General features: G+C 64.4%; 48 protein-coding genes and 1 pseudogene (1 of these 49 cut by a window edge). 28 read left to right on the forward strand and 21 right to left on the reverse strand.

Annotation, left to right across the window (positions count from 1 at the left end):
• Positions 1-917 carry the 5' portion of an argininosuccinate lyase gene (argH, locus tag BW970_RS13605; protein ID WP_076532228.1) on the reverse strand. 493 nt of this gene lie to the left of the window's left edge, so only the first 917 of its 1,410 coding nucleotides appear in the window; the start codon lies at positions 915-917; its stop codon lies off the left edge, out of view.
• A gap of 31 nt (positions 918-948) precedes the next feature.
• Between argH and BW970_RS13610 the strand changes: the two genes are divergently transcribed.
• Positions 949-1,485 (forward strand): TlpA family protein disulfide reductase, encoded by a 537-nt coding sequence (locus tag BW970_RS13610; RefSeq protein ID WP_229740511.1) that lies wholly within the window; start codon positions 949-951, stop codon positions 1,483-1,485.
• A gap of 88 nt (positions 1,486-1,573) precedes the next feature.
• Here the strand turns inward: BW970_RS13610 and BW970_RS13615 are convergent, their stop codons facing one another.
• The 5 genes from BW970_RS13615 to BW970_RS13635 all read right to left on the reverse strand — a co-directional run bounded on the left by BW970_RS13615 (position 1,574) and on the right by BW970_RS13635 (position 4,135).
• Positions 1,574-2,131, reverse strand: coding sequence for a F0F1 ATP synthase subunit B family protein (locus BW970_RS13615; RefSeq protein WP_076532232.1), 558 nt, complete (start codon positions 2,129-2,131; stop codon positions 1,574-1,576).
• Between the two features lie 5 nt (positions 2,132-2,136).
• A complete protein-coding gene (locus BW970_RS13620) occupies positions 2,137-2,694 on the reverse strand; it encodes a F0F1 ATP synthase subunit B' (protein WP_076532234.1) in 558 nt (185 codons plus the stop codon).
• An 86-nt stretch (positions 2,695-2,780) separates the two neighbouring features.
• Entirely contained in the window at positions 2,781-3,017 is a 237-nt protein-coding gene (locus tag BW970_RS13625; protein ID WP_076532236.1) for a F0F1 ATP synthase subunit C, read from the reverse strand.
• A gap of 45 nt (positions 3,018-3,062) precedes the next feature.
• Positions 3,063-3,773 (reverse strand): F0F1 ATP synthase subunit A, encoded by a 711-nt coding sequence (locus tag BW970_RS13630; protein WP_076532370.1) that lies wholly within the window; start codon positions 3,771-3,773, stop codon positions 3,063-3,065.
• Positions 3,774-3,808: 35 nt separating this feature from the next.
• Positions 3,809-4,135 carry an AtpZ/AtpI family protein gene (locus BW970_RS13635; RefSeq protein WP_076532238.1) on the reverse strand — a complete coding sequence of 109 codons (327 nt, stop codon included), beginning with the start codon at positions 4,133-4,135 and terminating at the stop codon, positions 3,809-3,811.
• A gap of 247 nt (positions 4,136-4,382) precedes the next feature.
• Here BW970_RS13635 and BW970_RS13640 point away from each other — a divergent pair, with 247 nt between their 5' ends.
• Positions 4,383-4,784 (forward strand): ArsR/SmtB family transcription factor, encoded by a 402-nt coding sequence (locus BW970_RS13640; RefSeq protein WP_076532240.1) that lies wholly within the window; start codon positions 4,383-4,385, stop codon positions 4,782-4,784.
• A 1-nt stretch (position 4,785) separates the two neighbouring features.
• On the opposite strand, the gene BW970_RS13645 is transcribed toward BW970_RS13640, so the two are convergent.
• Entirely contained in the window at positions 4,786-5,652 is an 867-nt protein-coding gene (locus BW970_RS13645; RefSeq protein ID WP_076532242.1) for an alpha/beta fold hydrolase, read from the reverse strand.
• Between the two features lie 69 nt (positions 5,653-5,721).
• The gene (gene irr / locus BW970_RS13650; protein WP_308469326.1) at positions 5,722-6,162 is read right to left on the reverse strand and encodes a Fur family transcriptional regulator Irr; all 441 of its coding nucleotides are present in this window, start codon (positions 6,160-6,162) and stop codon (positions 5,722-5,724) included.
• A gap of 120 nt (positions 6,163-6,282) precedes the next feature.
• Here irr and BW970_RS13655 point away from each other — a divergent pair, with 120 nt between their 5' ends.
• The gene (locus BW970_RS13655; RefSeq protein WP_076532244.1) at positions 6,283-6,522 is read left to right on the forward strand and encodes a GlsB/YeaQ/YmgE family stress response membrane protein; all 240 of its coding nucleotides are present in this window, start codon (positions 6,283-6,285) and stop codon (positions 6,520-6,522) included.
• A 14-nt stretch (positions 6,523-6,536) separates the two neighbouring features.
• Here BW970_RS13655 and map read toward each other — a convergent pair whose 3' ends face one another.
• The 7 genes from map to BW970_RS13690 all read right to left on the reverse strand — a co-directional run bounded on the left by map (position 6,537) and on the right by BW970_RS13690 (position 18,584).
• Positions 6,537-7,286, reverse strand: coding sequence for a type I methionyl aminopeptidase (map, locus tag BW970_RS13660; protein ID WP_076532246.1), 750 nt, complete (start codon positions 7,284-7,286; stop codon positions 6,537-6,539).
• A gap of 135 nt (positions 7,287-7,421) precedes the next feature.
• Positions 7,422-10,499 carry an efflux RND transporter permease subunit gene (locus BW970_RS13665; RefSeq protein WP_076532248.1) on the reverse strand — a complete coding sequence of 1,026 codons (3,078 nt, stop codon included), beginning with the start codon at positions 10,497-10,499 and terminating at the stop codon, positions 7,422-7,424.
• A 9-nt stretch (positions 10,500-10,508) separates the two neighbouring features.
• The gene (locus tag BW970_RS13670; RefSeq protein ID WP_076532250.1) at positions 10,509-11,609 is read right to left on the reverse strand and encodes an efflux RND transporter periplasmic adaptor subunit; all 1,101 of its coding nucleotides are present in this window, start codon (positions 11,607-11,609) and stop codon (positions 10,509-10,511) included.
• A gap of 168 nt (positions 11,610-11,777) precedes the next feature.
• Entirely contained in the window at positions 11,778-14,969 is a 3,192-nt protein-coding gene (locus BW970_RS13675; protein WP_076532253.1) for an efflux RND transporter permease subunit, read from the reverse strand.
• Complete coding sequence (locus BW970_RS13680; protein ID WP_076532256.1) at positions 14,962-15,963, reverse strand: efflux RND transporter periplasmic adaptor subunit; 1,002 nt, start codon at positions 15,961-15,963, stop codon at positions 14,962-14,964. The genes BW970_RS13675 and BW970_RS13680 overlap by 8 nt, the downstream gene beginning before the upstream one ends.
• Before the next feature lie 171 nt (positions 15,964-16,134).
• The gene (locus BW970_RS13685) at positions 16,135-16,905 is read right to left on the reverse strand and encodes a crotonase/enoyl-CoA hydratase family protein (protein WP_076532258.1); all 771 of its coding nucleotides are present in this window, start codon (positions 16,903-16,905) and stop codon (positions 16,135-16,137) included.
• On the reverse strand, positions 16,902-18,584 hold the full coding sequence (locus tag BW970_RS13690; protein ID WP_229740510.1) for an AMP-binding protein: 1,683 nt from the start codon (positions 18,582-18,584) through the stop codon (positions 16,902-16,904). Before BW970_RS13690 ends, BW970_RS13685 begins: the two co-directional genes overlap by 4 nt.
• A gap of 176 nt (positions 18,585-18,760) precedes the next feature.
• Between BW970_RS13690 and BW970_RS13695 the strand changes: the two genes are divergently transcribed.
• From BW970_RS13695 to BW970_RS13760, 14 genes are all read left to right on the forward strand, one after another.
• Positions 18,761-19,267 carry a TRAP transporter small permease subunit gene (locus BW970_RS13695; RefSeq protein ID WP_083701276.1) on the forward strand — a complete coding sequence of 169 codons (507 nt, stop codon included), beginning with the start codon at positions 18,761-18,763 and terminating at the stop codon, positions 19,265-19,267.
• Positions 19,257-20,582: a TRAP transporter large permease gene (locus tag BW970_RS13700; RefSeq protein ID WP_076532261.1), complete on the forward strand. Its 1,326-nt coding sequence runs from the start codon at positions 19,257-19,259 to the stop codon at positions 20,580-20,582. Before BW970_RS13695 ends, BW970_RS13700 begins: the two co-directional genes overlap by 11 nt.
• Before the next feature lie 18 nt (positions 20,583-20,600).
• Positions 20,601-21,689 (forward strand): TRAP transporter substrate-binding protein DctP, encoded by a 1,089-nt coding sequence (gene dctP / locus BW970_RS13705; protein WP_076532263.1) that lies wholly within the window; start codon positions 20,601-20,603, stop codon positions 21,687-21,689.
• 173 nt (positions 21,690-21,862) lie between these two features.
• Positions 21,863-22,645: a UDP-2,3-diacylglucosamine diphosphatase gene (locus BW970_RS13710; RefSeq protein WP_076532266.1), complete on the forward strand. Its 783-nt coding sequence runs from the start codon at positions 21,863-21,865 to the stop codon at positions 22,643-22,645.
• The gene (locus tag BW970_RS13715; protein ID WP_076532268.1) at positions 22,642-23,724 is read left to right on the forward strand and encodes a ceramide glucosyltransferase; all 1,083 of its coding nucleotides are present in this window, start codon (positions 22,642-22,644) and stop codon (positions 23,722-23,724) included. Before BW970_RS13710 ends, BW970_RS13715 begins: the two co-directional genes overlap by 4 nt.
• Positions 23,721-24,293, forward strand: coding sequence for a DedA family protein (locus BW970_RS13720; protein ID WP_076532271.1), 573 nt, complete (start codon positions 23,721-23,723; stop codon positions 24,291-24,293). The genes BW970_RS13715 and BW970_RS13720 overlap by 4 nt, the downstream gene beginning before the upstream one ends.
• 35 nt (positions 24,294-24,328) lie before the next feature.
• Positions 24,329-24,943 carry a glycosyltransferase gene (locus BW970_RS13725; protein WP_229740509.1) on the forward strand — a complete coding sequence of 205 codons (615 nt, stop codon included), beginning with the start codon at positions 24,329-24,331 and terminating at the stop codon, positions 24,941-24,943.
• Between the two features lie 60 nt (positions 24,944-25,003).
• Positions 25,004-26,089 carry an ABC transporter ATP-binding protein gene (locus BW970_RS13730; RefSeq protein WP_076532273.1) on the forward strand — a complete coding sequence of 362 codons (1,086 nt, stop codon included), beginning with the start codon at positions 25,004-25,006 and terminating at the stop codon, positions 26,087-26,089.
• On the forward strand, positions 26,086-27,156 hold the full coding sequence (locus BW970_RS13735) for an MBL fold metallo-hydrolase (RefSeq protein ID WP_076532275.1): 1,071 nt from the start codon (positions 26,086-26,088) through the stop codon (positions 27,154-27,156). Before BW970_RS13730 ends, BW970_RS13735 begins: the two co-directional genes overlap by 4 nt.
• On the forward strand, positions 27,153-27,698 hold the full coding sequence (locus BW970_RS20760; RefSeq protein WP_159441441.1) for a histidine phosphatase family protein: 546 nt from the start codon (positions 27,153-27,155) through the stop codon (positions 27,696-27,698). The genes BW970_RS13735 and BW970_RS20760 overlap by 4 nt, the downstream gene beginning before the upstream one ends.
• A 42-nt stretch (positions 27,699-27,740) precedes the next feature.
• The gene (locus tag BW970_RS13745) at positions 27,741-28,721 is read left to right on the forward strand and encodes an ABC transporter substrate-binding protein (protein WP_200799294.1); all 981 of its coding nucleotides are present in this window, start codon (positions 27,741-27,743) and stop codon (positions 28,719-28,721) included.
• On the forward strand, positions 28,711-30,417 hold the full coding sequence (locus BW970_RS13750) for an ABC transporter permease (protein WP_076532279.1): 1,707 nt from the start codon (positions 28,711-28,713) through the stop codon (positions 30,415-30,417). The genes BW970_RS13745 and BW970_RS13750 overlap by 11 nt, the downstream gene beginning before the upstream one ends.
• Positions 30,418-30,539: 122 nt before the next feature.
• Positions 30,540-30,797 (forward strand): glutaredoxin 3, encoded by a 258-nt coding sequence (gene grxC / locus BW970_RS13755; protein ID WP_076532281.1) that lies wholly within the window; start codon positions 30,540-30,542, stop codon positions 30,795-30,797.
• A gap of 149 nt (positions 30,798-30,946) precedes the next feature.
• The gene (locus BW970_RS13760; RefSeq protein ID WP_076532283.1) at positions 30,947-31,393 is read left to right on the forward strand and encodes a MarR family winged helix-turn-helix transcriptional regulator; all 447 of its coding nucleotides are present in this window, start codon (positions 30,947-30,949) and stop codon (positions 31,391-31,393) included.
• Between the two features lie 34 nt (positions 31,394-31,427).
• On the opposite strand, the gene xseA is transcribed toward BW970_RS13760, so the two are convergent.
• A complete protein-coding gene (gene xseA, locus BW970_RS13765) occupies positions 31,428-32,987 on the reverse strand; it encodes an exodeoxyribonuclease VII large subunit (protein WP_076532382.1) in 1,560 nt (519 codons plus the stop codon).
• 70 nt (positions 32,988-33,057) lie between these two features.
• Here xseA and purD point away from each other — a divergent pair, with 70 nt between their 5' ends.
• Entirely contained in the window at positions 33,058-34,320 is a 1,263-nt protein-coding gene (gene purD / locus BW970_RS13770; protein ID WP_076532285.1) for a phosphoribosylamine--glycine ligase, read from the forward strand.
• Between the two features lie 231 nt (positions 34,321-34,551).
• Here the strand turns inward: purD and BW970_RS13775 are convergent, their stop codons facing one another.
• Positions 34,552-35,460 carry a nucleoside hydrolase gene (locus BW970_RS13775; protein ID WP_076532287.1) on the reverse strand — a complete coding sequence of 303 codons (909 nt, stop codon included), beginning with the start codon at positions 35,458-35,460 and terminating at the stop codon, positions 34,552-34,554.
• Positions 35,461-35,637: 177 nt separating this feature from the next.
• Here BW970_RS13775 and BW970_RS13780 point away from each other — a divergent pair, with 177 nt between their 5' ends.
• The 4 genes from BW970_RS13780 to uvrC all read left to right on the forward strand — a co-directional run bounded on the left by BW970_RS13780 (position 35,638) and on the right by uvrC (position 39,403).
• A complete protein-coding gene (locus BW970_RS13780) occupies positions 35,638-36,450 on the forward strand; it encodes a S49 family peptidase (RefSeq protein ID WP_076532289.1) in 813 nt (270 codons plus the stop codon).
• 1 nt (position 36,451) lies between these two features.
• Positions 36,452-36,634, forward strand: a complete 183-nt coding sequence (locus BW970_RS13785; RefSeq protein ID WP_076532291.1) for a hypothetical protein — start codon at positions 36,452-36,454, stop codon at positions 36,632-36,634.
• A gap of 2 nt (positions 36,635-36,636) precedes the next feature.
• Positions 36,637-37,221 carry a Rossmann fold domain-containing protein gene (locus tag BW970_RS13790; protein ID WP_076532293.1) on the forward strand — a complete coding sequence of 195 codons (585 nt, stop codon included), beginning with the start codon at positions 36,637-36,639 and terminating at the stop codon, positions 37,219-37,221.
• A gap of 292 nt (positions 37,222-37,513) precedes the next feature.
• The gene (gene uvrC, locus BW970_RS13795; protein WP_076532295.1) at positions 37,514-39,403 is read left to right on the forward strand and encodes an excinuclease ABC subunit UvrC; all 1,890 of its coding nucleotides are present in this window, start codon (positions 37,514-37,516) and stop codon (positions 39,401-39,403) included.
• An 87-nt stretch (positions 39,404-39,490) separates the two neighbouring features.
• On the opposite strand, the gene glpK is transcribed toward uvrC, so the two are convergent.
• The 3 genes from glpK to BW970_RS13810 all read right to left on the reverse strand — a co-directional run bounded on the left by glpK (position 39,491) and on the right by BW970_RS13810 (position 43,293).
• On the reverse strand, positions 39,491-40,975 hold the full coding sequence (glpK, locus tag BW970_RS13800) for a glycerol kinase GlpK (RefSeq protein ID WP_076532297.1): 1,485 nt from the start codon (positions 40,973-40,975) through the stop codon (positions 39,491-39,493).
• Between the two features lie 160 nt (positions 40,976-41,135).
• On the reverse strand, positions 41,136-42,713 hold the full coding sequence (gene glpD / locus BW970_RS13805) for a glycerol-3-phosphate dehydrogenase (RefSeq protein ID WP_076532384.1): 1,578 nt from the start codon (positions 42,711-42,713) through the stop codon (positions 41,136-41,138).
• 226 nt (positions 42,714-42,939) lie between these two features.
• On the reverse strand, positions 42,940-43,293 hold the full coding sequence (locus tag BW970_RS13810) for a YigZ family protein (protein ID WP_076532299.1): 354 nt from the start codon (positions 43,291-43,293) through the stop codon (positions 42,940-42,942).
• 535 nt (positions 43,294-43,828) lie between these two features.
• On the opposite strand from BW970_RS13810, the gene BW970_RS13815 reads away from it, so the two are divergent.
• The 4 genes and pseudogenes from BW970_RS13815 to BW970_RS21335 form a co-directional block, all read left to right on the forward strand.
• Entirely contained in the window at positions 43,829-44,587 is a 759-nt protein-coding gene (locus tag BW970_RS13815; protein WP_076532301.1) for a hypothetical protein, read from the forward strand.
• A complete protein-coding gene (locus BW970_RS13820; protein ID WP_144038952.1) occupies positions 44,584-45,120 on the forward strand; it encodes a hypothetical protein in 537 nt (178 codons plus the stop codon). Before BW970_RS13815 ends, BW970_RS13820 begins: the two co-directional genes overlap by 4 nt.
• Complete coding sequence (locus BW970_RS13825) at positions 45,120-45,686, forward strand: hypothetical protein (RefSeq protein WP_076532304.1); 567 nt, start codon at positions 45,120-45,122, stop codon at positions 45,684-45,686. Before BW970_RS13820 ends, BW970_RS13825 begins: the two co-directional genes overlap by 1 nt.
• Positions 45,687-45,806: 120 nt before the next feature.
• Positions 45,807-45,954, forward strand: a pseudogene (locus BW970_RS21335) (IS5/IS1182 family transposase); the annotation flags it as partial.
• Between the two features lie 191 nt (positions 45,955-46,145).
• Here the strand turns inward: BW970_RS21335 and BW970_RS21245 are convergent.
• Positions 46,146-46,268 (reverse strand): hypothetical protein, encoded by a 123-nt coding sequence (locus BW970_RS21245; protein WP_268235100.1) that lies wholly within the window; start codon positions 46,266-46,268, stop codon positions 46,146-46,148.
• 143 nt (positions 46,269-46,411) lie between these two features.
• On the opposite strand from BW970_RS21245, the gene BW970_RS13830 reads away from it, so the two are divergent.
• Both BW970_RS13830 and BW970_RS13835 read left to right on the forward strand, forming a co-directional pair.
• Positions 46,412-46,600: a type II toxin-antitoxin system HicA family toxin gene (locus tag BW970_RS13830; RefSeq protein WP_188475563.1), complete on the forward strand. Its 189-nt coding sequence runs from the start codon at positions 46,412-46,414 to the stop codon at positions 46,598-46,600.
• Positions 46,601-46,649: 49 nt separating this feature from the next.
• On the forward strand, positions 46,650-46,960 hold a 311-nt coding region (locus tag BW970_RS13835), incomplete at its 3' end, for a type II toxin-antitoxin system HicB family antitoxin (RefSeq protein ID WP_076532308.1).

The raw sequence follows: 46,960 nt of genomic DNA on the forward strand, positions 1-46,960 counted from the left end.
TTGGCCCGGATCAGCTCGGCCGCATCGGGGTTCTTCTTTTGCGGCATGATGGACGACCCAGTCGTCCACTGATCCGGCAGCCGGACAAAACGGAACTGGGCCGAGGACCAGATCACCAGCTCTTCGGCGAAGCGCGACAGATGCATCGCACAGATCGAGGCCGCCCCCAGAAACTCCAGCGCGAAATCGCGGTCCGACACCGAATCAAGGCTGTTGGCGGTGGGCCGGTCAAACCCCAGCGCGGCGGCTGTCGCGTGGCGGTCGATCGGGAATCCGGTTCCGGCCAGCGCCGCAGCCCCCAGCGGGCATTCGTTCATCCGCGCGCGGGCGTCCTGAAACCGCCCCATGTCGCGGCCCAGCATTTCGACATAGGCCATCATGTGATGACCCCAGGTCACGGGTTGCGCGGTTTGCAGGTGGGTGAAGCCGGGCATCACCCAATCTGCCCCCGCCTCGGCCTGGGACAGCAGCGCGCGGATCAAGGCACCAATGCCCTCGATGGCCTGATCACACTGGTCGCGCACCCACAGGCGGAAATCGACTGCCACCTGATCATTGCGGCTGCGCGCCGTATGCAGACGCCCAGCCGGTTCGCCAATGATCTCTTTCAGCCGCGCCTCGACATTCATGTGAATGTCTTCCAACTCGGTGCGAAAGGGGAAGTTGCCTGCCTCGATCTCTGACAACACCGTGAGAAGGCCTTCCCGGATCGCCTCGGCGTCTTTAGTGCTGATGATGCCCTGCGCGGCCAGCATCGCGGCATGGGCGCGGCTGCCTGCAATGTCCTGGGCATAGAGCCGCCGGTCGAACCCGATAGAGGCGTTGATCGCCTCCATGATCGCGTCCACACCGGAGGCAAAGCGCCCGCCCCACATGGCATTGGCGGCGGGGGTGGCATCAGAAGGAGTGCGCGTCATGGTCAACCTGTGGGGTCTGCGGAAAAGGGGAATGCTTGCCGTTGTCTATACGGCCTTGGCGATTGGTGCAAACCCGGTGGCAGCCGATCCCGCATTGGAGGCATTGCGGCTGGGCGAAATGCGCAAGCTGGTGGTCCATTCCGCACCTCAGCCGGTCGGCGATGCGACTTTCACCGACCGCGAGGGGCGCAAGCTGACACTGGCTGACTGGGATGGGCAGGTCGTTCTGCTGAACTTCTGGGCCACCTGGTGCGCCCCATGCCGCGCAGAAATGCCTGCGCTGGATGCGCTGCAAGGCGAGATGGGCGATCGGGCAGCGGTGGTCACGATTGCCACGGGGCGCAATCTGCTTCCGGCCATCGACAAGTTTTTCGACGATCGGAACATCACCCGGCTGCCCGTCCTGCTGGATCCGAAATCCACATTGGCACGGCAGATGGGCGTCGCGGGCCTGCCAGTCACAGTGGTTCTGGACCGCGAGGGCCGGGAAGTTGCGCGCATGATCGGGGAGGCGGACTGGAACAGCCCAGAGGCGCAGGCGGTACTGCTGGCGCTGGCTGACCGCTGATTGCACCGCGACAGGCCATCCTGCAATAGCGTCAAATACCTGACGCCCGGCAATCTGCCGGGCGTCAGGAAACGTTCAGGACGAAACGTCAGTTCAGGCGCTTGCCGACTTCGGTGATCGACGAATCGATCAGGGCGCCCGCATTCTCGCCTGCCATCTGCTTGGCCAGCACATCGCCGGCTGCCGCCACCGCCACCGCAATGGCGCGTTCGCGCACCTCGCGGATGGCCGAAGTTTCTGCCGCAGCGATCTGCTCTTCTGCCGCCTGAAGCTTGCGCGCGATAGAGGACGCGAGATCGGCCTTGGCCGCCGCCGCCGCATTCGATGCGTCGGACTGGGCGTTCGCCACGATACGCTCCACCTGCTCCTTGGCTTCCTTGAGCTTGCGGTCGTAGCTGGCCAGAAGAGCCTTGGCTTCGTCGCGAAGCTTGCGGGCGGTCTCGAGATCTTCCTGGATCTTCGCCGCACGTTTGTCCAGCAAGCCGGACAACATGGCCGGAACCTTGAAGTACACCAGGATGCCGACAAAGATCAGGAATGCAATCAACACCGTAAAGTTGGTGTTCTGCAACGAGAAGAACGGGCCAGAGGCTGCGTGGGCAGGCACGGCGGCGCCGGTCAGCAGGGCCGGAAGGATGATACGCATGGCCTTCATCCTTTCAACCGGGCGCTGACCGCAGACGTCACGCTGCGGGCATCGGCCTTGCCACCAAGGGCAAGAACCAGTTCCTTGGCGGTGTCCTTGGCAACTTCGGTCACGCTTTCCAGCGCAGACGCGCGGATTTCACCGATGCGGCGCTCGGACTCTGCCGCGCGTGCGGCAATCTCTGCATCCGCCTTGGCGGTTGCTGCATCGAGATCCGCCTGAATCTCTGCCTTGGCAGCGGCAACAATGCGCGCAGCCTCGGACCGTGCATCGGCCAATGCCTGGATATAGGCGGCCTCTGCGTCTTTTGCCTTCTGCTTCAGTTCCTCGGCAGCGGCCAGATCATTGGTGATCGTGCCCTTGCGTTCAGCCAGCACTGCGCCGATGCGGGGCATGGCGATGCGGGTCAGCAGCAGATAGATCAGAACCAGCGCAACAAGGAGCCAGAAGATCTGGTTGGGAACCCAGTCAACGCAAAGCTGCGGCATCCCGATGGCGCCACCGTTGGCATCCACACAGGTTCCGGCAACCTCTTCGAGGATGGGGATGGGATGATTTGCCATGTGAATCCTCCAACGGAACCATTCTTGATCAGATGCGGCGCCGGGTCATCGGCCCGGCGCCAGATCCATCCGGAAGGTGCCCTGGATCAGACGGCAAACATCAGCAGCAGGGCGATCAGGAACGAGAAGATCCCGAGCGCTTCGGCAAAGGCGATGCCGACGAACAGCGTCGCGGTCTGGCCAGCAGCCGCCGACGGGTTGCGCAGGGCGCCAGCCAGGAAGTTCCCGGCAATGTTGCCCACGCCGATCCCGGCGCCGCCCAGACCAAAAGCCGCGAGGCCAGCACCGATGTATTTGCCCAGCAGAGCGAGTTCGCCTTCCATGTGGTGTCTCCTTGAGTTGGAATGGCTGAGATAGGGAACCGAACCTTAGTGGTGAGCGTCGCCCACCGCGTCCTTGAGATAGACGCAGGTCAGGATGGTGAACACATAGGCCTGAACAAAGGCCACGAGCAGTTCCAGCGCATAGATCCCGACCATCGCGGCAATGGCGACAGGGGAAACCAGCACGGCGGCTGCAAATCCGGCAAACACCTTGAGCACGGCGTGACCGGCCATCAGGTTGCCCGCAAGACGAATGGAATGCGAGACGGGGCGCACGAAATACGAGATCACCTCGATCACGGCAAGAACCGGACGCAAGGCCAGCGGCGCCGACGACACCCAGAACATCGACAGGAAGCCGACGCCCTTGCGTGCCAGACCGATGAGCGTCACACCGAGGAACACGCCCATCGCAAGGACGACAGTCACAGCGACATGGCTGGTGGTGGTGAAACTGCCGGGGATCAGACCCAGCACGTTTGCACAGAGAATGAACAGGAACAGCGTCAGAACATAGGGGAAGTATTTTACCCCCTCATGGCCAGCAACCTCTTCCACCATGTTGTGGATGAAGCCATACAGCACCTCTGCCACCGACTGGCTGCGCGTCGGCACGATGGCGCGGCGACGGGTGCCAAGCACCATCAGCGCACCAACGGCAAGCACCGCCAGCATCAGCCAAAGCGTGACGTTGGTCGGGGTATACCAGTACACCGGACCATCCCCGAACAGGGGCTTCACGATGAACTGGTCCATCGGATGGATCGGAAGACCGCCTTCAGCCGCCACGTCTAGTCCCTCTTCTCGTTGCCGAGGTCTGACCCGGCTTGTTTTCCCAACTCCGCCGCAGTGCGGAGCATCGTCCTGATCCCGGCCGCAAAGCCCAGCAGGACGAACACAACCATCAGGATCGGCTTGGTCCCGAACAGGCTGTCCAGTCCGTAGCCGATCGCCAGTCCGAGCCCCATGCCCGCAACCAGCTCCATCACCATGCGCCAGGCAGCCTCGCCATGGCCGATACCGCCCATTCCGCGCGAGGCCGGTTTTTCCTTGGCCTTCAACGCGGCGAGCCGGTCTTCCAACGCCTTCAGTCGGGCAGGATCCGGGTCTTCCGCCATGCGTCGGGGCCCCTTTTGCAGTCCGGCGCAACCTAAGTGTCACCGCCGCGTGAGTCAATACGGCATCCACACACCGAAAGAATGAACAAGGCATTGATATTTAAAACAAAATCAAGATAGCGAGCTTTTCGGACCGCCGCCCCTGCCGCAGCGCAGCGGCCATGACATTCAACCCGTCGGTTGACCTTTGGGCCGCCGACCGCTACCCCTGTTGCGTCCAGAGGCCGTTGCAGCCCGGCAGAGGTCCATGACAGACGACGCGCTTTCCGCAACCTTCGCGGCCCTTGCCGACCCGACGCGGCGGGCAATTCTTGCGTTGCTGCTGGAGGACGATATGGCCGTGACAGATGTGGCGGCCCCGTTCGACATGTCGCTGGCCGCAATCTCCAAGCATTTGCAAATCCTGGCAGAGGCCCGATTGATCAGCCAGGAAAAGCGCGGGCGCCTGAAATGGTGCAAGCTAGAGCCTGACGGGTTGCGCGCGGCGTCTGTGTGGATGCAGGGATTCGGTCAGTTCGACCCCGTGGACCTGGACGGATTCGAACGCTTTCTGGCGGCAGAGCTGCAAGAAGATCGGGCAGACCTGCCCCACAGCACCAGCGCCAAAGAGGACTGTCCGCCCCCTTTGGCCTTTCCCGAAGACATCTAGATCAAAGCGAAGAGGACGAGAGACTGCCGCGCGCCCGGACGGCAGCGAGCCATTCGCCAAGCGCGGCCACCGCCTCCGGTTCATCAAGGAACGGAATATGCGCGCGGTCCGGCACTTCGGCAAAGATCATGTCGGGGCGGCGGCGACGCATTTCGGCCGTGGCCTCGGCGCCCAGCAGATCCGTATTCGCGCCCCGGATCAACGCCAGCGGCATCCCCGCGCAGGCATCGAACAGCGGCCAGAGATCCGGGGAGCCATTCTTGAACGCATCGAGGAAGGACTCGCGGAGCGCCGGATCATAGTTGATCTTCAACCCGCCCTTGCCATCCGGCATGGCGTGGCGCTGCGCCTCTTCAAGCCAGCGGCTTTCGGGCACATTGTCCATGCCCGGATTGCCGGCCGGCAAGACCGCTGCATACTCCTCGATGGTCCGGGCGGCGGGATTGCGGCCGACATAATCCTTGATGCGGCCCAGACCCTCCCAGTCCAGTTGCGGGCCGACATCGTTCAGGCACAGGCCCGCCACACGCTCCTTGGCGGTGGCCCCCAGGAACATGCCGATCATGCCCCCCCGCGACGTGCCCAGCACAGCCGCGCGGCCAATCCCCAGATGGTCGAGCAGTTCGACCGCATCCTTGCCTTCGCGCGGGACGGTATAGGTGGCGGCGCCCGTCCAGTCGGACTCGCCCCTGCCCCGGTAGTCCATCCGGATCACCCGCCAGCCCGCTGGCAGATGCGGCAGCATGTAATCGAAGTCGCTGGTATTACGGGTCAGCCCCGACAGGCACAGAAGCGGCAGCCCCTCGCCCTGATCGACATAGGCGATGCTCGCGCCGTCCGAGGCCGTGAAGCGGTGTTTGGTGGTCATTGCGGGACTCTTGCTGTCAGGCGATACCCTGCCAAGCTGGCACAGACCAGCGGCTGGGGAAACCCCCGATCAGGAGATCCGGCGCAGCCGGATGACCACATCCACGCGGGAAACCTCGGTCCCGTCAGGCGCCTTGGGCAGACTGACGATGTTCAGCCCTTCGGAAGGCGCATCGGTAAGTTCGGCGGTGTCTTCCCAGAAGAAATGCGGATGATCGTCGATGCGCGTATCAAAATAGCTGCGCGCGCCGTCAACCGTGACTTCCTGCATCAGCCCGACGTCACAGAATGCCCTGAGCGTATTGTAAACCGTCGCAAGCGACACTTTCTCGCCGGTCTCCAGCGTCGCAGCGAACAGGCTTTCCGCCGTCACGTGCCGGTCACACCCATCGCCGACAAGCAAGGCCGCCAATGTCTGGCGCTGGCGCGTCGGGCGCAACCCCGCGCGTGCAAGCCAGGCAACGCCGCGATCCAGCGCATCGGTGGTCATGGGGGCAAGTGCGTCATACATGTCTTTGAAATAGGGCTGCGGGCCTATGTTTTCAATGCCAAATGTCAAGTGCGCACAAACGCTTCACACAACGTTGCGCACGAGGCATAGTGGCGCGGCGACGTCAGGCAGGAGATTGGAATGCCGATACTGATGCTGGTGATCGTCGGGGCCGCCGCCGGGTTTCTGGCCACAAGATTGATGAAACTGGATGCCGATGTGCCCACCACGATCGCCATTGGCGTGTTCGGCGCGCTGATTGGCGGGCTGGTCTTGCGGGCGCTGATCACCATGGCGGGCTGGGCTGCCGGCTTCGTGGGGGCGGTTATGGGGGCGATGCTGCTGATCTGGCTGTGGCGCGTCTGGTCCGCCCGGCGCTAGACGCCTGGCTGGCCCTATCCGGGCAGCGTCACGACAATCGGCCCGCGCTCTGTCGCCACGACCGTATGCTCGTACTGGACGACCGGCGCGCGCGGATCGCTATACAGCGTCCAGCCATCCGCCCCGAGATCTGCCCAAAGCCCGCCGGTCGACAAGAACGGCTCGACCGTCATCACCAGACCCTTGGTGATGCGGCGCTTCTCACGCCGCGAAGGCCAGGTGGCGATTTCCTCGGGATATTCATGCAGCGACCGGCCGACGCCATGGCTGGCTAGATTGCGGATGAGCGTGTAGCCGCGCTCGGAGGCAAAGCGCCCGATGGCCTTGCCAATACCGGCAAGCGGCCTGTCCGCAGCGACCTGGGCAATCCCGATCTGCATCGCCCGTCTGCCATCGCGGCACAGGCGATCCAGCGAGGGGCGGACCTGACCGACACGGAATGTCGCGCCGGTATCGGCGAAATACCCGTTCTTGGAGGCTGAAACGTCGATATTCACCAGATCCCCCGGTGCGATCACGCGATCACCGGGAATGCCGTGGGCAATCTCCTCGTTCACGCTGATGCAGGTGGCACCGGGAAATTCATATGTGGATTCCGGGGCGGACCGGGCCCCTTCGCGGTCCAGGTTCTTGCGCCCGATCTCGTCGAGCTCGCGCGTGGTCATGCCCGGCTCCATGGCCCTGGACATCAGTTGCATGGTGTTCGCGACGATCTGGCCGATCATCCTCAGCCCGTCCAGTTCGTCCTGCCTGGTGATCGTCATCCTGCGGCTCCCTCGGGACTGGTGATGTGACAGGCGTCTCCGGGCCCGGCGATCCGCAAGCGTGGCCGCCACCCGCAGATGCGGGGCAGCGGCCCGAGTTTCCATATCACCTGACGCGCTGAACCGCTGGCCATGTCAGGCGGTACCGAACTTTTTCTCGACATCCTGCTTGTGCAACAGATAGTCGGCATCGCTGCGCGAGATCAGGGTGTAGAACATGGGCACGACAAACAAGGTGAACAATGTTCCGATGATCAGGCCGGTAAAGATGACCAACCCCATCGCCTGACGCGCGGCCGCCCCGGCGCCTTCGGCGATGATCAGCGGGACCACGGCCAGGGCCATGGCGGCGGTGGTCATCAGGATCGGGCGCAGGCGGGTCTTGGCCGCTGCGACGATGGCCTGACGGCGCGACAACGCATGATCCTCGCGCTGCTGATTGGCGAATTCGACCATCAGGATGCCGTGCTTGGTGATCAACCCGATCAGCGTGATCAGCCCGACCTGCGTATAGATGTTCAGCGTGCTCACACCCAGATACAGTGGCAGCATCGCGCCGAAGATCGACAGCGGGACCGACATCATGATGATGAACGGGTCACGGAAGCTCTCGAACTGGGCGGCCAGCACCAGGTAGATCACCACCAAAGCCGCAGCGAATGCCAGGACGATGGTGTTCCCTTCGGATTTCTCCAGCCGCGACTGGCCGGAATAGTCGATGAAAAATCCGTCGGGCAGCACTTCGGCCGCGATCCGGTCCAGTTCTGCCAGGGCAACGCCAGTGGACAGGCCGGGCATCGGCATGGCCGACAGCGTGGCAGAGTTCAACTGGTTGAACTGCTCGATCGCCGCCGCCGCGACTCCGGGGTTGAGTGTCACGACCGACGACAGGGGCACCATATCGCCCGAGCGCGAACGGACAAAGAACTCGGTCAGCTTCTCGGGGTTGTCACGCCATTCGCGCGGCACCTGGGTGATCACGTCGTAGCTGTTGGAATCGCGGTCGAACTGGGCGATTGCCGCGCCGCCGACCAAAAGGCCCAGGGTGCTGCCGATTTCCGAAACCGACACGCCCAACTGGGCCGCACGGTCCCGGTCGATGGTCACTCTGACCTGCGGCGCATCAAAGGCAAGGCTGTTCTGCACCACAATGAACATGCCGCTGGCCATCGCCTTGGCGCGGATCTCATCGGCGATTTCCACCACCCGTTCGGGGGCATGGATCGACTGGATCACCATAGAGATGGGCAGACCGCCCCCCGCGCCCGGCAACGAGGGCGGGGCGAACACATAGCCCTGCAAGCCCGGCGCCCCGTCCAGAATGCCCTGGATCTCCGTCTGGATCTCCTTCTGGCTGCGCTCACGCTCTGACCAGTCCTTCAGCGGCCAGATGTAGAAGCCGGTGTTGGTCGCGCCGCCCATACCCGCCACCGAGAACGAGGTCTGCACCTCGGGGATATCCGCCGTGCGGCGGGCGATCTCGGAGGTGAAGGTATCGGTATAGTCCAGCGTCGCATAGCGCGGGCCATTCAGGATGGCGAACAAGCCGCCGCTGTCCTCCTCGGGCGCCAGTTCGGACGAGGTGTTCAGGAACATGAACCCCGTCGCGCCCAGCAGCGCCGCCACCATCAGCAGCGTCACAGGCCGGTAATCCAGCGACGACGACACCCGCCGCTCATACCAGTTCGCAAGGCCGGTCAGGGTCTTGTCGACAATCCGCTGGAACCGCCCCGGTGCCCCATGATGCAGAAGGCGGGCCGACATGGTTGGCGTGATGACCAAGGCCACGATACCCGAGATGATCACGGACCCCGCCAGCGTCAGCGCAAATTCGGTGAACAACGATCCGGTCAGCCCCCCGGTAAACGCAAGCGGCGCCAGCACGGCGGCCAGCGTGATGGTCATGGCGATGACAGGCCCGGTGATTTCCTTCATGCCGGTAATCGCGGCGCGGGCGGGGCTCTGACCTTCGTCGATATGGCGGTGGATATTCTCCACCACGACGATGGCGTCGTCCACGACCAGACCGATGGCCAGCACCATGGCCAACAGCGTCAGCAGGTTGATGGAATACCCCAGAGCCAGCATGATTGCACACACCCCGATCAGCGACAGGGGAATGGTGACGATGGGCATCAGCACCGACCGGAACGATCCCAGGAACAGCAGGATCACCACCACGACGATGGCCACCGCCTCGGCAATGGTCTTGAACACTTCACTGATCGAGGCCCCGATGGTTTCCGTCGAGTCGTAGACCATGGTGATCGACATGCCTTGCGGCAGCGTCTCGTTCAGGCGCGGCAGTTCACCCAGCACATTCGCGGCGACGTCCAACTGGTTCTCGCCCGGAGCGGGCACGATCCCGATGAAGATGCCGGGCTTGCCGCCAAAGGTCACGATGGCATCACTGCTGCCAGAGGCCAGTTCGATGGTGGCGACATCGCGCAGCCGGACCACGCCATTCGCACCCTGGGCCAGCGGCAGGGCGCCAAAGGCTTCGGGCGTCTGGACCGTCGATTCAAGGGTCAGGCTATAGACGAAATACTCGCTCTCGGTCTTGCCCGGCGCCGACAGGAAGTTCGACGCCCGGATCGCCGCCAGCACCTCTGACGCCGTGACGCCGCGGGCCGACAGTTGCAGCGGATCCAGCCAGATCCGCATGGCATATTCGGCGGCCCCCATGATTTCCATCTGCGCCACACCGTCGATATTGGTGACGCGCGGACTGACCACGCGTTCCAGATATTCGGTAAGCTGCTCTGGCGTCATGTTGGGGTTCTGCACGGCCAGATACATCAGCGCAAAGGTCTGCCCCGTCCCTTTGACGATCACCGGATCCTCGGCATCGGCAGGCAGTTGGCCCCGCACCTGCTGCACCTTGGACATCACCTCGGTCAGCGCAATATCCGGGTTCGCCCCCAGTTTCATCTGCACCGTGACGACAGAGGCCGAAGGGCGGGACTGGCTGGAAACGTAATCGACATTCTCTGTCGTGGACACCGCCGCCGCGATGGGAGAGGTCACGAACCCCTGGATCAGCTCGGGTGCGGCACCGGGATATACCGTGGTGACGGTGATCACCGTCTCTTCCACCTCGGGATATTGACGCACCGGCAGGTTGACTGCCGCCGCCAGGCCCAGGAACAGGATCAGCGCGGCAACAACCGTCGACAGGACGGGGCGGCGGATGAAGATTTCGGAAAAATGCATCGCGCGCCCCTAGTTGCCGGTCTTGTCGTCAAGCGTGACCGAGTCGTCGATGCGCACTTTTGCGCCCGAGGTCAGGCGGTTCTGGCCCGACGTGACGATACGGTCGCCCGAAGCCAGGCCCTTGATCACCTCGATCCGGGTGCCCGACCGGCGGCCAAGGGTGACGAACACCTGTTCCACCTTCAGTTCGTCTGCCGTATCGCCCTGGCGGATCACATAGATGGAATCGCCATACAGCGAGGAACTGACCGCTGTTTGCGGCACGGCGATCACGCCATCCTCTTGCGGCAACTGGATCCGCACGCGCAGGAACTGCCCCGGCACCAACTGGCCGTTGGGGTTTTGCACTTCGGCCCGCACCGAGATCAGGCGCGAATTGGGATCGACGCGCGGCTCTATCCCGGTGATCCGGCCCTCGGCGCTGTATCCCCCCACCTCGGAGGCAACGGTCACCGCCCCACCCATGATCAGATTGGCGATCTGCTGTTCGGGCACCGAAAAATCGACACGCATCCGGCTCAGATCCTGCAAGGTGGCATAGATTGCGCCGGGGGTCACATACTGCCCCACCTCCACGCGCGGAATACCGATCACACCGGCAAAGGGCGCCGAAAGTTTCTTGGCATCCAGGGACGTCTGCACCTGCGCCACCTGGGCACGGGCGCTTGCAACCTGCGCCACGGTACTTTCGACCGTGCTGGCCGCACCGACGCCACGCTCTGACAGGGTGCGGGCGCGGTTCGCCTCGGCCTCTGCGACCGTCAGCGCAGCTTGCGCCGCCGAAAGCGAGGCGCGCTCGCTGTCGTCGTCGATTTGCAGCAGCACCTGATCCTTGGCGATCTCATCATTGGCCTTGAACCGGATCTCGCGCACCAGCCCACCAGATTCTATCGCAAGATCAACTCCTTGCGCCGAAAGGGATGTGCCGACGGCGTCAATGCCAGGCTGCCAGGTCACCGGCTCCACCGTTGTGGCCGTCACCGGAACCGGCGCTGGTGTCATGCCGGACAGGAACTGTGCGATCATCTCGTCCCGGAAGAACTTGAACCACACAATACCCCCGACAATCATCCCCAACAGGATGATGGCGATAAAAAGTCGCTTGAACATGGGGGTCTCCTGCAAGGATGATCGGGCAAGGTGCCGCGCAGATCAGCGTTAACTGGGACCGCACGGGGGCATAGTCAACTCTGGAATGTGCGTTTGTCACTCTGCACGAACGCACACAGCCCCCGATACGCGATGCGCCGGGGGCTGTGTTGACAAGGATTGACCCTCTCAGGTGCGGAACACCCGATAGATCGCCGGGATCACCAATACGGTCAGAAGGGTCGAGCTGAGCAAACCGAACAGCAACGAAATCGCCAGCCCCTGAAAGATCGGATCCGCCAGGATGACCACCGCACCGATCATCGCGGCCACCGCCGTCAGAAAGATCGGCTTGAACCGGATCGTACCGGCGCGGATCAGGCTGTCGATCGTCACCTCGCCCTCGCCCCGGATGAAATCGACCAGCAGGATCGAGTTGCGCACGATGATACCCGCCAGCGCGATGAACCCGATCATCGAGGTGGCCGAGAACGGCGCGGCGAACAGCCAATGCCCGACGATGATCCCCAGAAAGGTCAGCGGCACCGGCGTCAGCACCACCAGCGGCAGGCGGAACGAGCCGAACTGTGCCACGACCAGGATGTAAATCCCCAGCAACGCCACAGCAAAGGCTGCGCCCATGTCGCGGAACGTCACCCATGTGACCTCCCATTCGCCATCCCACAGCAGGGTCAGCCTGCTTTCGTCGTCAGGCTGGCCGTTCAGGCGGATGTCCGGGGCACCCTCCACGCCTTTCAGCGCCTCGGCCACGGCAAGCATTCCGTACAGCGGCGCTTCGTAGTCACCGGCCAGTTCCGCCGTGACCATCTCTGCCGCGCGGCCGTTGTGGCGGAAGATCGGATAGGATGCGGTTTCCGGGACCAATGTCACCACATCGCCCAGCTCCACCACGCCCCGCGCGCCGGGCAAGGAATTGGCCGGGATCGGCGTGGTCAGCAGACGCTCGTCAAGCACGCGCTCTCCCTTGGGCCGCTGGATCATCAGCGGGATCGGATAGCGGCCGTCGCCCCTGTGCGAATACCCCACCGTCTGCCCGGCGTTCAGCAGGGCGATGGTGTCGAACACATCCGCTTCCTGCACGCCATAGAACTCCAGATCATCGCTGGAGATCCGCGCCCGCAGACGCGGCGCGCGTTCGCCATAGCTGTTGTCCACATCGACGATATAGGGAACCGAGCGGAACGCCGCCTCGACCTGCGCTGCCGCCGCGCGGCGGCTTTCAGGATCGGGGCCATAAATCTCGGCCAGCAGCGTGGCGATCACCGGCGGGCCGGGCGGCGGCTCCACCACCTTCAGGCTGGTGCCCGGCGGCACGATCACGGCGGCAATGCGCTGGCGGATGTCCAGCGCAATATCGTGGCTGGTGCGGTCGCGGTTCTGTTTGGGCGCCAGGTTGATCGCCACTTCGCCCAGTTGCGGCTCCTCGCGCAGATAGGTGTGCCGGACCAGACCGTTGAAGTTGAAGGGCGCCGCCGTTGCCGCATGGGTCTGCACCGAAGTCACTTCGGGCAGGGCCAGCACGATGGCCGCAATATCCTGGGCCACGCGGTCGGTGGCCTCGGTCGTGCTGCCTTCGGGCAGGTCGATCATCACCGACAGCTCCGACTTGTTGTCGAAGGGCAGCAGCTTGACCGTGACATCGCGGGTATACAGCGCGGCAAGCGAGCCAAAGGACAGCACGACCGTTACCGCGATGAATGCCCAACTGCGCGCCTTGGTGGCCAGCAACGGCCGGGCGACAGCCTGGTAGGCGCGTTCCATGACGCCGTTGGAATGGCCATGGCCATCGCCGCCGCCATGCCCGGTCATCGGCGCCTTGCCTGCCACCTTCACCATCAGCCAGGGGGTGATGATGACGGCGACGAAGAAGGAAAAGATCATCGCGGCGCTGGCATTGGCCGGAATGGGCGACATGTAGGGGCCCATCAGCCCCGATACGAACAGCATCGGCAGCAGCGCCGCCACCACTGTCAATGTGGCCACGATGGTGGGGTTGCCCACCTCTGCCACGGCATCCACAGCCGCCTCGGCCCGGCCGCGCCCGTCACGCATGGCCCAATGGCGGGCGATATTCTCGATCACCACGATGGCGTCGTCGACCAGAATGCCGATGCTGAAGATCAGCGCAAACAGCGACACCCGGTTCAACGTATAGCCCATGATCCAGGCCGCAAACAGCGTCAGCAGGATGGTCACCGGAATGACGATGGCCACCACGATGCTTTCGCGCCAGCCGATGGCCAGCAGAACCAGCCCGATGATGGAGACCGTGGCCAGCCCAAGGTGGAACAGCAGTTCATTGGCCTTTTCGTTCGCCGTTTCGCCATAGTCGCGGGTGATGGTCAACGCGACGCTGTCGGGAATGATCCGGCCTTCCAGCGCCTCGATCCGGTGCAGGGCCGCTTCGGCCACCACCACCGCATTTGCCCCGGCGCGCTTGGCCACGGCAAGCGTCACGGCGGGGCTGCGGTGGATGGCGCCATCGGCATCGCGGGTCAGATGCGACACGATGCGCTCGCCGGTGTCGCCGACAAAGCCGATGTCGGCCACATCGGCGACATAGACCGGGCGCCCGTCGCGGGCGGTCAGCAGCAGGTTGGCAACCTCCGCCGGTGCGGTCAGCGTTTCCCCGGCCACCAGATCCACCGCCGCGCCCTCGTGGCGCAGCTTGCCGGCGTTGAAGCTGCGGTTGGCCTGCTGCACCTTGCCCGCCAACTGTTGCAGCGTGATTCCATACAGCGCCAGACGGTCAGGGTCGGGGGCAATGCGGATCGCCTCGGTCGTGTCGCCGACCAAATAGGTCAGGCCGACATTTTCCGTCTTGGCCACCTCTGCCTGCACGGCACGCGCGATGCGGGTCAGGTCGTTGGCGGCCAGATCCTGCCCCGGTGCGGCGGAAAAGGTGACAGACAGGATCGCCACATCGTCGATCCCGCGCCCCACGATCAGCGGTTCGGGAATGCCAACCGGAATGCGGTCCATATTTGCGCGCAGCTTGTCATGCACGCGCAGGATGGCGTCTTCGGGCTTGGTGCCCACCTCGAACCGCGCCATGACCAGCACGGCATCGTCACGGGTGTTGGAATAGACATGTTCGACGCCGTTGATGCCCTTGACCAGCACCTCCAACGGTTCCGTCACCAGCTTGACGGCATCTTCGGCCTTCAGCCCCTGCGCTTGCAGATGGATGTCGACCATCGGCACGGAGATCTGCGGCTCTTCCTCGCGCGGGAGCGCACCAAGGGCGACAAGACCCGCAGCCAGCGAGGCAAGGATGAACAGCGGCGTCAGGGACGAGGCGATGAACGCCTTGGTCAGACGCCCCGCCAGCCCCAGCCCGGAATGACGCGGGTCAGTCATGGCGCACCTCTTCACCAGGTTGCGCCGGAACGGGCAGGATCACGTCGCCCGCCACCAGACCGGACAGAATCTCGACCTGCCCGCCTTCCGCATCGGTCTGGCGGACGCCGGGAACGACCGCGCGCAGCACCGTGCCGCGCGCCTCTTGAACCGGCACGAAATCCAGCCCGCCCCGCGTCACGATGGCGGTTGCAGGGATCATCAGCGCCTGACGTTCCGCCACCGGCAGCCGCACCAGCACGCGGGCATCTTCAAAGCGATCGGAAAGGTCGGGCACCTCGACATCGGCAATGACACGGCCATTCTCGATCAGGGGGTACAGGCGGGCCAGCCGCCCCAGAACCGGCCCGCTGGCACCTTCGATATGGATCGTATCGCCTTCGGTCAGGTGCAGAGCGTGGCGTTCCGGCACGGCAAGACGCAGGAACACCCCGCCACCGGAGACCATGGCAACCGTCTCGCCGGGCATCACCACAGCACCGGCAGCAACCGGAACGGTCAGAACGCGACCCGCCGTCGGGGCCAGTACCTGCCCCTCGGCCTGACTTTGCACGATGATGTCCGCCTGCGCCTCAAGCGCGCTGATCTGACCGGCCAGCACATCCACCTGCGTGCGCAGCGCATCCAGCCGCTGCACGGTGGTCACGCCTTGCCGCAGCAGTTCTTCTCCGCGGCGCAACTCGCTTTGGGCGTTGGTCAACTGTGCCCCGGCCGCTTCGATCTGCGCCCGCAGGGCGGAAAGCTGAAAGCCCAGCTTTTCGTCGATGATGCGGGCGAGGGGCTGGCCTGCCGAGACGATGTCGCCTTCGGATACCAGAAGTTCGGTCAGTGTACCGCCAATCCGCGCCCGGGCGGGCAACCTGTCCTTGGCCTCGATCCGGCCATGAACGGCTTTCCATTCGGTAACGGTTGTCGGGTGCAGGGTGATCGGATCAGCGGCGGCGACACCGGCCAGCGCGATGACAGACAGAAGCGGGGCAAGAATGCGGGGCATGGGAATCCTCCGAGGGTTGCCTCATCATATATGGAATCTTGAATGTGATTGAAAGCCCCTCGATATGGTTTCAAGACGCCTGGCCGCGGCGTGCGGCCATGGCCGTTCATGCGCGGCGCCAGGGACAGCGGACAGGGCTTCCGCCCGGCGACCCTGGTCGTCAAGCGCGCCTCAGCGCCCCGTCCAGACGGGCGGGCGCCGCTCCAGAAATGCGCGCGCGCCCTCCAGCGCATCCTGACTGTCCAGGCAGGTCTTGAGCAACCGCGCATTCTCTGCCCAGGCCGCTTGCGAGGGAATGTCGCGCAGCAGCTTCGAGGTGGCCAGCGTGCCCCGCACAGCCAGCGGCGCATTGGCGGCAATCTCTCGGGCCAGTTGCACGGCTGCATCTTTCGCCTGCCCTTCGGCGCAGCGCCGGCTGATCAGGCCCAGATCCCACGCCTCGGCCGTGTCGAACAGACGGCCGGTCAGCAGGATTTCCCGCGCGCGGGCCTGCGGCACGAGTTCGGCCAGGCGCAGCGCCCCCCCTGCCCCGGCGATCAACCCGCGGATCACCTCGGGCACCCCAAAGCGGGCTGTCTCCTCGGCCACGATCATATCGCAGGCGATAGCAATCTCGAAACCACCGGCCAGCGCGGCGCCATGGACCGCCGCGATCAGCGGCTTGGTGCGGTGGCGTTCGGTCAGCCCGCCAAACCCGCCCGCGCGGTTCAGGATCGCATCCTGCTGACCATCGGCAAAGGCCGCCAGATCCATCCCCGCACAGAACACCTTGCCATTGCCTGTCAGCACGCCCACGTCCAGCGCAGGATCGCTTTCCAGCCGGTCGATGGCCGCCGTCAGCGCATCCGCCAGATCGACGTTCACCGCATTGCGGCGGTCGGGCCGGTTCAGGGTGATGATGGCAATGTTGCCATCGGTTTCGAACAGGACAGGTTCGGTCATGCGGGGCCTCCCTTGGCAAACATGTCGCGCAGCCGGGCGCGGATGATCTTGCCGGTCGTGGTCACCGGCATGTCGTCGATGAAATGGATGGCACGCGGAAACTCATAGGCGGCCAGCCGTTTGCGGACGTGATCGGCGATATCCAGGCGCAGCGGCTCTGACGGGTCATGGCCGGGCGCAAGAGTGATGAACGCCGCCACGATCTCGCCCCGGATCGGGTCGGGCTGGCCCACCACGCCCGCCATCTGCACCGCCGGATGGCCCAGCAGGCAATCCTCGATCTCTGCCGGGCCGATCCGGTAGCCGCCTGACGAGATCACATCGTCATCCCGTCCCACGAACCGCAACCGGCCATCTGCCCGCCGGACACCCCGGTCGCCCGTGACCAGCCAGCGCCCCTCCGGGCCCGTGACGAATTTCTCCTCGGTGGCCTGCGGATTGTTCCAATACCCCAGAAACATCACCGGATCGGGGGCCAGAACGGCGATTGCACCTTCTGCGTCAGCGCCCAGCACCGCGCCATCAGGGCCGATCACGTCAACCCGGTGGCCCGGCACCGGGCGCCCCATCACGCCGGGCACCGGGGGTTCAAGCGCGCCGCAACTGCTGACGATCATGTTGCATTCGGTCTGGCCGTAGAATTCATTGATCGTGACGCCCAGCGCCTTGCGCCCCCAATCCAGCAACTCGGTGCCCAGCGTTTCGCCGCCGCTGGCGACAGATCGCATGTCCAGCGACCAGTCCCGGCTGGCCGGATCGGCCTTCATCAGCTTCATCGCCGTCGGGGGCAAGAAGGCGTTGCGCACCCCGAAGCGTCGGATCAGGTCATGCGCCGCGGTGGCGGAGAACTTGCCGAACCGGCACGCGACCACGGGAATCCCGTGGTGCAAGGCGGGCAGAAGCACATCGAACAGCCCGCCGATCCACGCCCAATCCGCCGGCGTCCAGAACAGATCGTCCGGGGCAGGCAGAAAATCGTGGCTGATCTCGACGCCCGGCAGGTGGCCCAGCAACACGCGATGGGCGTGCAACGCGCCTTTCGGGTTTCCCGTGGTGCCAGAGGTATAGATGATCACCGCCGGATCGTCGGCCCGCGTCCGCACCGGGGTGAACTCAGGCGATGTAGCCGCAAGTTCCGCCGCAAGATCATGCAGGCTGGCATCGGCAGGACCATCAGGCAGACCATCAACCAGAAAAATATGCTCCAGCGCGGGCAGATCCGCACGGATTGCCGCAATCACCGCCAGGCTGGCGCGGTCGGTGACCAGAACCCGCGCGCCGCTGTCGCGCAAACGGTGCAGCAGGGCCTCGGGTCCGAACAGCGTGAAGAGGGGGAGCGAAATATGCCCGCCCTTGAAGGCCGCGATATGCGCCACCGCCGTTTCCAGCCGTTGCGACAGCAGGATCGCCACCCGGTCGCCCGGAACGCCGTCGCGGGTACGCACCAGCCCCAACCCGGCCAACACATTGGCGAAACGGTCGCTCAATTCCTTGAGCCGGGCAAAGCTGGTACGGGCCTCCGGGCCATAGCCGTTGTCGGCCACCTCGATCAGCGCCAGCCGATCGGGATCGGTCGCGGCCCAGCGATCACAGACATCGGTGCCGATGTTGTAGACCTCCGGCACGGACCATTGAAAACGCTCTGTCACCTGACTGTGACTGGTCCCCGGTATCAGCACGCCCACCCCCCTAACCATGCGGAGCAAAGATTGCCGCGATTGCAAGGCCATGGCCAGCCCCGATTTTCGGCCCGCGACATGGCGGCAGACCCGGACCCGAGTTGACATGGCAAAGCCAAACATGAATAGTCCGTCATGTTGACGACGGGTGGAAGACCCGAGCGTTGGGAGGAAACATGCTGCTGATCCGTCTGATCGATGGCCTCAACGAGGTCGTTGGCAGGGTTGTGTCGTGGGTAGCCGTGCTGTTTGCAGGGCTGATCATTTACGATGTCGTCCTGCGCTATGTGTTCAACGCGCCGACACTCTGGGCCTTTGACCTTACGAAACACCTGTTCGGGTTCTACTTCATCCTGCTGGGCGGCTATGCGCTCCGCCATCAGGCGCATGTGCGCGTCGATCTGGTGACGGGCGCGCTGAAACCCACACCGCGACGGATCGTCGAACTGCTGGGCTATCCGCTGTTCTTCTTTCCCTTCGCCTGGGTCTTCGTGACGCAGAGCTACACATTCGCCCTGCGGTCGTGGAATCAGGGTGAAACGACCTATAGCGCGATGCAGATGCCGGTCTACCCCGTCAAGATCGCCATGGCGGTGGCTGCCGTTCTGCTGTTGATGCAGGGGGTTTCCGAGTTTCTCAAGCTGCTGCTGAACAAGTCCGAGGAGAACCGCAATGTCGGGTGAAATGATTGCCCTGATCATGGCCGGCATCCTGATGGTGGGCCTGTTCATGGGCCACCCGCTTGCCTTTGTGCTGGGTGGTACGGCGGTTCTGGGGGCGGTCATCGCGGGCAAGACCCAGATTCTGGGCATCGTGATCAACCGCATCTTCGGCGATGTGCTGGACAATTATGTGCTGATCGCAATCCCGCTGTTCGTGCTGATGGCGCGATTCCTGTCGGACAGCGGCGTCACCGACCGCATGTTCGAGGCGTTGCGGCTGCTGCTTGCGCGCGTGACCGGCGGTCTGGGCATTGCGGTGGTCGTCATCTCCATCCTGCTTGCAGCCACGACGGGCATCATCGGCGCGTCGATCACCGTCATGGGCGTGATGGCGCTCAAGCCTATGTTGCAATATGGCTATTCCAAGCGGCTGAGCACCGGGTTGATTGCGGCCTCTGGCTGTCTGGGCATCCTGATCCCCCCGTCGATCATGCTGATCCTGATGTCGTCGAACTCGGGACTTTCGGTCGGAGAGCTGTTTGCAGGCGCGATGGTGCCGGGCATCCTTCTGGGGTTGCTCTACGGTCTCTATGTTGCCGCCATCGCGTTTTTCCGCCCCGATCTTGCCCCGGCCGTAAAGACCGAGGAACGCATCGGGCGCGCTGCACTGGCCCGGATGCTGGTTGTCGAGGCGATGCCGCCGCTGATCCTGATCTTCGGGATTCTGGGCACCATGCTGGCCGGGATCGCAACCGCAACAGAGGCATCGGCTGTCGGGGCGCTGCTGGCGCTGCTGATCGTGATCTTCCGTGGCCGGTTCGAACTGGCGACCTTTCGCAGTGCGCTCTACGAAACCGCCCGCACCTCTGCGATGATCCTGTTCATCGTGGTCGGCGCCACAGCGTTTACCGGCGTGTTCAACATCACCGGCGGGCTGCGGGCGACGCAGAATCTGATGCGTGCGCTGGATATGGAGCCCTGGATGCTGATCACCGTGATGATGCTGATCGTATTCGTCCTGGGCATGTTCCTGGACTGGACCGGCATTGTCCTGCTGTCCTTCCCGATCTTCCTGCCGGTCGTGCAGGAAATGGGCATCAACCAGTTGTGGTTCGTCGTGCTGATGGCGGTGGTGCTGCAAACCAGCTTCCTGACCCCACCCTTCGGCTATGCGCTGTTCTACATGCGGGCCATCGCGCCAAAGGACGTGAAGATTTCCGACATCATCCTTGGCGTGCTGCCCTTCATCGGGCTGATCGTCGCCATGGCACTGACCATTGCCGCGTTCCCCGATCTGGTGACCTGGCTGCCCGATACGCTTTACCGTTCGAAATAATCTGGAGGAGAATCAGACATGAGCTTCAAGACCACGGCCCTTGCCGCTATCGGTGCCATCGCGCTGACCACAACCGCGCAGGCGCAGGAAAGCTGGACCATGACGACCGTCTGGCCCGCCTCGCTGGAACTGATCGAGATCGACCGCAAGTTCGTCGAACTGGCCAATGCGCTGACCGCGGGCGAATTGTCGATCGAGCTGTTCGATGGTGGCACGCTGGTCCCGGCGGGCGAGGTGTTCGGTGCGGTGGAATCCGGCACCGTCCAGGCGGGCGCGGACTGGCCGGGCTACTGGGCTGGCCGCAACACCGCGTTCTCGCCGCTGTCGACCCATGCCAGCCTGTTCAACGCCGTGGACTATGTGAACTGGATCCAGCAATGGGGCGGCGCCGACCTGTATAACGAGGTCTATGGCCAGTTCGGCATGGTCTATCTGCCCTATGGCGTGACCAACAACGAATCCGGCTTCCGCACCAAGAAGGCCATCCGCAACACCGAAGACCTGCAAGGGATGCGCCTGCGCCTTTCGGGCCTGGAGCAGGGTCGCCTGCTGACCCAACTTGGTGGCAGCCAGGTGTCGATGGCCGGCGGCGAGATCTATCAGGCGCTGGAGCGCGGCGTGATCGACGGGGCAGAGTTCTCGACCCCGAACGTCGACTGGTCGGGCGGCTTCCAGCAGGTCACCTCCCACTGGGCAACGCCGGGCTGGCACCAGTCGTCGTCGGTCTTTGGCGTGATGATCAACAAGGCGTCGTGGGATGCCCTGTCGGCTGAAACGCAGCAGAAACTGCGCATTGCCGCCGATGCCACCATGTTGTGGTCGCTGTCCTTCACTGAAAAACGGGCCAACGACGCCTATCAGCAGTTCAAGGATGCCGGGATCGAAATCACCCGCATGGATGACGAGACGCTGGCAAAGATCCAGGAACTGGCCAATACGACGATCGAAACCACTGCGTGTGAAAACCCGCTGTCGGCCAAGGTCTATCTCAGCCAGGTCGCCTATCTGAACGACTATGCCAACTGGCGCGATGCCTCGGCGCCGTTCAACCTGGGGCGCACTCCGGTCGGGCCGAGCATGGACAAGCTGGCCGAATGCGCGAAATGATACGCTAGAACCGACAGGTTCCAGCGTGGATCGCCCCGCCCGGATCGCTCCGGGCGGGGTTTTCCTTGGCAGCACGGCGATCCGCACTGCAACAGAACTTTCGCACGGGTGTCAGAAATCCGTGCCACACCGATGGCACAAGGGCGCAAGGATCGTTGCAGACCGGGTTGCCCATGCACAGCCTTCGAACCGAAACCGCGACCGCCCGCCTTGCCTTGCGCGCGCTGTTCGTCTCCGACCTGCACCTTGGCGCCCTGACAAGCCGCGCCGATGCCTTTCTGGATTTCCTGCGCCGGGTCGAAGCCGACCAGATTTTTCTTGTCGGCGACATCTTCGAGATGTGGAGTGGCGCGCCCACCCGCTGGCGCCGCCCCCAGACCAGCGTGCTGGAGGAGTTGGGCGCCCGCAGGGCGGCCGGCGTTCAGGTGATGTATCTGCCCGGCAATCACGACGACAGCCCCAGGGCCGCCGAATTCGCGGCCGACTGGGGGTTCGAACACAAGCCGCATCACCTGCACCAGACCCTGTCAGGCGCGCGCTATCTGGTCCTGCACGGCGATCAGTTCGATGCGCGTGTCCTGCGATCCGCGACGATGACCCGCGTCGGCGTGCGCCTCGAAGGGATGCTGCATGGCATGGACCGTTCCGTCGGGCGCTGGCGCCGCCGCAGGGTACGGATTGCCGGGCGTGTCGTTCCACGCTTTCACCGGCTGATGCTGGTGGGCAACCGCTATCAGCAACGCCTTGCACAGGCCGCGCAGACCCACGCCTGCCATGGCGTGATCTGCGGGCATTTCCATCTGGCCGCCCTGCACCGGCGGCATGGCATCGTCTATGCCAATTGTGGCGACTGGATCGACAGCCTGACCGCGATGACCGAAGGCACCGATGGCATCCTGCGGCTGATGCGCTGGTGCCCGCAGACGCGCGATCTGACCGTGGTAGCGCAGGCATGAGCGCGGCCCTGACCCTGTGCGCCATACCGACGGCGCTGCACATCGCATCGGCGGCATTGTGCCTGTGGCGCCTGTCCCGCCCCGCACCGCAGCCCGCAGCGCGGCCCCGTGTCACCCTGCTGCGGCCCGTTTGCGGGCTGGATCCGTTCGATGCGTTGACGTTGGGGTCCAGCTTTGACCTGGAATATCCCGATGTCGAGATCCTGTTCTGCGCCGCACAAGAGACCGACCCAGCGGTCCCCGTGCTGCGTGACCTGATCGCGCAGCATCCGCAGGTATCGGCCCGGCTGCTGATCGGCGATGACCGCCCGACGGCAAACCCCAAGCTGAACAACCTTGCCAAAGGCTGGGCAGCGGCACGGGGCGATCTGATCGTGATGACGGACGCGAACCTGCTGCTGCCGCCCGACTATCTGGACCGGCTGGTCGCCGAGATGCGGTCCGACACCGGCCTTGTCACCTCGCCCCCGGCCGGGATCCGGCCCGAGGGGCTATGGGGCGCGGTCGAGGCGGCCTTTCTGAACGGGTTTCAGGCCCGCTGGCAGTTGGCGGCGGATTGCGTGGGGCTGGGCTTTGCCCAAGGCAAGACGCTGATGTGGCGTCCCGATGTGCTGCACAGCGCAGGGGGCCTCTGCGCATTGGCCAGCGATCTGGCCGAGGACGTGGCTGCAACCAAGATCGTAAGGCGCCAGGGGCTGAAGGTGCGTCTTGCAGCACGGCCCTTTGGCCAGCCCATCGGGCGGCGCGATCTGCCTGCGGTCTGGAACCGCCAGTTGCGCTGGTCCCGCGTGCGGCGCGACGGGTTCCCGGCCCTGTTCCTGCTGGAAATCCTGCTGGGGCCGCTGGCCCCTGCGCTTGGGCTGGCCGGGGCAGGAGGTGCGGCGTGGCTGCCCGCCTTCCTGATGCTGTGGTACGCAACCGAATGGGCGATGACGCGCGCCTATGGTTTGCCGTCGCGTCCTGTGGATGTGCTGGCCGCACTCCTGCGCGATGTGTCGCTGCCTGCGCTGTGGCTCGCAACATGGGCGCGGCGCGGCATTTCCTGGCGCGGCACAACGCTGGAGCCTGTGCCGCAATGATCGCGCCGGATCAGTTGATGGCGCTGGTTGCCACGGCTGGTCTGCCGGTGGTGGGGCTGGTCGCGGTGCTTGAAGGCCCGATCATCACCGTTCTGGCCGGATGGGCGGCGGCGCAGGGTCTGTTGCCGCTATGGCCGCTTGCTGTCGTCCTCATGCTGGCCGATCTGATCGGGGATCTGGCCTTTTATGCGTTGGGCCGACACGGCGCCGCCTGGGTGTCGCAGCCCTTGCGTGACAGGCTGGGCCTGCACCCGGAACGGCTGGACGGCGTGGCCCGCCGGTTCCACACCAGAGGCGGCCGCATCCTGATCATGGGCAAGCTTACCCATTCGGCCGGGGCGCTGATACTGACCGCCGCAGGCGCTGCCCGGATGCCCCTGCGGCCTTTCGTGGTGTACAATCTGATGGCGACGGTGCCCAAGAGCCTGATCTTTCTGGCGCTGGGGCATATCGCCGGTCACGCATGGGAACGGATCGGGACATGGATCGCCAACGGCTCGTGGATACTTCTGGCGCTGATCGCCGCAACCTTTGTGCTGAGACGCTGGCGCAGGGGGTCTGTTGTCTGATCCCGGCCTGGAACGAGGCGCCACGGATTGGCGCCGTGCTTCAAGCGGTCGCCGGGCATCCGCTGGTGGCAGAGATCCTGGTGATCGACGATGGCTCGACAGACGGCACCGCAGATGTCGCGGCGCAAACCGCCGGGGTGCGCGTGCTGCGCCTGCCCCGGAATGGCGGAAAAAGCGCCGCCATGCTGGCCGGTGTCCGGGCCACCCGTCAGCCCTTGCTGCTGTTGCTGGATGCCGACCTGCTGGGCCTGACCCCCGGCGCCATCACCGAACTGGTCCGGCCTGTTCTGGACGGCCGGGCCGATGTGGCGATCAGCCTGCGCGGAAATGCGCCCCGGCTGTGGCGGCGGATCGGACTGGACTACATCTCGGGCGAGCGCGTGGTGCCGCGATCCATGTTGGCGGGGCTTGCGGCGCAGTCCCTGCCGCGCTTTGGCATGGAAGTGGCCATGAACCGGCTGTGGCTTGAGCGGTCGGCGCGGATCGCCGTGGTGCACTGGCCCGATGTCGCCAGCCCTGCCAAGGCGGTCAAGCAGGGGCTGTGGCGCGGCATCCGGTCCGACATGCGGATGCTGGCCGACATGCGCGCCACGCTTCCTGCCAGCCAGTTGGCGATGCAGATCCATCGGATGCGCGGCCGCCGGATCTGATCCTCACCAGATCTGATCATTGTCACACCGCCGTCACCTGCGCGCCGTAAGACGCGCGGCATGGCACGTCTAGATCTTCAGTCCCTGACCCGCAGTTTCGGCCCGACCCGCGCGGTGGACGCCGTTTCCTTTTCCGTTCCGTCCGGGGCGTTTCTCGCATTGCTGGGGCCGTCCGGTTGCGGCAAGACGACGCTCTTGCGCCTGATCGCCGGGCTGGAGCAGCCGGACGGCGGCCGGATCGACATCGGGGGGCACCAGGTTGCGGGCCCCGGTGGCTTTGTCCCGCCCGAAGCTCGGGGCCTGGGCATGGTGTTCCAATCCTACGCGCTGTGGCCGCATATGACGGTGGCCGGCAATATCCGCTTCGGGCTGCGCCTGCGCGGCCTGTCGCGTGCACAAGAAGCCGCCCGCATCGCTGACTCCCTGTCCATGGTCGGTCTGGCGGGGCTGGACCAGCGGCGCCCGCATGAGCTGTCGGGCGGACAGCGCCAGCGCGTCGCCCTGGCGCGGTCGCTGGCAACGCGCCCCGCGCTGTTGCTGCTGGACGAACCGCTGGCAAACCTTGATGCGCATCTGCGCGGAGTGATGCTGGCAGAGTTCCGCCGCCTTCATGCGGCCCTGGGCACCACATTTGTCTTTGTGACCCATGATCAGGACGAAGCGATGGCCGTCGCCAGCCATGTCGGCGTGATGAATGCCGGGCGGCTGGAACAACTGGCGGCGCCGGAAACGCTGTATCGCCAACCTGCGACACCGATGGTCGCGCGGTTCGTGGGTGGCGGACGGACCGTTCCGGTCGATGTGTTGGACGCCAGCGGCGGCGCCTGCCGCATCAGCCTGCAAGGCCGGGTGCTGACCGTGCCCGGAGCAGCCCCCCGCGGCCCCGGCTGGCTGTGCCTGCGCCCGCGCGACCTGTCCCCGGCGCCGGATGGCCCGATCCTTGCCCGCGTAGTGGACAGCCAGTTCCGCGCCGGGGCATGGGCCGTCAGCGCCCTGCTGGACGCAGGCGGCGAAACCCTGGTTGACCTGACCCTGCCCCACGCCCCGCAGCGCGAAGAGGCCCTGGCCCTGCGCCTTACCGGCGGCTGGGTATTGCCGCGCGATGGTCTGGCGATCGCCCCCCGACCCGAAAGCATTCCTGCATGAAACTGACCGCCTTGTCCGGCCTTGGCTGCAAGGGCCCGGCCTGTTTTCTGTTCGAAACCGCAGGGCGGCGCATCCTGCTGGATCTGGGGCGCGGGCCGGATGGCGATGCCCTGCCGGACCTGACCGGGGTTTCGGCAGTCGATGCCATCGTGATCTCGCATGGCCATGTGGACCATACCGGGGGCCTGCATCTGGCCGCATTGCTGGGGGATCCGCCAATCTATGCCCCGGAACCGACCATTGCCCTGTCGCCGGACCCTACATTGCAGGCCGCGCATCCCCTGGAGGGATGTTCCGAGATTGCCGGTGTTCCGCTTGCATCCGGCCCAGGCGGTCATGCCCCCGGCGCCCGCTGGCTGCGGCTGGGGGGCGAGGGCGGCGTGCTTTATACCGGCGACATGTCGCGGGAAAGCTCGCTTTACCGCTGGGCCCCTCCGCCACCCGCAGCGGCGCTGGTGTTCGATGCCTCCTACGGAACGGCGGACGAGCCGCTCGCCGACCAGATCGCCGCCCTGATGGCCCTGACGGACCGGCCGCTGCTGCTGCCCGCCCCGGCCGGCGGCCGGGGGCTGGAGATGGCCATTGCCATGCGGGCGGCGGGTCATTCGGTCTCGTTGTGCCCGTCCCATCGGCAGGTGGCGCAGGTCATGGCCATGCGCCCGGACGCGCTGCCGCCGGGCGGGGATGCGCGGCTGCGGCTGTTGTTGGGCGAAACCACCGAATTGACCGCCGACAGCCCGGCGCGGGGCGTGATGATCGCCGCAGGCCCGAATGCCGAACGCGGGGTGGCGGGCGCGCTTGCGCCCCGGCTGATTGCTCAGGGAACCGGGCGTATCGTCTTTACCGGGCATCTGGCCCAAGGCACACCCGCCGCAGGCTGGGTGGAACAGGGTCAGGCGCGGTTCCTGCGCTGGAACGTCCATCCGACGCTGTCCGAGATCCGGTTTCTGCTGGAAACCGTGCGCCCGCGTCAGGCTCTGCCGGTGTTCTGCAAACCCCCGGCCATTGCCGCGCTGGCGATCGCGCTGGACCGGCCGCTGACCACAACACCGGAGATGTGCTGGTGATCCCCCTGCTGTCCCATGGCTTTCTGTTCCTGCGGCATGGCGAAACCGATGCCAATGTCGCCGACCGTATCAGCGGCTTCACCGACGATCCGCTGAACGCCCGCGGCGTCGCACAGGCCAGGGTCGCCGCGACCTTGCTGGCCGGGCGGCCCCTTGCGGCGATATGGCATTCCCCCCTGGTCCGGGCGGCAGACACGGCACGCGCGGTTGCCGCAACCACTGGCGCGCCGCTGATCCCCCTGCCGGGTCTGGCCGAGCGCAACTGGGGCATCTGGGAAGGCATGCCGCGCAGCACACTGATCCGCGAGGCCACTCCGGCAGGCGGCGAGGGGCCCGCGGCGTTCACCGCCCGCATCCGCGCCGCGCTGGCCGCAATCCTCCCGCCATTCCCGGTGCTGATCGTCGGCCATTCCGGCACCGCCCGCGAGATCCACGCCTTTCTGACCGATGCGCCGTTCAGCCGCCCGGACAATGCGGCGCCCATCGAATGGCGCCACGATGGCCGTCACTGGATCTCCACGGAACTGTCACCCAACCGTTAACTGGGCCGGATACTCGGGCACCAGTCACACATGAGGTTTCCCATGACCATCTTCCGCCTTGCTGCCCTGTCCACTGTCGGCACCCTGATGCTATCGGGCGCCGCGATGGCGCAGCAGACCATCACGCTCTACACCTCGCAGCCACAGGCACAGATCGCCGAGGTGATCGCATCGTTCAACAAGGACCATCCCGAAATCGCCGTCGAGGTGTTCCGCTCGGGCACGACCGAGGTGATGGCCAAGCTGGCCGCCGAATTTGCCGCCGGAAAATCTCCTGCCGATGTGATGATGATTGCCGATGCGGTCGCCATGACCCAGCTCAAGAATGACGGCCGCCTGATGGCGCTGGACATTCCGATGGACGGCATCCCCGCCGCGTTGATCGACCCCGACAAGATGTTCGTCGGCACCCGGATGATCACCACCGGCATCGTCTACAATACCAATCTGGTCAAAGATGCGCCGAAAAGCTGGGCCGACCTGGCCGAAGCCGACCGCGCCGCCAGCCTGATCATGCCCAGCCCGCTGTATTCCGGGGCCGCCGTGATCCATGTTGGCACCATGGTGCAGCAGCCCGAATTCGGCTGGGACTGGTACGAAACGCTGGCCGACAATGGCGCCGTCGCCGGGCAGGGCAACGGCACCGTGATCGAGGCGGTCGCCCGCGGCGAAAAGGCCTATGGCATCATCATCGAATACATGGCGCTGAACGCCAAGGCCAAGGGCTCGCCCGTCGAGTTCGTGTTCCCCTCCGAAGGGGTCTCGGTCATCGACCAGCCGGTTGGAATCCTGAAGGATTCGGATGCGGTCGAGGCGGCGGCAACCTTTGTCCGCTGGCAGTTGGGTCAGACGGCACAGGCGCAGGCGGTCGCGCAGGGCTATTTCCCGGCCCTTCAGGGCGTGGCGCCCCCAGCTGGTTATCCCGACCCGGCCACGCTGAAGCTGCTGGCCGCCGATGCAGGCAAGATGCTGGCCGAAGACCAGGCCACCAAGGAAAAGTTCGCCGACATCTATGGCGGCTGATCTGACCCTTTCACGTCATCACCGGGGCGGCGAGGTTATCCTCGCCGCCCTCATCGGCGTGTGGCTGGTTGCAGTGTCGGTCTGGCCGCTGGCCCGGCTGTTCATGGAGGCGCTGGCGCCCGGCAAGGACGGCGCGCCGCTGGGCCTGATGGCCGAGGTGCTGACGGCACGCGCCACCGGGCGCGCGGTCTGGAACACGCTCGCCGTCTCTGCCGGATCGGTGGTGATTTCGTCCGTCCTTGGCGTGCTGCTTGCGCTGGTCACAGGGCTGTTTGCCTTGCGGGGACGGGTGGCGATGACCTTTCTCATCCTGTCGCCGCTGCTGATCCCCTCGCAGACCATGGCCCTGGCCTGGATCGAACTGATCGGCCCGACCTCGCCCATCCTGCGCCCGCTGGGGCTGGCCCCCCCACCGGGAACCACGAACCCGATCTATTCCGGCTGGGGCATCGCGCTTTTGCTGGGGATCGAGCACATGCCTCTGGTCTTTGTCGCCACCCGTGCCGCCTTGATCGCACTGCCCGGCGATCTGGTCGAGGCAGCACAGGTTGCAGGCGCCCGGCGCGGCCGCATCGTCGCGCGGATTCTTGCGCCGCTGGTGGCACCGGCGGCGCTGGCGGGTGCCGTGCTGGCCTTTGCGGCGGCGGTGGGAAATTTCGGCGTCCCGGCACTGCTGGGAATTCCAGGGCGGTTTCCCATGCTGACCACCCTGATCTATCAACGGTTGAACGGCTTTGGCCCGTCGGTTGCCGGTCAGGTCGCGGTTCTGGCGTTGATCCTGGTGCTGATGGCCGTCGCGGCGCTGGTCCTGCGCGCCGTGATCCTGCGCTGGCTGACCGTCCCGCTGGGGCGCGGCGCCGGATTGACCCCGTTTGATCCGGGCCGGGCAAGGCCCGTGCTGGAGGCAGGTGTCTGGTCGCTGCTGGCGATGATTGCGGTTCTGCCCTTGCTGGCGCTGCTGGGCACCGCACTGTCTCCGGCGCTTGGGGTGCCGCTGAGCGCCGACACCGTCACCCTGCGCAACTTCGCGGATGTGCTGGCCAACTCCATGGTGATCCGTGCGTTCCGCAACTCTTTGATGCTGGCCTTCGTGGCGGCGGGGGTCTGCACGGTCATCGCCCTGCCCTTCGCCTTTCTGAAAGTGCAGGCCCGGATGCCCGCGATCCGCGTGCTGGATTGGCTGGTCGATGCGCCCTGGGTGGTGCCGGGGACAGTGGTCGCGCTGGCGATGATTCTGGCCTTTCTGCAACCATTGCCGCTGGTCGGGTCGCTGTATGGCACCTTCTGGATCCTGCTGGTGGCCTATCTTGCGCGGTTCCTGCCGCTGGTGCTGCGGCCCGTCATCGCCGCCGCCGAGGCCATGGAACCGGCCCTGGACGAAGCCGCACGGATTGCCGGCGCCGGATCGTTGCGGCGCGTGGCGCTGATCATGGCGCCGATGGTGCTGCCGGCGGCCACCGCGGGGGCGATGCTTCTGGTGATGACCGCGTTGAACGAATTGACGCTGTCGGCGCTGTTGTGGTCAAGCGGCACCGAAACGCTGGGCGTCATGGTCTTTGCATTGCAATACGAAGGCAATTCAGCGGCAGCGGCAGCGGTTTCCATCCTGTCGGTGGCGCTGGTGCTGGCCATCGCGGTGCTGCTGGATCGTCTGGCGCGGCACCTGCCCCCCGGCGCGCTGCCCTGGCGCAGTTGACCCACGCGCAGGACGGCGGATGGCGGATGCCCTGGGCGGGGAAATTTGGACCGGGGCAAAGCGGCAGCGGTTGTGCAGGGCGGCATTGCGCCTATAGTCCGGCGCAACGAAAGGGGGTGCCGATGAAGCCCGTCGAGATCTATACCACGCCGCTGTGCGGATATTGCCATGCAGCCAAGCGGCTGCTGACCCAGAAAGGCGTCGCCTTTACTGAAATAGATGTCAGCCGCGACCCCGGCCTGCGCGCCACCATGGTGCAGCGGGCTGCCGGGCGGCGCACCGTGCCGCAAATATTCATCGGTGACACGCATGTGGGCGGCTGTGACGACCTTTTCGCGCTGGATGGGGCAGGAAAACTCCGGCCCCTGCTGGAGGGTTAGGTATGGCCACGGCGGGGCCGCGGCGCCGCACGCCGCATCCGGGGATGGGGCTGCCGGCCGGGCGTCCTGTTCGACCGGCCGCGTGGACCGCAGGGGCCGCCCTGCCCGGCGCGATCCGTGGCGATATGCGGTCGGGCGGGCTTTAGACCATGGCCGAGCGCACCGAGGATCTGGCCGTCGCGTTGTTCGGCGAATTGTTCATGGCGGACCAGCTTGCACGCGCGCGTCTGAGCCGGGCCTTGCCCAAAGGTATGGAGCTGTCGCATTTCGGCGTGTTGAACCTGTTGGCGCGTATCGGGGATGAACGGACACCGGCCCAACTGGCGCGCGCCTTCCACGTCACGCGCGGGGCGATGACCAATACGCTGGCGCGGCTGGAATGGGCGGGCCATGTGCACATCCGGCCGGACTGGGACGATGCCCGGCGCAAGTTCGTCTCGATCAGCCCAGCGGGCCGGTCGGCGCGCGATGCCGCCTTGCAAGCCATCGTGCCGATGATCGCGCATACCGTCTCGGATCTTGGCGAGGACCGGATCCGCGCCGCACTGCCGGTGCTGCGCGACCTGCGCCTGCGTTTCGAGGAAGACGAAGTCTGAGAGCAAGGCCGGGACGCTGGCCCCGGCGACTGGCTCAGAACAGGCTGCCCTGCTCGGGGGGGGCTTCCTTGCCCCGGCGGGTGGGGCGGGCGCCAATGGTCAGGCGGCCATCGTGGAACTGCAACTCCAGCGTCCCAGCGGTTTCGGCAGCGGCTTTCGAGGTGACGACATGATCGTCGCCCCGCACCACGACATAGCCCCGTTTCAGCGTTTCCATATGCCCGAGGGTCTGGCGCAGGCGATCCCGTGCGTCGAGACGTTCGCGCAACGCCGCCAGTCGTGCCACCGGCGCCGCATCTAGCCGGACCGAAAGATCAGCCAGTTTACGCCGGTTTTCCATGGCTCGCCGGTCGTGGTCGGCCAGGGCCCGGACCAGCGCCGGGGCAAGGCGCGCGGCGGTCTGGGTCAGCCGGGCCTGCGACTCTGTCAGGCGACGGGTTGGTGCGGCGTCCAGCCGGGCGCTGCGGTCGGCCAGACGGGCGCGGCTGTCCACCGTCAACCGGGCCAGCGCCGTGGGGCGCACCGTGGCGGCCAGTTCAGCAAGACGGGTCCGGCGCCGGGTCACACCTTGCACCAAGGCACGCGGCAGCCGGTCGGCCCAGAGATCCAGCCGCTGGCGGGCAGGCCCGGTCAGGCTGTCAGGACGCGGCAGCGCGCGGGACAGATCAATGACGCGCTGACGCCGAAGGGTGAATGCCTGCGCCAACGCACGGGCCAGGCGGGCACCCGTGGTATCGAGTCCGGCCAGAAGATCCATCCGCACCGGCACTGCCATTTCGGCAGCCGCCGTCGGGGTGGGCGCCCGGCGGTCGGCCGCATGGTCGATCAGGGTGGTATCCGTTTCGTGCCCCACCGCCGAAATCAGCGGGATCGCGCTGTCGGCGGCGGCGCGGACCACCAGTTCCTCGTTGAAGCCCCAAAGATCCTCCAGCGAGCCGCCACCACGCGCCACGATGATCAGATCGGGACGCGGGATCGGCCCGCCCAAGGGCAGCGCATTGAAGCCACGGATCGCGGCCGCCACCTCGGGCGCACATTTCTCGCCCTGAACGGCAACGGGCCAGATCAGCACATGCCGGGGAAAGCGGTCGCGCAGGCGGTGCAGAATATCGCGGATCACCGCCCCCGAGGGCGAGGTGACAACCCCGATCACCTGCGGCAGAAAGGGAATGGGCCGCTTGCGCGCCGGGTCGAACAGCCCTTCGGCCGCCAGTGCGGCCTTGCGTTTTTCCAGCATGACCATCAGCGCGCCAAGGCCCGCCGGGGCGACGTCATCGACGATCAACTGATATTTCGACTGGCCGGGAAAGGTGGTCAGGCGGCCGGTGGCTATAACCTCCATCCCCTCCTCGGGGCGGATCTGCATACGCGCGACCTGGCCCTTCCAACTGACAGCGGCCAGCACGGCATTCGAATCCTTGAGGTCGAAATACATGTGCCCCGACGACGGGCGGCTGACGCGGCCCACCTCGCCGCGCACACGGACGCGACCGAACTCACCTTCGAGCACACGTTTGACGGCGCCCGAGATCTCGGAGACCGAGAATTCGGGGGAATTGCCGCCTGGAGCGGGGTCTTCGAACAGATCGGACATCATGCCTCGCTTGTGATCGCGCGGGCTGGACCTTAGAACGCCCGCAGGCAAAGGCCAAGCGGAGGCGGCGATGAACATTCTGGTGCTGGGCGGCGGCGGTCGGGAACATGCGTTGGCATGGGCGATCCGGCAGAATCCGAAATGCGACCGGCTGATCGTCGCGCCGGGCAATGCGGGCACGGCCCGGTTCGCGCGCAATGCGGCGCTGGATATCCTGGACCCAGCCGCGGTGGTGGAGTTTGCGGCCAGTGCCGCGGTGGATTTCGTGGTGATCGGCCCCGAGGCACCGCTGGCGGCGGGCGTGGCAGATGCCCTTGCCGCAGCCGGGATCGCACATTTCGGCCCATCGGCCGCAGCGGCGCGGCTGGAAGCCTCCAAGGCGTTCACCAAGGAAATCTGCGACGCCTGCGGGGCACCGACGGCGAATTACGACCGCTTCACCGATGCCGAGGCCGCCAAGGAATACATCCGCTTTCACGGCGCCCCCATCGTGGTCAAGGCCGATGGCCTGGCCGCCGGCAAGGGCGTGGTGGTGGCCATGACCGAGACCGAGGCGCTGCAGGCAGTGGACGAGATGTTCGGCGGCGCCTTCGGGACTGCGGGTGCGGAAATCGTGATCGAGGAGTTCATGCAGGGCGAGGAGGCGAGCTTTTTCATCCTGTGCGATGGCGAGGCGGTGTTGCCCATCGGCTCGGCACAGGATCACAAGCGCGTGGGCGAGGGCGATACCGGGCCGAACACGGGCGGCATGGGAGCCTACACACCTGCGCCGGTGCTGACCGACGCCATCGCGCAACAGGCGCTGGACGAGATCGTCAAACCCACTGTGGCGGAAATGGCGCGGCGCGGGACACCGTTCAAAGGGGTGCTGTACGCCGGGCTGATGATCGAACATGGCCGCGCCCGGCTGGTGGAATACAACGTGCGCTTTGGCGACCCGGAATGTCAGGCGCTGATGATGCGGCTGGGCGCCCAGGTGCTGGATCTGCTGCTGGCCTGCGCCGATGGGCGGCTTGCGGATATGTCGGTGAACTGGGCAGACGACCACGCGCTGACCGTTGTCATGGCCGCCGCCGGCTATCCGGGCACCTATGCCAAAGGCACAGAGATCCGGGGGCTGGATACCTTGCCAGCCGACAGCAGCCGCATGGTATTCCACGCCGGAACAGTCGAGAATGAAGGCAGGATCCTCGCAAATGGCGGGCGGGTGCTGAACATCACCGCGCGCGGGGCAAGCCTGGCAGAGGCAAAGGCCGCCGCCTATGCGATGGTTGACCAGATCGACTGGCCCGAGGGTTTCTGTCGCCGCGACATCGGCTGGCGGGCGCTTTGAGAATATGTGCGGCGAATGGCGCGCGGCACGCCGGCGGGCGTGACCTGCGCCACGGCTTGGGGGCGGCACCCCGACGGTGACACCCCGTTCCCATGGGGTGTCCCGCGCTGCGCACCGGCCCGGCGGCCTGATGCGTCGCCCTTGCGCCGATGCCCGGATCCGGGCCGCGCCTTGCCGGAAGGCGCAGGCGACCTTGCCAATCAAGGTCGTCGCCCTGCGTCGAACCCTGCCCTAGGACAGCCCCGCGATCAGATGTTCGACCGCCGCGCGTCCTTCGACCTCGGTCGCTGTCAGCACCAGCATCCGGGAGCTTTCGGGACTGAGCGCCCCGGCATCCGGCGATGTCCCCAGATCGACGGACAGGCCCATCGCCTCAAGCCGGAACAGCTCGCGGTGCGTGGCCATCAACATGACGCAAGGATCATGCAGCGGGCGGCTTGACGCATCGGACGCCGAGGTGGAGCGGAAATAGGCTTCGATCAATCGTGCGGAATAGACGGCCTGCGGCGTGCCCGCCGCAGACAACCGCGCGCAATCGTCCAGGGTGGCGCGCACTTGCCGCGTCACGTCCAGCGGGATCAACACGATCGGCAGCCCGGATCCCAGCACGATATCCGCTGCCTCGGGATCGGCCGCCATATTGAACTCCGAACGCGGGCCCATGTTGCCCGCATCGCGGATCGCCCCGCCCATGGCAATGATCCGCCCTACCCGTCGGGCCGCCAGGGGATTTTCGCGGAACAGCCTCGCAATGTTTGTCATCGGGCCAAGGACCATCAGCACGATATCAGACGCTGGTTCGCGCATCAGCGTTTCGACCAGAAAGGCGACGGCATCGTCCCCGGCCTTTGCACCCGGCGCGGGAAATTCAACCCCACCCAGACCGTCCATGCCATGGATATCGGCAACTTCGATTCCGCTGCGGCTCAGCGGCCCGGCTGCTCCGGCGTGCACCGGAATATCCTCCCGCCCCATCAAGGCCAGAATGCGGCGCGCATTCGATGTGGTGCGATCAAGGCCGATGTTGCCCGCCACGGTGGTGATGCCCAGCACCTCGATCCGAGGCGTCGCAAGGGCATAGAGCAGCGCCACGGCGTCGTCGATGCCGGGATCGGTGTCTATCAGGACTCTGGTGATCATGTCATCTCCGGTTCACGTCCGGCCATTCAACGCGCCTGTCGGCGGATTGCAACCCCGGCTGACCGCAGGCGGGCGGCGGATACCGTGGGAAATACCGCCAAGGCGTGCAGATCGCCTGCCGCGATAGTTGGCGGGCCGAACTTGTCCTTGTTGCGGGGCCGCCTTACATCGGATGCCATGAAGCATCTCATTCCCTTCTTGCCGCAGCCCCCGCGCGTCTCGGTTGTCCGTCTTTCCGGTGTGATCGGGGCCGCCGGTCGCTTTGGCGCGGGGCTGAACGATGCCGCCCTTGCCCCGCTGCTGGAACGCGCCTTCAAGGCAGGCAAGCCGCGTGCCGTCGCGCTGGTCATCAATTCGCCGGGCGGCTCGCCGGTGCAATCCTCGCTGATCGCCGCGCGCATCAGGCGGCTGGCAGAAGAACGGAAGATCCCCGTCCATGCCTTTGTCGAGGATGCGGCAGCGTCGGGTGGCTATTGGCTCGCCTGTGCGGCAGACGACATCTGGGCCGACGAAAGCTCTATCCTCGGCTCCATCGGGGTGATTTCGGCGGGTTTCGGCTTTCCCGAATTCATCAGCCGTCACGGGATCGAAAGGCGTGTGCATACCGCTGGCCGGTCAAAAAGCACCGCCGATCCCTTTCGCCCCGAGACGCCAGAGGATCTGGCACGTCTGCGCGGCATTCTGGACCCGATCCATCAGGCCTTCATCGCCCATGTCACCCAACGGCGGGGCGACCGTTTGGCCAAGGACGAGGCGCCGGACCTGTTCGAAGGGGCGTTCTGGGCCGGGCGCCAGGCGGTGGCACTGGGGCTGGCCGATGGCATCGGGCATCTGGTTCCGAAAATGAAAGAGATCTACGGCGACAAGGTGCGGCTTGTACCCTATGGTCAGCGCCGTGGCTGGCTGTCGCGTTTTGGCCTGCGGGCCGGCGCCGAAGCCGTGGCCGAAGTGGCAGAGGAGCGCGCGCTGTGGGCACGGATCGGATTGTGACATGATGATCAAGGCCGCCTTGTTCCTGCTTGTCGCGCTGGGTGTTCTGGGCATCTTCGGCGGCTTCCGGCTGCGGCGCCGCGACCCGAGGCGCCGCATTTCGCAAAGCACCTGCGCCCGTTGCGGGCGACCCAGGATCGGCAAGGGCCCCTGCGACTGCACCCCGCCGGAACCAAGGGGCTGAGGATGCACAGACAATCGCTCGTGATCGGAACGGGGGCGGTCGCGGATGCCGTGGCAACGGGATTGGCGGCACAGGGATGGAGCGTCCGCCGGCACGGGTCGGCGACCAGTGCCGATCTGTCCGGGGACGAGGAGCTTCTGGCCTTCGTCGCCCCCGACAGCGCCGCCGATCCTGCCAGCGCCTTCGAGAACATCTGCCTTGCCCCTGCCCGCCTGGTCGAGGCCATGGCCGCCCGGCTGTCGCCCCCCGTTTCCGACGATACAGGCGAATTGCGCGCATCCGGGCAGGCGGTGTTCATCCTTGCCCAGACCGCCCTGGTTCCCGGACTTGGCCCCGATGGCAGCTATGGCGCGCAAGATGCGCTGCTTGGCTGGCTGCGCGGTGCGGCGCTATCGCTGGCGCCGCAGATGCGGCTGAACGCGGTGGCCTGCACGCCCGCTGCACCCGCAGATCTGACGCAGTTCCTTGCATGGCTGCTGTCGGCGCATGTGGTGACGGGACAGGTTCTGTCGCTTGGCACGCAGCCCCGGCTTGAGACGCCCTGGCGCGGGGCCGCACAGCGGAACCCGGCCGGCGTGACGGATTGACCTAAGGTCCGGCCTTGACTTGTGCACCAGCGGGACGCCTGTCATCAGGGGGTAACGATTCTGTCATTCGGATCAAGCATTTGATCAGGTCGAATATAATTATAAAGCATTTTCAATCAGTTAAGTTTGCGCCTATTTTTTGTGCAACTCAAGGAACAGGGCCGAAAACAAGGGAAATTCTCCTGTCCCCAAAAGTTCTCCGCAGAGTTATCCACAGAAACCGTGGACAGCTTTCTACTTGAAACATCGTGCCGGAACAGGCAGCCGAAGGGGACAGGCAGCGGGAATCACCATGCAGGACGAACACCCCGGAACACCCGATCAACCCGCTGAGGACTTGGCCACCGGCCATGGCCTGATTGCACGGCTGGTCAGAGGGTTGGACAGTTCTCCCGGCGTCTACCGGATGCTGAACGCCGCCAACGAAGTGCTGTATGTCGGCAAGGCGCGCAACCTGAAGGCGCGGGTGTCGAACTATGCACGCCCCTCCGGGCATTCGGGCCGCATTGCCCGCATGATCGACGAAACCGCAAGCATGATGTTCCTGACGACCCGCACCGAAGTCGAGGCGCTGCTGCTGGAACAGAACCTGATCAAGCAGCTAAAGCCCCGCTACAATGTGCTTATGCGGGATGACAAATCGTTCCCGAACATCCTGATCACTGGCGACCATGCCTTTCCCCAGATCACCAAGCACCGGGGCAAGCGATCGGCGCCGGGGCATTACTTCGGCCCCTTTGCCAGCGCGGGCGCGGTGAACCGCACGCTCAGCCAGTTGCAAAAGGTGTTTCTGCTGCGCAACTGTTCGGATGCGATGTTCTCCTCGCGCAGCCGTCCTTGCCTGCTGCATCAGATCCGCCGCTGTTCCGCGCCATGCACCGGCGAAATCAGCGAGACCGATTATGCCGATCTGGTGCAGGACGCCCGACGCTTTCTGGAAGGGCGCACGACCCATGTTCAAGCAGAACTGGCCGCACAGATGCAAAGCGCCTCCGAGCAGATGGAATTCGAGCGCGCAGCGGCCTTGCGCGACCGGATCCGTGCCTTGACCAATGTGCAACAGACGCAAGGCATCAATCCGCGCGGCGTGGCCGAGGCGGATGTTGTGGCCGTGCACCTGCAAGGCGGACAAGCCTGTGTGCAGGTGTTCTTCATCCGGGCGCATCAAAGCTGGGGCAACAGCGATTTCTATCCGCGCACCGGGGCCGGGGCCGAGGAACCGGAGATCCTGCAAGCGTTTCTCGCGCAGTTCTACGATGGCAAGGAACCGCCCCGGCTGATCCTGCTGTCACATCAGGTCGAAGACCCCGATCTGCTGGGCCAGTTGCTGGGCGACCGGGCCGGGCGCAAGGTGGAACTGGCGGTGCCCCAGCGTGGCGAGAAGGCGGAACTGGTGGAAAACGCCCTGCGGAATGCAAAGGAAAGCCTGGGGCGGCGTCTGGCCGAGAACACCGCCCAGGCCAAGCTGCTGGACGGTCTGGCCGAGGCTTTTGGTCTGGAAGCGCCACCCAAACGGATCGAGGTTTACGACAACAGCCATATCATGGGCACCAATGCCGTCGGCGGCATGATCGTTGCCGGGCCGGATGGCCTGATGAAGGGCGAATACCGCAAGTTCAACATCAAGGGCGAAGGGCTGACCCCCGGCGACGATTTCGCCATGATGAAGGAGGTGCTGACCCGCCGCTTTGAACGCCTGCTGAAAGAAGACCCCGACCGCGCGTCCCCATCCTGGCCCGACCTGCTGCTGATCGACGGAGGCGCCGGCCAGGTGTCGGCCGTACGCGAGGTCATGGAGGGCCTGGGCGTCGAGGACATCCCCTTTATCGGCGTTGCCAAGGGGGTCGACCGTGACCATGGCAAAGAGGAATTCCACCGCCCCGGCCAGCCGGTGATGGCATTGCCCCGCAACCACCCCGTGCTGTACTTCATCCAACGCCTGCGCGACGAGGCGCATCGGTTTGCCATCGGCACCCATCGCGCCAAACGCGCCAAGGCAATGACCGCCACCCCACTGGACGAGGTGCCGGGCGTCGGCGCCGCACGCAAGCGGGCATTGCTGGCGCATTTCGGCTCTGCCAAGGCGGTGTCGCGGGCGGGGCTGTCCGATCTGATGGCGGTTGACGGGATCTCCGAAGCATTGGCCCAGACCATCCACGATTTCTTCAACCAGCGCGGCTGACCGGCCACCTGTCTTGCAGGCAGAGCCGCTGCGGGCGGGATCGGCCACACAGTCCGCCGACGCCTTGGCCCAGGCGCCATGTGGCAGTCAGAAGGCCATCGTCGCCGCCACGGCGCGTTGCCAGCGGGCATAGGCAGCATCCCGTGTCGCTGCCGGCATCCGGGGCTCGAACCGGCGGTCCAGCTCCCAAAGCCGGGCAAAATCTTCCGGGCCGCCGCAGACCCCGGCGCCATGGCCCGCCAGCCAGGCAGCCCCAAGCGCAGTGGTTTCGGTAATGGTGGGACGATCCACCGGGGCACCGGTGATATCGGCCAGAAACTGCATCGTCCAATCGCTGGCCGCCATGCCGCCATCCACCCGCAGCACCCCCTGGGCGGTCGCGCCCCAATCGGCCCGCATCGCGTCCAGCAGATCGCGGGTCTGATAGCCAACGCTTTCCAGCGCGGCGCGGGCCAGTTCGGCGGGGCCAGAGTTGCGCGTCAGGCCAAAGATCGCCCCGCGCGACTCTGGCTGCCAGTACGGAGCACCCAGACCAGTGAAGGCAGGCACCATCACAACGCCTTGCGCAGGGTCGGCAGCCGCCGCCAGTGGCTGGGTCTCTGCCGCGTCGCGGATCAGCCGCAGCCCGTCACGCAGCCATTGCACCACGGCGCCAGCGACAAAGATCGACCCTTCCAGCGCATAGGTCGTCTGGCCGTTCAGCCGATACGCAATGGTTGTCAGCAACTGATGCGACGAAGCAACCTGCCGGGTTCCGGTGTTCAACAGCGCAAAACACCCGGTGCCGTAGGTGGATTTCATCATGCCGGGGCGGAAACACGCCTGGCCCATCGTTGCCGCCTGCTGATCGCCCGCAACGCCAAAGATGGGAATCGGGCTGCCAAACAGATCTGCCCGTGTCGTGCCAAAGGCAGCGGCGCAGTCCTTCACCTCGGGCAACACGGAGGCAGGAATATCCAGCAGGCCACAAATCTCGGCGTCCCAGGCACCCTGGCCGATATCATACAACATCGTGCGCGAGGCATTCGTAACATCCGTCGCGTGCACCTTGCCGCCGGTCAGATTCCAGATCAGCCAGCTATCGACCGTCCCGAAGGCAAGTTCGCCACGCTGGGCCCGTTCGCGGGCACCAGGAACATGGTCAAGCAGCCAGGACAGCTTCGTCCCGGAAAAATAGGGATCCAGCCGCAGACCCGTGCGCGCGCGGATCAGCGCCTCATGCCCGGCCTGCCGCAAATCGGCACAGCGCCCGGCTGTGCGACGGTCTTGCCAGACGATGGCCGCGTGCAACGGCCTGCCGGTCGCCCGATCCCACAGCAGGGTGGTCTCGCGCTGATTGGTGATGCCGATGGCGGCGATGTCATGGACGCCGGTGCCCGCGCGTTCGATCGCGGCACGCGCCGTGGCTGCGACACTGGACCACAGATCCATGGGATCATGCTCTACCCAGCCGGGCGCCGGAAAATGCTGCGCAAACTCCTGCTGTGCCTGGGCGACAGGCCGCAATGCCGCGTCGAACAGGATTGATCGGGAAGAGGTGGTTCCCTGGTCAATGGCAAGGATATGGGTCATCGGCGCCTCCGTTGCGACACGGGCAGTCTAACGCGGGACAGCCGCCGGATGCATCCAGCATCCGGCACGAACGATCAGCCGGGCGGTGGGCTTTCGGCCCGCTCAGGCCCGTTGCAGGCACGTCACCCCCTGAAGGCATCTGGATCAGCGCACAGGGCGATCACTCGGACTGCATCCAGGAGCCAAGCGCCGCAATCTGACCGGGCAGCAGACGCAGGCCAAGGCGGGTGCGTCGCCAGACAACATCGTCTGCGGTATGCGCCCATTCGTGTCGCATCAACCAACGCACCTCGGCCTCGGTCAGGGTGGCGCCGAAGTCGCGCCCGAGATCGGCAAACGACCCGGCCGTGCCCAGCAGCGCAAAGCTGTCGGTTCCATAATGGCGGATCAGACGCGCGGCATGATCGGCCCCCAGCCAGGGATATGTCGCGTGCAGACGGGCGATCAGCGCCGGAACGCCGTCATGGGCAAAATCGCCGCCCGGCAGTGGCACGCCTGCGGTCCAGTTGCCGCGCAAACCGGGATACAGGGGCGAAAGTTTCGTCAGGGCCGATTCAGCGAGCCGCCGATAGGTGGTGATCTTGCCGCCAAACACATTCAACAGCGCTGCACCGCCTGGATGCTCAAGCTGTAGAACGTAGTCCCGCGTTGCCGCAGTGGCAGAGCTTGCACCGTCATCATAGAGCGGACGGACACCGGAATACGTCCACACGACATCTGCGGCGCTGAGCGGGCGCGCGAAATAGGTCGACGCAAAGGCAAGAAGATAGTCTCGTTCTGCCGCCGAGCAACGCGCATCGGACGGGGTGCCGGTGTGATCCTGATCCGTGGTCCCGATCAGCGTGAAATCCTGCTCGTAAGGAATGGCAAAGATGATCCGCCCGTCCCGACCCTGAAAGAAATAGCTGCGGTCATGGTCAAACAACCGCCGGGTCACGATATGGCTGCCGCGCACCAGACGAATGGTCGTGGGCCTGTCTTCACGAACGACGTCGTGCAGGATGTTCTGCACCCATGGCCCGCCGGCATTGACCAGCGTGCGGGCCCGGTGAACGCTGCGCCCGTCGGGACCGCTCGTTTCGATCCGCCAGATACCATCTTCGGGGACGGCACTGGTCACGCGGGTGCGGGTCAGGATATGTGCGCCGCGCAGGGCAGCGTCGCGCGCGTTGAGAACGACCAGACGGGAATCCTGCACCCAGCAGTCCGAATATTCGAACGCCTTGGTGAACTCCGGGCGCAAGGCACGGCCCGCAGGATCCTGGCGCAGGTCGAGTGTACGGGTGGCAGGCAGGATGCGCCGCCCCCCCATCCGATCATACATCATCAGGCCCAGTCGGATCATCCAGTCCGGGCGGCGCCCCTTCATCCAGGGCAGAAGCCGGGCCATCAATCGGCTGGCAGGGGTATCGGTGTCAAACCGCATGGTCGGATGCAGCGGCAACACGAATCGCATTGGCCAACTGATATGCGGCATCGCTGTCAGCAGGGTCTCGCGTTCTTCCAGCGCCTCGCGAACCAGGCGGAATTCGAAGTATTCCAGATACCGCAACCCGCCATGGAAAAGCTTGGTGGAGGCAGAGGACGTGCCCTGCGCCAGATCTGCCTGTTCGGCCAGCACGACAGACAGCCCACGGCCCGCCGCATCCCGTGCGATACCGCATCCATTGATCCCGCCGCCGATGATGAACACATCAATCAGGTCGGGCAGTGTCCGGTGCTGCACAATGGCCTCCATCGCTTTGCGCATAATGGTTGAATATTTTCGTTTTGTAAAACTTTTAACTCGCTTTCACGCGATTTTGGGCGCCTCCGCACGAGAAATCGCGCCCTGCCGCAGGCCGGTATCACCTGCGGTGACGGGCGGCAGTGCCCGACTCTGGCAAAGCGCGCCAGGTTGCAGGCCGGTGCTGTCGGATAGGTTGCGGAACGGCGGCACGCCGATGGTTGCGACGAGAACCGCCCTAGGTTGAACGCGACTCCAGATAGATCCGCACGGCATCCTGAACATGACGAAAGCGATCGCCTCCAAGATGTTTGCCACCATACCAGCGAGTCACAACGATGATGTGGTTGCGCAGTCCGGCCGACTCGAGCATCCGCAGGATGATCGCCCCGGCGCCGGATTCCCCATCGTCGTTCTTGGACGGCCCCTCCGCCAGAAGCACCCCCCACGTGTTGTGGGTCGCCTTGGCGAATTTCTTGTTGCGCTTCAGGGTCTTGATAAAATCTTTCGCATCGGCCTCGGACGCACAAGGACCGCCCGACACGGCGTAGCGCGATCCACGATCAGAGATGATGCCTTCAAAGATCTGCATGGCCCCTATCCAACAGGCAGGGCATAGCAAGTGGTCGGGGCGGAGGGATTCGAACTCTCGACCTACGGTACCCAAAACCATTGCCGCCCCATGAATTTGCAGGACTTTCCTGCAAATTGGCTACGCGCGGGGCTGTTTGGCGTCAATGGCTTATGGGGGCGGTGCAAACCGGAAATCACAAAAATTCGGTGGCGGCCGGGCCAGATCGCAATCTCACCGCCTCGGCATCTTGAACGCACCGGGCGCCCAATAGACCTCGACACGCGGATGGGTCAGCCCACAGGTCTGGCACCGCATTTTCCCTTCGGCCTCTGGCGTGACGCCGCCAATGGCACATTTGGGCTGGCAGCGCGAGGGATGTGCTTGTTGGACGCCGGCCAACTGTGGGCATAAGTTGTTCAATTGAAGAGGCTTGGGCGGCGCGCTCCACCGACGGTTAGAAAAACTGCTTGTACTTATGACGAAGGCAACGCACAAAAAGGGTTGGAAAAAAGGTTGAGCGTTCATATGTGACTCTCAGCCAGCCGAGGAAGACATGACTGATTTTTCAGCACAATCCGTTCAGTTTGCTTGGTTCGTAGTGGACACTTCCACAATGATGGCTGACACGCTGATGAAGGGCATCCTCGCGCTTGACGCTGACACTGTACAATCGAACCGCGTTCCCAGCCCACAGATGCCCTTCTTGAGTTCCGCCACTCGCGTTGAGGGGAAGCTGAAGTATACCTTAAACGTGTCGCCAGGAAGGGTTGATCTGTTCATTCAGCCTGCGGCCGACCCGACCGATGGGCTGTTCCCGATGATGGATGCGCAACATGCGTTCGCTTCAGTGATCGGCGGGCTCGAACGTAAGGGGTCGCTGAGCTTACCAAATGTCTACCGATTTGCTGTTGTTTGTGCGTTCCTCGATGCTGCGGCAGGCCTTGAGGATGCTAATGTGGCTTTCTTCAAAAAAGTTGGATTGCCTTATTTGGCGGGAGCAACAGACCAGGATTTCAGTCTCAACTTGCGCAAGTCGATTGATGAGCCAAGGGTTGAAATGAATAGATTGGTTCGCTACTCGGTAGATTTGGTTCAGCAATTGGAAATGATTGCACCTGCATCCGGGTTCGCCAATCTTAGTAACAGTAGACTCATAAGAGAATTGTATTTCTTGCGCTCCACAATCGATGTGAACAACGTGCCCACGAATTCAGTATTTTTTGATGGCTGTCAGGTTCTGGCGATGGCAAAGGCGTTTACAGAAGAGGCGGCTAACCTTCATCGGATGCGCAATATTGGTGAGCTGGCATGACTGAGCAAGAGAGAAATTCATCGTCGGCAAACAGCGTAAGGCTGATGCCAGTTTCCTATTCTTCTGCCCAAGTCTTTCAACCTCGAACCTGGATTATGAACGATAATAGGGATGCGGCAGACCTGATGTCGGTGAACGGCACCATCCGACCGCGCAGCAACTGGGAGACGCATTTGTTTGATCAAGTCAACCAGCTAGTATTCCAGATGACGCGTATGCCGGATGGACATGATTTTCACTTGGATGCAAATGTAGCGAGGAGGGCTGCCGACCTCCTTGGGGCGATACAGGCGAATAGCAGACTCGACGCCCCTCGTGTAATTAACGAGGAGGGAGACACAATTCTTTTTACCTGGGAAGAATTTGGCCTGAAGAAGTATCTATGCATTGACAATGAAGAAGTTGAGTTGCGCATAAGGAAGCCAGGCACACAATTTTCTACTTCCGAGCCCCTGACGCATGACGGCCATGTCGATATTTCTGTTTTGCTGAATGCTCTTGGCGCAGAGGTAAGGTCTGGTTCGGTTCGATAATGCTCCCTTACGACATCTTCGCTCGCACAATGGAAACGCCTAAAGACTTTAAAGATGACAGGCTGGATCGTGAAAACTTCCTAAAGTTCGATCAAATCGGGAAAAGCAACGATTATGTGATGTCGGTCGCGTCTCGCTTCCAGTTGTGCGAGCCTAGTCAAGTGCATGAATATGGGGAAGCTACGGTTGCGGTAAAGAACAACCGTTACCTCGCACTGAATGGCGTTTTTCCAGACCCGATGAAGCGCTATATTGGATTTTATGATTTCTATGCCAAGTCTGCCCTAGACTTGAAGCTTACTACCTACACGTCGATGATAAAGTATAGGCCTGAGCACGGGCAGACTGCTCATTTTCAGGTTGAAATTTATTGGAATGGCTTGGGAAGCTCGAGAGATAGGAAAGAGTGTCGACGCCAAATGCGTGAGGCAATCTCTGACGGGTGCTTTGGCCCTACTGTGTCGCCGGAAGTAATCGACGACGAAAATCTGGCTGGGCCGATAGCGGCTCTTGAACGACGTCAGCAGCCTGTGCGTAGGCTTTTTTCTGCTGCCTGCATGACATAGACGCAGTTTTGTTGCGGAAACCCCAGGAGGGAATCATCTGGTAAAGGCAAAATGGTAGCTGGGCATAATGAGCGGATCAACCTCGCCGCACTACACGATCAAAAACTGTCCAGTCTATAGCTCAAGCGACAGGCCTCGCTTGCGATCTACTTTGACTCCGAGATGATCTGGGATACCACGCAGACCTTCAGGCGCGGTCGCCAGCAGACACAAAACAATGCTGCCATCCAGTTGCTTTTCAATGAGGGTGTTGTTCGACATGGTACTCACGCGCGATTGGAATGTCTCGGCTCTCACCATTGCAATTGCCGCTCACTGCGCAGTGCGTCGATCCATATGGTGTGCATGAACGGCCGCTATCGCCGGTTTGCTGCGCCTACGATGCCGTAACATCACAGGCCACTTCCCGCCCATTCGCCCGAGGATTGATCATCTCACCCTCGGGCGAATCGCCATCCGCTACCTCACCCCCCACCTCGCAAACACGGCCCCTGACAGCCCGAATGCGGCCACGACCGCTCCGATCAGCACCTCGATGTTGATCGTGAGCGTGGTGCCGTCGGCGGCGATTCTGGAAATCACGAATGATCTGATTCGAGATACATGTGGTCACCCACAGGCTGCCTGCACCGGCAAATGCCCCACCAAATTACACACATATTTGCGCATTTCTCTTGACGCTAGGCGCGCATATGTGTATTTATATACACATGAAAGGAGGGGCGATGGAGCTAGAGACCAACTCCAGAAAGCTCTTGAAGGTTCTGAAAGACGCCGGTTTCGAGGAAGTGTCCAAGCGCGGATCACACCTCAAGCTTCGGAAAGGGGATCGAACGGTGATCCTGCCCCACCCGAAGAAAGACCTGCCAGCCGGAACCGTCAGGAGCATTTACCAGCAGGCCGGGCTTCTTTAGCCCGGCCAACCATCGCCCCTTCAGCCCTTCAACCACATGGACCCTGACCATGCGCTACTACACCGCTATCGTTCACCAGGACGGAAACAGCGCCTTTGGCCTGACATTCCCCGACCTGCCCGGCTGCTTTGCCGCTGCCGATGACTGGAACGGCATTCCTGCCGCCGCGACCGAGGCGCTTGACCTCTGGTTCGACGATCAACCAAACGTTGCCCCCGCGCCGCTGGATGAAATCCGGCAGCGCGCCGATGTGATCGCAGCGATCGCCGCCGGAGCGGTTCTGCTGCCGGTGCCCTACATTCCGGCCGACACGGCGCTGGAGCGCGTCAACGTTTCGATGGAGCGCGGCCTACTGCGGGC

The organism is Gemmobacter megaterium, assembly GCF_900156815.1.
Classification (GTDB): Bacteria; Pseudomonadota; Alphaproteobacteria; order Rhodobacterales; family Rhodobacteraceae; genus Wagnerdoeblera; species Wagnerdoeblera megaterium.

Excerpts from the sequence above, each read along its gene's own strand:
- BW970_RS13695 (WP_083701276.1), top strand. The coding sequence starts at position 18,761 with ATGCTGCTGATCCGTCTGATCGATGGCCTCAACGAGGTCGTTGGCAGG.
- BW970_RS13775 (WP_076532287.1), bottom strand. The coding sequence starts at position 35,460 with ATGATCACCAGAGTCCTGATAGACACCGATCCCGGCATCGACGACGCC.
- BW970_RS13820 (WP_144038952.1), top strand. The coding sequence starts at position 44,584 with ATGACTGAGCAAGAGAGAAATTCATCGTCGGCAAACAGCGTAAGGCTG.
- BW970_RS13730 (WP_076532273.1), top strand. The coding sequence starts at position 25,004 with ATGGCACGTCTAGATCTTCAGTCCCTGACCCGCAGTTTCGGCCCGACC.
- grxC (WP_076532281.1), top strand. The coding sequence starts at position 30,540 with ATGAAGCCCGTCGAGATCTATACCACGCCGCTGTGCGGATATTGCCAT.
- purD (WP_076532285.1), top strand. The coding sequence starts at position 33,058 with ATGAACATTCTGGTGCTGGGCGGCGGCGGTCGGGAACATGCGTTGGCA.
- BW970_RS13780 (WP_076532289.1), top strand. The coding sequence starts at position 35,638 with ATGAAGCATCTCATTCCCTTCTTGCCGCAGCCCCCGCGCGTCTCGGTT.
- uvrC (WP_076532295.1), top strand. The coding sequence starts at position 37,514 with ATGCAGGACGAACACCCCGGAACACCCGATCAACCCGCTGAGGACTTG.
- BW970_RS13615 (WP_076532232.1), bottom strand. The coding sequence starts at position 2,131 with ATGCGTATCATCCTTCCGGCCCTGCTGACCGGCGCCGCCGTGCCTGCC.
- BW970_RS13635 (WP_076532238.1), bottom strand. The coding sequence starts at position 4,135 with ATGGCGGAAGACCCGGATCCTGCCCGACTGAAGGCGTTGGAAGACCGG.
- BW970_RS13655 (WP_076532244.1), top strand. The coding sequence starts at position 6,283 with ATGCCGATACTGATGCTGGTGATCGTCGGGGCCGCCGCCGGGTTTCTG.
- BW970_RS13680 (WP_076532256.1), bottom strand. The coding sequence starts at position 15,963 with ATGCCCCGCATTCTTGCCCCGCTTCTGTCTGTCATCGCGCTGGCCGGT.
- BW970_RS13645 (WP_076532242.1), bottom strand. The coding sequence starts at position 5,652 with ATGACCACCAAACACCGCTTCACGGCCTCGGACGGCGCGAGCATCGCC.
- BW970_RS13815 (WP_076532301.1), top strand. The coding sequence starts at position 43,829 with ATGACTGATTTTTCAGCACAATCCGTTCAGTTTGCTTGGTTCGTAGTG.
- BW970_RS13675 (WP_076532253.1), bottom strand. The coding sequence starts at position 14,969 with ATGACTGACCCGCGTCATTCCGGGCTGGGGCTGGCGGGGCGTCTGACC.
- BW970_RS13760 (WP_076532283.1), top strand. The coding sequence starts at position 30,947 with ATGGCCGAGCGCACCGAGGATCTGGCCGTCGCGTTGTTCGGCGAATTG.
- xseA (WP_076532382.1), bottom strand. The coding sequence starts at position 32,987 with ATGTCCGATCTGTTCGAAGACCCCGCTCCAGGCGGCAATTCCCCCGAA.
- BW970_RS13720 (WP_076532271.1), top strand. The coding sequence starts at position 23,721 with ATGATCGCGCCGGATCAGTTGATGGCGCTGGTTGCCACGGCTGGTCTG.
- BW970_RS13670 (WP_076532250.1), bottom strand. The coding sequence starts at position 11,609 with ATGTTCAAGCGACTTTTTATCGCCATCATCCTGTTGGGGATGATTGTC.
- BW970_RS13630 (WP_076532370.1), bottom strand. The coding sequence starts at position 3,773 with ATGGACCAGTTCATCGTGAAGCCCCTGTTCGGGGATGGTCCGGTGTAC.
- BW970_RS13785 (WP_076532291.1), top strand. The coding sequence starts at position 36,452 with ATGATGATCAAGGCCGCCTTGTTCCTGCTTGTCGCGCTGGGTGTTCTG.
- BW970_RS13825 (WP_076532304.1), top strand. The coding sequence starts at position 45,120 with ATGCTCCCTTACGACATCTTCGCTCGCACAATGGAAACGCCTAAAGAC.
- irr (WP_308469326.1), bottom strand. The coding sequence starts at position 6,162 with ATGTATGACGCACTTGCCCCCATGACCACCGATGCGCTGGATCGCGGC.
- BW970_RS13810 (WP_076532299.1), bottom strand. The coding sequence starts at position 43,293 with ATGCAGATCTTTGAAGGCATCATCTCTGATCGTGGATCGCGCTACGCC.
- BW970_RS13610 (WP_229740511.1), top strand. The coding sequence starts at position 949 with ATGCTTGCCGTTGTCTATACGGCCTTGGCGATTGGTGCAAACCCGGTG.
- glpK (WP_076532297.1), bottom strand. The coding sequence starts at position 40,975 with ATGACCCATATCCTTGCCATTGACCAGGGAACCACCTCTTCCCGATCA.
- BW970_RS13700 (WP_076532261.1), top strand. The coding sequence starts at position 19,257 with ATGTCGGGTGAAATGATTGCCCTGATCATGGCCGGCATCCTGATGGTG.
- BW970_RS13665 (WP_076532248.1), bottom strand. The coding sequence starts at position 10,499 with ATGCATTTTTCCGAAATCTTCATCCGCCGCCCCGTCCTGTCGACGGTT.
- BW970_RS13685 (WP_076532258.1), bottom strand. The coding sequence starts at position 16,905 with ATGACCGAACCTGTCCTGTTCGAAACCGATGGCAACATTGCCATCATC.
- BW970_RS13640 (WP_076532240.1), top strand. The coding sequence starts at position 4,383 with ATGACAGACGACGCGCTTTCCGCAACCTTCGCGGCCCTTGCCGACCCG.
- BW970_RS13710 (WP_076532266.1), top strand. The coding sequence starts at position 21,863 with ATGCACAGCCTTCGAACCGAAACCGCGACCGCCCGCCTTGCCTTGCGC.
- glpD (WP_076532384.1), bottom strand. The coding sequence starts at position 42,713 with ATGGAGGCCATTGTGCAGCACCGGACACTGCCCGACCTGATTGATGTG.
- BW970_RS13625 (WP_076532236.1), bottom strand. The coding sequence starts at position 3,017 with ATGGAAGGCGAACTCGCTCTGCTGGGCAAATACATCGGTGCTGGCCTC.
- BW970_RS13750 (WP_076532279.1), top strand. The coding sequence starts at position 28,711 with ATGGCGGCTGATCTGACCCTTTCACGTCATCACCGGGGCGGCGAGGTT.
- dctP (WP_076532263.1), top strand. The coding sequence starts at position 20,601 with ATGAGCTTCAAGACCACGGCCCTTGCCGCTATCGGTGCCATCGCGCTG.
- map (WP_076532246.1), bottom strand. The coding sequence starts at position 7,286 with ATGACGATCACCAGGCAGGACGAACTGGACGGGCTGAGGATGATCGGC.
- BW970_RS13830 (WP_188475563.1), top strand. The coding sequence starts at position 46,412 with ATGGAGCTAGAGACCAACTCCAGAAAGCTCTTGAAGGTTCTGAAAGAC.
- BW970_RS13735 (WP_076532275.1), top strand. The coding sequence starts at position 26,086 with ATGAAACTGACCGCCTTGTCCGGCCTTGGCTGCAAGGGCCCGGCCTGT.
- BW970_RS13715 (WP_076532268.1), top strand. The coding sequence starts at position 22,642 with ATGAGCGCGGCCCTGACCCTGTGCGCCATACCGACGGCGCTGCACATC.
- BW970_RS13790 (WP_076532293.1), top strand. The coding sequence starts at position 36,637 with ATGCACAGACAATCGCTCGTGATCGGAACGGGGGCGGTCGCGGATGCC.
- BW970_RS13745 (WP_200799294.1), top strand. The coding sequence starts at position 27,741 with ATGACCATCTTCCGCCTTGCTGCCCTGTCCACTGTCGGCACCCTGATG.
- BW970_RS13620 (WP_076532234.1), bottom strand. The coding sequence starts at position 2,694 with ATGGCAAATCATCCCATCCCCATCCTCGAAGAGGTTGCCGGAACCTGT.